This is a genomic window from Alkalispirochaeta americana (genome assembly GCF_900156105.1).
Lineage (GTDB): Bacteria > Spirochaetota > Spirochaetia > DSM-27196 > Alkalispirochaetaceae > Alkalispirochaeta > Alkalispirochaeta americana.
This window is the reverse complement of the sequence record NZ_FTMS01000009.1, coordinates 1-57,166: the sequence shown is the minus strand read 5'-3', so window position 1 is coordinate 57,166 and position 57,166 is coordinate 1. Positions and strand designations below refer to the sequence as shown.

The following is a 57,166-nucleotide window of genomic DNA, read 5'->3' as shown; positions in this document are numbered from 1 at the left end:
AACCGCTCCAGAGTTTGCAGGAGCGGTTGGTATGAACCAGAAGTCCCTCGGCGCCGGTCTTCTTGACAATCCCGATGCGTGTGTCCCGGGCTTTTTCGAGGTTTACCGCGTTTGGTACCGAGCAATACCCCCGGATCAGTCCATCCAGATCCTGATACACCTGGCCAAAGGCGTCTGCGTATATGGTGGCTACCATGTTCATCCCCCTGTTTTTCAGCGCAGAAAAAGTGGTTCGCAGATGGGGCCAGCAGGCGATTCCCTCAAACATGAAACGATGTTTTTCTTCAGCCCGGAAGGTGCTGGTTCCCTTCTCAACGGCCTCTTTATATTCCTCTATCAGCGTTTCAAAGGCCTCGGCAGCCTCCACGGTTCCCCGTGCGCAGACAGCAACGGCCATGTGGTTCAGAAGATCGAAGCCGCTCAGGGGGCTCGGTTTGTAGCGGGTATAGCCTGTTGCTTCCAGCCAGGCCCTGGAGCTCCGGTTGGATATTTCCATGACCTGCCTGAAACGGTCCTCGCTCCAGGTGGTTCCGGTGATCCTCTCGAGCTGGCTGATGGCATCCATGAACTGGGCCCTGACGTAGGCAATCTGGTCCGGACCCGGCTCATAAGCGGTATTGAAGGGGATATCGATGAGGATAAGCGGGATATCCAGGTCTTCCGCGAGATTTTCGTACCATTTAATCATGCAGTTACAGATGTTGTTGCAGCAGAGCAGAAAGTCGGGCAGAGGCATATTCTGCTCGGGTACATCCTTCACCCTGGTATAGGCCAGACTGATTCTGGCGTAGGCACAGATATCGTTTGAATATCCCTCGCTCTCGGCTATCTCGCAGAGTTTCTGTCCTGCGCCACGGGCCGCGATTGCCGCCGCCTGGTTCTCGGGATAACACACCTTGACTCCCAGGGTCTGGAAGATCTCCTGGGGAAAGTTGCTGGCGCACCATCCGATTTTTTCTCCCCGGGCTTTTGCTTCGTGAACTTCCCGATAGTGTTTTTCGATAATTGCCCCGAGCTTGAATCGTGCCGAATCAGGATCGGGGGGGGCGGGTTTTTTTCTGACTTCTTCTGCCATGGTCAATTCTCCTTGTTATATGTTTGGTAACCGTACAGGGCTGCGCCGAGGCCGCCAAAAAACTGAGCCAGGGGAGAGAAGAGAATTTCGACCTCCAGATATCGGGAAAGAGCGCCGCGGACTCCCTCATTCAGGGCAACTCCGCCGCTCATTGCCAGGGGAGGGGTAACCCCGACACGTTTGGCGAGGGAGCCTGTCCGGGTGGCTACGGATTCGCATATTCCCGCAACCAGATCCTTCCGGTTCACCCCTTGCGCCAGGTGCGATATAACCTCCGATTCTGCAAAAACAGTGCAGGTGCTGGAGATGGGGCAGATCGACTCGGCCAAAGCTGCTTCTCCTGCCAGATCACCGGCGTGAAGCTGAAGTATTCCGGCCATAACGTCCAGGAAACGGCCTGTTCCTGCGGCGCATTTGTCGTTCATCTGAAAATTGCTCATTCGACCCGATCCATCCAGGGAGATCGCTTTTGCGTCCTGCCCTCCGATATCGATAAGCGTTCGAATTCCCGGGAAGATGAAATGAGCTCCCAGGGCGTGGCAGGTCAGCTCGCTCACCCGGTAATGAGCTCCGGGGTACAGGGTGCGTCCGTACCCTGTTGCGACGGTGACACCAATCTGTCCCTCGTCCAGATCACTCGCTCTCAGGAGGTCCTGCACCACTTCCCTGGGGCCATCCGTTCCGATGCCCGCTTTCCTGAGAGATGTGGAAACTATTCGCCGACCATCCTCAAGAATGGCTCCTTTAGACGTGGTCGATCCTATGTCGATTCCCAGGCTGTACATTCTTTTGTCCTTCACCAACTGAGGTGTTATCCAGCTTCATTCAGGAAAGATTCCGTTGAACGCACTGGGCAATTTTGTTAACCTAGTGAACTGGTAAGACCGATTATAGTCGTGCTATAGTGGGGTGTCAATAATTAATTATCAATATAGCGGGGTTTCATGAGAGGAAATCCGGAAGGAGGAGGGGGCGAAGGAAGAAAGAAGGGGAGGAATGTTTGTTAAAAAGGTAAAAAAATATATATAAACGAATATCACATGAAGGAGAATAGCAATGAAACGAGTTCTGGAAGGACTGAGAGTTGTCAGTTTCGGTTTGGTTATATCGGCGCCGAGTGCTGCCCGGATGCTCTGCGACTTGGGGGCCGAGGTTATAAAGATAGAGCCCCATCAGGGTGACACCATGCGGATGATCAGACCGGTGAAGAAGGATAACCGGGGGAAGCTCCAAAGTGGTATTTTCACTGCCCTGAACTGCGGTGAGAAGTCCATGGCCCTGGATCTCAGGACGGAAGAGGGACAGGAGATCGCCCGTAAGCTCATTCTGGAGTGGGCCGATGTGGTGATCGCAAATTTCAAGCCCGGCACGCTGGCGAAGTTCGGGATCGACTACGAGACTATCAGAAATCTGAAGCCCGGAATCATTTACGGGGAGATTTCCGGCTATGGCCAGAAAGGCCCCTGGGCACAGAGGGGGGCTTACGACATCTGCGTCCAGTCGGAGTGTGGTATTGCCGCGCAGAACGGGCCCTGGGGAGAGAAGCCTCACCGCGTGGGGTTCTCTGTTCTGGACTACCTTTCGGGACGGGATCTGGTCATAGGGATCCTGGGAGCGCTTCATTATCGGGAAAGAACCGGTCAGGGGCAGCACGTGGACATCAGTCTCTATAACAGCGGAGTCACGGTGCTGGAGGATGCTATCCCGGGGTACGATATGGAGGGGGTAATTGCAGGAACCGTAGGGAGCCGACACCCTTCGGCTAGTCCTCATAACCTGTACAAGACCAGGGACGGCTACATTAACATCATCGCCATAAACAATTTCCTCTGGAAAAAGCTGGTTACAATCATGGGGCGTCCCGATCTGGAGAAGGCCGAGGGGCTCTCGACGGGTCTCGAACGGCTTGAAAACATGGACAGGATCGATGAAATAATTGAGGAGTGGACATCCCGCCATACCACCGATGAGATCGCAGAGATGATGGATGCCGCAGGTTTGCCCCGGGGAAAGCTCTGCACCGTGAAGGATGTCATTGAGTCAGAGCAGACCCGGTTCTGGAACATGGCTCCCCGTATTGAGCAGCCCTTTCTGGGAGAGGTCCGAATCAACAACTGTCCCATCAAATATTCGGAAGCCGAAACCGATATCAAGGGGCCTGCGCCCATACTGGGAGAGCATAACCGGGATGTTGTCTGCGACGTTCTGGGCTACGATCCCGAAACCTTCGATCAGATGAAGTCCAGGGGTGTCTTTGCAGACGATCTCTAAGGTGATGTATTATTATTCCGTAATATCAAGGGCCGCCCGGTGCGGCCCGTTCATCAGAAAGCGGGACACCATAACAGATGAGAGAGAATAAAAAAAAGCCGGGCTGCCCGGGGGTTCGTGGATTAGTGGTGGCGGGTTTTCTTTTGCCGCCACCGATATGGTTACTCCTGCGCTTTGCCTCGGGACTTCTTGATCCCGTTACGGTGTATCGAATGGTCCTGCACCCGGTGACACCCCTGATAAGTATGCTCTGTTTTGTTGTGGCTTTTCTGGGCGTAGAACGTGTCCGGAGGCGGATCGAAGACCACCGGGGCAGTCATGACCCGGAGAGTTGCCTGGTCGTGGTGCGGGCACTCAGAGGGGTTCTTCCTCTCTTTACTGCCTCAAGCGCAGTGAATATTGTTGCAGGGCCTGCTCTTCTCACAGGGATATTTTTTCCTGATGATCCCCATATTCTTGTAGGCGGGGTTCTTGTGGGGGCAGGTCTGATCGCTTTGGTCGTTTTGCCCTTGGGTATTGCCATAAGCAACCGGCTTGAGCGTTCAGCAGACTGGTTTCCTGTTACCGCCCGGGGACGTACTATCAGCATTGGATGGAAAACGGCGATCGTCTCGCTGGCTCCTGCTCTGGTTGGTGCCTTGCTCGTGGTCGGGTTCAATCTGGATTTGGGCGTTGCCCAGGCAAGGGGTCTGGTGGAGGAGGGCCTTCGCCCCATGCTCCTCCGGAATACCGTGCCCGTCCTGTTTCTTGCTTTCGGAACGATCATTACGTCTTTCCAGTTTTATACAACAATCCTGCGACCCCTGAGGTCTCTTCTGGGAGCTATCAATGCAGCGGCAACAGGGGACCTCACGGTGCGGTTGCAACCCGGCCTTCGCGACGAGATTGGTGTTGCCCTGGAGGCATTCAATCACATGGCCACTTCACTGCATTCCAGTCTTGGAGGAATCCGGTCAATTGTGGCACGGGTGGAGGAGTCCAGCGGCATACTGCTCTCCAGCGTTCGCGCCATGGTGCAGGCTATTGACCAGGTTGTGGCCCACACCGCCTCGACCAGGCAGCAGATGGAGACCCAGGTGGAGAGCGTGGATCAGACATCGTCGTCGATCGAGGAAATAGTCTCCAGTGTGAAGAGCCTGGATCAAGCTATTGAGTCCCAGGCATCGGGTGTAACAGAATCCAGCGCGGCCATCGAAGAGATGATCTCCAGTGTTGATTCCCTGCGCAGATCGAATAACAGGGCTGAAACTGCCGTTCATGAACTGGTCCAGGTTGCTCATGCGGGAAAAATATCGCTTGATTCTGCCCTGGAAGAGATTCACCTCCTGAGCGATAACTCGGAAAATCTGCAGCAGGCAAACAAGCTGATCGCAGAGATATCGGCCAGAACAAATTTGTTGGCCATGAACGCAGCAATCGAGGCCGCCCATGCCGGTGAGTCAGGTCTGGGCTTTACCGTTGTGGCTCAGGAAATCAGAAAGCTGGCCGAGGCCGCGGCAGATCAGTCCAAGGCGATTGCCCGTAATTTGAAGCGGGAGATCGACATCGTAGGATCCGTCGTGGAAGCAACCCGGGCGACGGCCGGGAGCTTCGCGGCAATCCAGGAGAATGTAGGATCCGTTAGTGAGCTTGTGGGCGAGATAAAACAAGGAATGGATGAACAGAGTTCAGCGGGAACCCAAATCCGCTCTTCCCTGGTCGATATAAACAACATTACACAGCGAGTTCACCAGGGATCTCGCGAGATGACCGATGGATCGTCTCATATTCTTTCTGCTGCCGCATCCTTGTCCGGTATTAGCGAAGAAGTGCGAGAGGCAATGATACAAATCGATCAGGGTGTTGCTGTTATTCGCGATGCTATCGCAGCGATCGACTCCCAGACCGGCGCTACTCGGGAAAGTCTTCAGGACGCAGTACGTAATATTGAGGCGTACACGTTGTAGTACATCCCTTCCCCCCCGGGGGGCTTCTCACGAGGACTCTGTGTGCAGCTTGTCAGGATAATGAAGGGGAAGATTTTTGTCGAGAAAGATCGAGGCAACCTTCTTCATCTCATCTTTTGACGGAGGTGGTACACCGTTCAGCGGGTAGGTCTCTCCCAGAGCCTCCCACTTATGTTTCCCCAGCTCGTGGTACGGCAGTAGTTCGACCCGTTGAACCCCTGCGAGCCTGGATACGAAGGTCGCCAGGTTCTCCACGTCAGCTGGCCGGGTGGTGTGCCCCGGGACAACAACGTGCCGTATCCATAGGGGTTTTCCCAAATGGGAAACTGTCTCGGCGAAAGCTCTGATCTTCCTGGAGGACACCCCCGTAAGCTCTTGATGAGCTCTGTCGTTCCCCTGTTTCAGGTCAAGGATAACCAGATCGGTAAGTTCCAGAACCTTCCTGACAAGAGGGGTGACCGTTACATATCCCGAGGTATCCAGCGCGGTGGTCAGATTCATGGTGCGTACCAGAGAGAAAAGATCTTTCACTGCGCCGGCCTGAAGCAGGGGCTCTCCACCCGTGGCAGTGACGCCGCCACCGGAGGGGCGCAGGAATCCTGTATAGCGCTCGATGTCGATGGCCAGGTCGGTGACGCCCGTAACCGTTCCGCCCCCTTGATCCCAGGTGTCGCGGTTATGGCAGTAGGCGCACCGCAGGGGGCATCCCTGCAGGAAGACAACGTAGCGGATCCCGGGTCCATCGACGGTGCCGAAGGTCTCCACGGAATGGATTCGAATCGTTTGGCCTGCTTCGGGGGTGGCCCCGGAGAGGCCTCCCCCGATTATTGTTCCCCCCATCAGATCCGCGCGTGGAAGGTCCGGTTGATCACATCGAGCTGCTGCTCCCGGGTCAGTTTGACAAAGTTCACGGCGTAACCCGATACCCTGATCGTCAGCTGTGGATAATGCTCGGGGTGTTCCATGGCATCACGAAGCATCTCCCGGTCCAGGACGTTCACGTTGATGTGATGTCCCCCCTCAGCGGCGTAGCCGTCCAGGAGTGCGCAGAGATTGCTCACCCTGGTGTTGTGGTCCTTGCCGAGAGATTGGGGCTCGATAGAGAAGGTATAAGAGATTCCATCCTGGGAAAACTCGTAGGGAAGCTTTGCCACAGAGCTGAGTGAGGCCAGCGCACCCTGGGTATCCCTGCCGTGCATGGGATTTGCTCCTGGTGCAAAGGGCTCGCCTGCCTTCCTTCCGTCGGGAGTATTGCCGGTTTTCTTTCCGTACACCACGTTCGAGGTGATGGTGAGAACCGAAAGGGTAGGATCGGCACTGCGGTACGTGCGGTTTTTCTTGAGTTTTTTCATGAACCGCTCAACCAGATCAATAGCAATGTCATCCACGGCGGGATCATTGTTTCCGAACTTGGGCCAGTTTTCTGCGTCAGGTCCTTCGATGGCGAAGTCCACCACCATGCCGGTTTCATCGCGGATGGTGCGGACTTTGCTGTATTTGATCGCTGAAAGTGAATCTGCACAGACCGAGAGACCAGCGATGCCACAGGCCATGGTCCGGTATACATCCCGGTCGTGGAGAGCCATCTGAATTCGTTCGTAACTGTACTTGTCGTGCATGCAGTGAATGACATTCAGGGTGTTGATATAAAGGTTCGCTATCCAGTCGAGGAAAAAATCGAATTTTTCCATCACCTCGTTGTAGTCGAGGTATTTCCCAAGGATTGGTTCAAAACGAGGGCCAACCTGAGTGCCGCTGGTCTCATCGCGTCCTCCGTTGATTGCGTACAGAAGAGCTTTGGCAAGATTGCAGCGAGCTCCGAAAAATTGCATTTGTTTTCCCAGGCGCATGGCCGAGACACAGCAGGCTATTCCGTAGTCATCACCCCAGTAGGGGCGCATGAGATCGTCATTCTCGTATTGGATCGAGCTGGTATCCACAGAGACCTTCGCTGTATATCGCTTGAACGGTTCAGGCAGACTCCGGGACCAGAGTACTGTAAGGTTGGGTTCCGGTGCCGCGCCCAAATTATAAAGTGTATGGAGAAATCGGTAGGATGTTCGCGTTACGAGGGTTCTGCCGTCGGTTCCCATCCCTCCCAGGACTTCTGTCACCCAAGTAGGGTCTCCGGAGAAGAGTTCGTTGTACTCGGGGGTGCGGAGAAAGCGCACCAGGCGCAGTTTCATGACAAAATGGTCGATCAGCTCCTGGGCTTCCGGTTCGGACAGTGCTCCCCGGGAAATGTCCCGGTCGATGTAGATATCCAGGAAGGTAGCAACCCTGCCCAGGCTCATGGCTGCGCCGTTCTGCTCCTTCACCGCAGCCAGGTAGGAAAAGTAAAGCCACTGAATTGCCTCCCGGGCGGTTGAGGCGGGACGGGAAATGTCGAAGCCGTAGTTTTCTGCCATGAGAAGGAGTTCTCCCAGGGCGGCAATCTGTTCCGAAAGCTCTTCCCGAAGCCGGATAGCCTCCTCTTCCAGAGAACCGATCTCGACAGAGCTCTTCTGCTCCTCCTTGTCCCGGATAAGTTGATCGACCCCGTAGAGAGCAACCCTGCGGTAGTCTCCGATAATTCGTCCTCGTCCGTAGGCATCGGGAAGGCCCGTGATGATTCCCGCGCTCCGGGCGGCCCGCATTTCCGGAGTATAGGCATCGAAAACACCGTCATTGTGGGTTTTTCGGTAGCGTGTGAAAATATCCCACACCCCGGGATTCAGATCGTGGCCGTAGGCCTTGCAGGCATTCTGCACAACCTTGATCCCGCCATTGGGGATGATAGCCCTGCGGAGGGGGGCGTCGGTCTGAAGTCCCACAACTTTTTCGAGCTCCCGATTGATATATCCGGGGCCGTGGGAGTCGATGGTGGAGATCGTCGAGGCATCCACATCGAGAGTTCCTCCGGCAGCCTGCTCTTTTTTAAGAAGCTCCAGAACCTCTTCCCAGAGTCTGTTTGTTGCCTCCGTAGGACCCGCGAGAAAGTTCTCATCGCCCTCGTAGGGTGTATAGTTCTGCTGTATAAAATCTCTCACATCAATGTGATTAACCCAGCGGCCTGACCTGAAGCCTGTCCATTCTGCCGGAGCAGTTTTTGCACGTATGGGAGCTGTGGGAGTCATGAAATCCTCTCATCCTGCGTTATTTGTGGTCTTACCACTTTTGGGAATAGTACAAATCTTCTGCCCTGAAGTAAACCGGATATATCAGAAATTACCGGGGAAGCTCGATAATTCTCCAGGAACCAGGTGAAGGAGGTCCGGGTTTTAGATATCGATACAAAGACCACGAGTATTTTTAAAAAACGGTTTACTTAGTATACTAGGTGTGGTAGGATTTCCCGGTAAAATCTTCTGGATTGAGGAGCCGATGCAATGATCTTTGCAGAAAAGTATGAGTTGATACGCAAGCTGGCCCGGGAGTTCGCCCAGAAAGAGTTTTCTTCCGAGATTCTCGATGAGGTTGAAGAAAGCTCGGTCTTTCCCCCGGAGCTGCTTAAAAAAATGGGTGATGCCGGCTTTTACGGAATCAAGGTGCCTCTGGAGCTGGGGGGGCAAGGCAGTGATACCCTGGCCTACGCAATTGTCATGGAAGAGATAGCCCGGGTGAGCCCCGTAGCAAGTCTCTATGTTTCCAGCCCGAACAGTCTTTCCGGTGGTCCGTTGCTCCTCTCGGGGAACGACGAGCAGAAAGAAAAGTACCTCAAACCCGTTGCCCGGGGAGAGAAAATGCTCTGTTTTGGCCTTACCGAGCCTGGTGCAGGATCAGATGCCGGGAGCATGACCACCTCAGCCCAGCCCGATGGCGACCATTACATTCTAAACGGCCGGAAAACCTTTATTACCATGGCCCCCCTGTCTGATTACGCGATCATCTACGCAAAAACTGATCCATCCAGGGGTAGCAAGGGAATCTCCGCCTTCATTGTGGACATGAACCTCCCCGGCGTTTCCTGCGGCAAACCCGAGAACAAGATGGGCCTCAAGGGGTGTGCAACGAGCGATATCATTCTGGAGAATGTGAGGGTTCATAAAGAGGATCTTCTGGGTGAGGAAGGGAAGGGATTTATCAACGCCATGAAGACCCTGGACGTGGGTCGAATTGGAGTAGCTGCTCAATCCATAGGTGTAGGCCAGGCTTGTCTGGATGAAGCAATAAAATACGCAAAAGAACGGAAGCAGTTCCGGAAGCGCATAGCCGATTTTCAAGGGATCTCCTTCATGCTGGCCGATATGGCCACAAAACTGGCTGCAGCAAAGGAACTCGTCTATAACGCAGCAGTCCTGAAGGATCAGAACAGGGATGCCAGCATGGCCGCCAGCATGGCCAAGTATTATGCCGCCGAAATATGCAATGAGATTGCCGGGAAAGCTGTTCAGATTCACGGGGGCTACGGGTTTATCAAGGATTATCGTGTGGAGCGCCTCTACCGTGACTGCAGGGTTTTTACAATCTACGAGGGGACGAGTCAGATACAGCAGTTGGTGATCGCTAATCAGCTGTTGAAATGAGGGAGAGGAAAACTATGCATATCATTGTCTGCGTAAAACAGGTGCCGGATACCAACGAAGTTCGTATAGATCCCGTAAAGGGAACACTTATCCGGGACGGGGTGCCCAGCATACTGAACCCCGATGACGCCAATGCTCTGGAAGGAGCTTTAGCACTAAAAGATTCGATAGAAGGCACAAAGGTGAGCGTGGTCTCCATGGGGCCTCCCCAGGCAACAGCGATGTTGCGGGAATGTCTGGCCATGGGGGCGGATGTAGCCTATTTGCTTTCAAGCAGGGTTTTCGGAGGTGCTGACACGTACGCTACATCTACAACTCTTGCTGCGGGAATAAAGAAAATAGAAGAGGTCTCGGGAAAGGCCGATCTTGTCTTTGCGGGTCGGCAGGCCATTGATGGGGATACTGCCCAGGTAGGTCCCCAGGTTGCAATGAGACTGAATTTTCCTGTTGTTAGCTATGTTCAGAGTATCCGGGAACTGAAACCTTCGTCGGTTATCGTGGAACGACAGCTTGAAGATGGTTTCGAAGTCGTCGAAGTTCAGTCGCCCTGCGTTCTGACCATGGTTAAGGAGCTGAACCAGCCCAGGTACATGACGGTAAAGGGGATTGTTAACGCCTACAGCCAGGAAATAGTGATTTGGGATGATGTCGCTGTGGAAGTCAGTCCTGATAAATGTGGCCTCAAGGCGAGCCCAACCCAGGTATTTCGTTCATTTACCCCGCCTCCCAAAGATCCCGGCGAGATTCTCCAGGGAGGTCCTGGCGAGGTGGTATCTCTGTTGATTAACCGGCTCAGAAAGTCCCACGCGCTCTAGGAGGGAGAAAGACAATATGGCTATCAAAATAATTAATGAAAAGTGTCGTGGTTGCAGGCTCTGTGTGAAGGGCTGTCCCTTTGACGCGATTGTCATGGAAGGAAAGATTGCTGTTATCGAGTCGGGTTGTACCAACTGCGGAGCCTGTCTGGATCTTTGTCCCTTTGAGGCAATTCTCCTGGAAGAAGAAAAAAACGGCTGCATCGACATAGCCGATTACAGCGGCGTCTGGGTTTTCGCTGAACAGCGGGGGGGTGTCCTGCAGCCGGTAGTTTTCGAATTGCTCGGAGAAGGACGGAAACTCGCTGATCAGATAGGATGCAGCCTCTCTGCAATCTTGTGCGGGGAAAAGGTATCAGCCCTGACGGGGGATCTCTTCGAGCACGGTGCTGATTCTGTCTATGTGGCAGATGCTCCGGAACTGGCAAATTACACCAGCGATGGTTACAGCAAGGTTATTGTGCAGGCCATTGAGGACTATAAACCGGAGATAGTTCTCCTTGGGGCCAGCCACATCGGACGGGATCTTGGCCCCTGTCTGGCGGTGAAGTGCAATACCGGGCTTACTGCGGATTGTACAAAGCTTGAGATCGATCCCGTGGACAAGAAAATTAAACAGACCCGCCCCGCCTTCGGGGGAAATCTCATGGCAACGATCGTCTGTCCCAACCACCGTCCCCAGATGTCAACTGTACGTCCCGGGGTTATGGATAAACCGGAGGTTCAGAAGGGGCGTCGCGGAGAAATTATTCAGCTTCAGGTGGAATTTTCGCCCGCTGACATCCGGATGCAGGTGCTGGAGGTGATAAAAAGTCTGGAAGAAAAAGTTTCTCTCACCGATGCCGAAATAATTGTGGCTGGTGGTATGGGGCTTGGCAAAGCTGAAGGATTTGATCTTCTCAAGGACCTGGCAGAAAAGATGGGAGGGATTGTTGCCTCCAGCAGGGCTCCTGTTGATGCCGGGTGGATCGATCACAGTCGGCAGGTTGGCCAGACCGGTACAACCGTGAAACCGCGGATCTATTTTGCCTGCGGTATTTCCGGAGCAATTCAGCATATCGCCGGAATGCAGGGCTCGGAGTATATCGTAGCGATTAACAAGAACGAGAGCTCTCCTATTTTTGAGGTTGCCGATTACGGAATTGTGGGGGATCTCTACCAGATTATCCCCGAGCTGATCAATGCCCTGAACTGACAGGGGCTGCCATTGTAGCGCAGATCCATCCGGAGCTGAGACGCCAGGCGAGGACTCGCTGGTTTTGCTTCGGATGGCGTGCCCCGGTTCTGAAAAGGCTTCCTTGCCGGGATCAGCCGGGGGTTTATCAAGAGAGAAGGGAATATGATTCCTCTGGAAAACATACATCTCGGTGAGTACATCTCCCGAGCAACCCAAAGGTTCTCGTCCCTTTGTGCTGTTCACTGCGGTGGGCGCTCCTGGAGCTATGCCGATCTGGGCGCGCGCAGTGACCTCATTGCATCGGGCCTGCTTTCCCGGGGAGTCCGGCCGGGAGATCATGTTGGCATCCTCGCTGAAGATCAGCCAGAGACGCTCTTTTTCTTTTGCGCTGTCATGAAGATTGGGGCCGTGGCGGTCATGCTATGCACCAGTCTTCAGTCGAAGGAGCTGAAGGACTTGCTGGTTTTTTCTGATGTGAAATACCTTGCTCTTGGAGAGGGGTATAAGGATATTGACTTCATCTCTCTTTTCGAGGAGATCGGGCCACTTCCTGCTCTGGATGAAGTATTCTACTTGGGACGGGACCCTGGCAAGCTCCCGTCTATGGTCAGTCTGAACAGACTTATTGAGGCCGGCCAGGCAGGATTGTCGGGGAATCCTGCATTACGGGATCATGTGGAGATCGATCCAGAGAGTACAGCCACAATTCTCTTTACATCGGGAACATCCTCCAGGCCGAAGGCTGTAAAATCAAGTCATTTCTCCCGGGTTAACAACGCCATCCAACAGGCCCATGACATGAGGTTGTCCTCAAGTGACAGAATTTGTGTGGCCCTTCCCATGTTTCACTGTTTCAGCCTCTCCGTAAACATTCTGGCGGCCTTCTCCGTGGGAGCATCCCTTCATTTTCCTCCGAACAGGAGGACGTTGACTATTCTTGAAACTCTTCAAAGAGGTCAGTGCACTGTGCTTCATGCGGTGCCAACACTTTTTAATGCTCTGATTTCGCGTCGGGATTTCAATGATTTCGATCTTTCATCGCTGCGACTTGGCCTGATAGGGGGGGCTCTCTATAGTCCTGAACTGTTTGTGATGATTGAAGAAAAGATGGGTATGACTCTCTTGTCCAGTCTCGGCCAGACTGAGTGCACCGCCGGTCTGACGATCTGTGACCCTGATGATCCTCTGGAGCTGCGAGCTGCCACAGTGGGGAGATTCATGGACCACGTGGAAGGGAAAATAATCGATCCTGTCACTGGTCTGGAGGTTGCTCCGGGAGAATCCGGAGAGATTGTGGTCCGGGGGTATCTTGCTATGCAAGGTTATTACAAGCAGCCCGAGGCCACGAAGCACGTTCTCGATTCGGACGGATGGGTTCATACCGGTGATTGCGGTTATATGAATGAAGAAGGATACCTCTGCCTTACGGGGCGTTTGAAGGATCTGATAATACGGGGAGGGGAAAACATCAGTCCCGCAGAGCTGGAGGGAGTGATCCGGCAGGACCCTCGGGTAGCTGATGTCAAAGTCATCGGGGTTCCCGATGATCATTACGGAGAAGAGATCGCGGCATGTCTTGTAGTTCGGGAGGGCCAGGTTCCGGAGGCTGATGAGGTGCGTAGGCTGGTTCGCTCACGGCTGGCATCCTTCAAGGTGCCTCGCTTCGTCTTCTATTTTGATGATTTCCCCAAAACTCCGGTGGGAAAGGTTCGCACCGGTGAGCTGAGACGTTACATCCTGGCTCAATTTCTCTCAGTAGCAGGTACAAAATGAACAAATGGTATCGATTCGGCCTCAGGGTTGCGATCTACGCGCTGGGGCTTCTCTCGCTAGCCTTTTCCGTGGTTTTCAGTATCAACTCCCGCTTGGGCGTCTCGCCGGTGAACTCCTTTCCCTACGTTATTCACCGTATCATTCTCTCGCGGTTCCCCGAATCTACCCTGACGCTCGGGGCGGGGGTGACTGCCTTCTTCTGTTTCTACATTCTCCTGCAGGTTCTGATACTCCGCAGGGATTTCAACCCCCTGCATCTTTTCCAGATATTATTTAGTACGATTTTTGGGTATTTTGTAAATTTTGCGCGTCTGGTGGTGGGGGACTTTTCCCTTCCCGGCTATGCAGGCCAGTTGTGCATGCTGGGAATCAGTATTTTTTTGATCGGCTTGGGTTTAGCCCTCTACCTGAATGCTCGCCTGGTCCCCATGCCTGCCGAGGGGTTTCTGGGCGCGCTCGTTGCCAGGTCCCGGGGCCGCCTTGAGCTCCATCGTCTGAAGGTTCTCGTTGATTGCCTTGTTGTCGGAACGGGTGCTATACTGTCCCTCGTCTTTATTGGCGATGTTCACGGTATACGCGAGGGAACCGTAATAACCGCAATCATGGCCGGCAAGGCCCTTGGATGGATTCAGAAGCCCCTTCTGCCCTGGTTCCAGAGACTTTGCTCATCGCCGATATCACGGAAAACTTCGAAGGATCCGGGAGCGAATATTGGAACCAAAGAACAATTTGTTGGGTAGTCTTCTCGATCTCAAACCTGTTGAAACCAAGCGGGCCAGCGAGGTGATCTACGACCAGATAAAAGAGATGATCACCTCGGGACGGCTCAAGCCGGGCGACCGGTTGCCCTCGGAACGAGCAATGATGGAAATGCTGAGTCGTAGCCGCCCTACCATCAGGGAGGCTTTACGGATGCTTGAGCGAACTGGCCTGATTCGTACCGTGGCGGGATCGAACGGAGCAATCGTGCAAAAGCCAAATACGCGGTCAGTTGAACAGGCGCTGGAGACAGCGATCCAGACTCAGGCCCTCTCCCTTTCCGAAGTCTGGGAATATCGACACCTCAACGAGACAGCGATCGTGGAATGGGCATCGCAACGCCGGACCGCCAAGGATCTTGAGGCCCTGGATAAAATATTGGAGCAGTCTCGAGAATCGGTAGATGATCCCGGGGAATTTATAAAATATGATCCTCTGTTCCACGCGGCCCTGGCCAAGGCCTCCAAGAACACTGTGGCCTATCTTTTGTCGCAGATCCTGGCTATCTCCATGGTAGCACTTTTGGAGCAGCGGATGGCTGAGCTGGATATGAAGACCCAGCAAGCCATGTGCAGGAAGGTGCTGGTCATGCATGCGGACATTGTTGCCGCCCTGAAATCCCGAGACAAGGATGCTGCCCGGAGGGCCATGGAAGCTCACATTGAAGCATTTCATGAAGATCTCAGACCGGGTACCGCCTTCGCCTACGAATAGGGCCTTTCCTCCTCCATGCCTTTCCCGGAGGGCCTCTCTCGGGATGGCATCCCGGCCTTCCACCTGCACGGAATCCTTACGCAACGCTTCCCCGGAACGACCCTTCATAGGGCCTGGTTCCCTCTGGTGTGAAAAGGCAAAAAAAACTTGACAGCAGCAAAAAACCGTCATAGCCTCAAGAAAAGCTTTGCGAAAAGGTTTTCTTGAAGAAGAGAGCTCTTCGCATCTGTAAAGGAGTAGGAAATGAAGAGATTCGGGATTGGTTCTTTTCGGATGATGGTGCCGGTTGCTCTCCTGGCAATGGTCTTTATGCTGGCCGGGTGCGGCGGGTCTGGCACAGACGAGAGCGACGCGGCCCTGCGGGTTGGAATGGTGACCGATGCAGGCACGATCGATGACAGATCGTTTAACCAGGGAACCTGGGAAGGAATTGTGCGGGCCACCGATGAGTTTGACCTTACCCGGCGCTACCTCATGCCCTCGGGAACCACCGAGGCCGATTACATTCGGGAAATAACAAACCTCCGGGATGCCGGGTTCCCTCTGATCATCACCCCAGGGTTCAAGTTCGAAACCGCAGTCTACCAGATGCAGGAACGCTATCCCGAGGTGAATTTTGTCCTTATCGATGGAGTTCCCAACAACGGTGTCTTTGGCGATGATCGTTCCGAGAGGGTAGGGTCCAACACGGTCTCAATCTTCTTTGCAGAACACGAAGCAGGATTTCTGGCGGCCGTCGCCTCTGCCCTGGAGATCGGTGAGGGTGCGTTCGGATTTATCGGAGGTATGGAAATTCCTCCCGTCCAGCGGTTCAACTGGGGATTCCAGCAGGGGATTACCTACGCCAACGAGCATCTTGGCACCTCAATTTCCCTGAATCCCCGGGATGTCCTGTATCAGGGATCTTTTGACAACGTCGCTGCAGGTCAGCAAATCGCGGCTCAGATGTTCGACAGGGGAATCGACGCGATCTTCTGTGCCGCCGGCGGTGTCGGGGTGGGAGCTATCAACGAAGCGAAAAACCGCGCTGCCGACGGAGCCTGGATTATCGGAGTTGATTCTGATCAGTACGAGCAAGGCGTCTATGCTGCCGGAAAGTCGGTTATCCTCACCTCGGCCATGAAGGGCGTCGATGTGGCTGCCTACGACATGATCGCAGCGCATCTGGAAGGAAACTTTCCCGGAGGAGAGACCCTCATGTTCAACGCTGCTTCCAACGGTGTGGGCATCCCCGATGAAAATCCCAACCTGAGTGTTGAGACCGAAAAAGGTGTAGCCCAGGTTCTGGCAAGGATTCAGAGCGGCGAGATTGTTGTGTCGGCTCAGCAGGGCGATCTCATTCGATAAGCTGTCTCTGAAAGACCTGTTGTTACTGGCCGCCGTATGTGGCTGTCGATAGTGGTCGTGTCAATAACAACAGGTCCCGTGGTGATTGCTTCATCTGAGCCATTCCTGAGGATGCGGGTCGACCCGGGGGGGTCGGTCCTGCCGGATGAGTTCGGGGCGAAGAAGCTGTGGTGCAGAAAAATACTTTTCTGCGGGAACCCTCTTCCCGGGTATAATCACGGGTATAATAAGCAAACCATTGTGGCATCGGTAAAGTGAGGGAACCATGAACATCAAGGAGCTTGCCAGGCGTGCAGGAGTGTCCATCTCGACGATTTCGCGGGTTATCAATAACTCTGCCTATGTAAGTCCCGAGATCCGCGAGCGGGTGGAGGCGATCATCACCGAGACGGGGTATCGGCCAAACTCTTTGGCCAAGGACCTTCTGAGAAACAAAACCGATACAATTGGTGTGCTCCTTCCCAGGATCGATCTGCCCACCTTTGCAGCGATGTTCGAAGGGATCACCGACGTCCTTAATCAGAACGGGTATAATATTCTCCTGGCCAACACCCGGGACAAGCATGAGGACGAGCTGAAGTATTTCCAGCTTTTTTACGAGAAACGCGTCGATGGAGTCATCTATTTCGCAACGGGAATTACCGAGGATCATGTCCGGCTGGTAAAGCAGATTCGCATGCCCCTGGTTGTCCTGGGTCATTCCGGCGAGGCTTTTTCCTGTTCGGCGGTGCGGCTGGAGAACTTTGGTGCTGCCAAGGCCATGGTGCAGCACCTCATCACGCTGGGACATCGTCGTATCGGTTGTATCGCCGTTCCCGACCACGATGTCGATATCAGTACTCATCGCAAACAGGGCTATCGTTCGGCTTTGGAAGAGGCTGGCATCGCCTTTGATGAGCGTCTTATGTCAATCGGTGATTTTGAGTATCCCTGGGGAGAACGGGGGGCTGCGGCCTTGATGTCGATCCCTGACAAGGCCGATCGCCCCACGGCCATTTTCTGCATCACCGATCGTCTGGCCGTTGCTGCTTCAGGATGGCTTCAGCGCAACGGATACCGGGTGCCGGAGGATATTTCCGTTGCCTGCATAGATGACCCCGTATTGCTTTCGTATACCCAGCCCCGGGTGACCACCATGGGTTTCGATTACAATCGGGCAGGGGTAACGGCGGGGCAGATGATAATTAATAGAATAAACGGAACACAGGCGGAGCCACAGGAGACATTCATGCCCTTTTCGTTCCGTCTCCGCGACAGCACGGCTCCCTGTCCTCAGATGTAAGGAATCCCCTGAGGAAAGGGACGTCCAAGAAAGGAATTACATGGTTTATTTTGGTCTGCCTTTAATAGAATGGTTTGGCTATCTGGCCTCGGTTTTGGTGGCCCTTTCCCTCACCATGAGCTCGATTGTGCGGCTCCGGTGGGTGAATCTGGCGGGTGCTACCCTCTTTGCCACGTATGGGTTCATCATCGGGTCCTTTCCTGTGGCGTTGCTCAATCTCTTTATCGCGCTCACGAACATTTTCTACCTGGTCAAAATGTATCAGGAGCGGGATGATTTCAAGATTATTCAACTCTCCGGGTCTGATCAGTACGTGGCGTGCTTTCTTGAGGCGCACGAGGAAGAGATTAACGAGCTCTTCCCTCTCTTTCAGAAGGCGTCGCTGCCTCAGCTGGAAGTGTTTTATCTGGTGAAGAACGCCGTTCCGATCGGTATCCTGGCAGGCCACGCCGTCGATGAGGAAACCTTTTGTATCGATCTTGATTTTGTCCGGCCTGCCTATCGCGATTTCAGAATGGGTAACTTTACCTACGACCCGGAAGGGTTTTTTCACACCAGAGGTATTCGGCGACTTCAGGCACCGGTATGCGGAAGCAAACATGATCAGTATCTGGAACGAATGGGATTTCTGAAAAAAGAAAATATCTACGAAAAACATGTGGGGGGACGCTAGTATGCAGGGTTTATACGATCAATTAGAGGAAACACGTGGTTGGGTTCAGGGAAAAACAGACATGACTCCTTCTGTCGGGGTAGTCCTCGGCTCCGGTCTGGGAGGATTAGTGGAGTATCTTCAGGTAGAGACGGTGATCGACTACCAGGATATTCCTCACTTTCCTGTCTCCACCGTGGCTGATCATGCGGGAAAACTCGTCTTCGGGTCTCTCGGTTCTACCAGAATTGTGGCCATGCAGGGGCGGCTCCACTATTACGAAGGTCATGCCATGCGCTCCCTGGCCTATCCAATCGCCCTTATGAAGATGATGGGCGTAACCACCCTGATGGTCAGTAATGCCGCTGGTGGCATGAATCCTTCCTTTGTGCCGGGGGATCTGATGGCGATCACCGATCATATCAACCTTTTCCCTGATAATCCCCTGATAGGGCTGAACGACGAGCGTCTGGGGCCCCGTTTCCCCGACATGACGAAACTTTATTCTCCCTCGCTGATCGCCTTGGCCGAGAAGAGCGCCGAAGCCCAGGGATTTTCCCTGAAACGAGGGGTCTATGTGGGGCTTTCCGGGCCAGCCTACGAAACGGCAGCCGAGATACGCTTCATGCAGTCCATCGGTGGTGATGCGGTGGGGATGTCCACTGTTCCCGAGGCGATGACCGCCCGTTATCTGGGGCTGGACGTATTGGGAATCTCCTGTATCACCAATATGGCGACGGGTCTTGCCAAAGAAAAGCACTCCCACCAGGAGGTGCTCAAAACGGCCCAGGGAGCAACCGATCGCTTTTGTCGTCTGGTAGCAGATGTTCTGCGAGAGCTGGGAGACTGAGATGAGTGGGATGGCTTCGACCCCTGAGATGAACCATGTGGTGGAAATGCTCAACATCACCAAGGAGTTCCCCGGGATTCGCGCCAACGACGACGTAACTCTCGAGCTCCGGCAGGGAGAGGTTCTTGCCCTGCTCGGAGAGAACGGCGCCGGCAAGTCCACGCTCATGAGTATTCTTTTTGGTCTCTACCAGCCCGACGCGGGAATAATCCGGGTTCAGGGCAAGGAAGTGACGATCGATAATCCCACCGTGGCCAATGATCTGGGTATTGGTATGGTCCACCAGCATTTCAAGCTGGTCCATAACTTCACCGTCACGGAAAACATCATCCTCGGGATGGAATCACTCCGCGGGCCCGTGCTGGACAGAAAAGGAGCGGCCCTGCGGGTGAAGGAGCTCTCGGAACGGTACGGGCTGAAAGTTGACCCCCATGCGAGGATAGACGATATCTCCGTGGGTATGCAGCAACGGGTGGAAATCCTCAAAATGCTCTACCGCAAGGCCGATGTGTTGATCTTCGATGAACCTACAGCAGTCCTTACTCCCCAGGAAATCAAGGATCTCCTGAGCATCATGGGAAACTTGATCAACGAAGGAAAGTCGATTGTGCTGATCACCCACAAGCTGAAAGAGATCAAGGCGATTGCTCATCGATGTACGGTGATCCGCCGGGGAAAGCTGGTCGGCACGGTCGATGTAAAGGAGACCAGCGAGGCTCGAATGGCCGAGATGATGGTGGGTCGGGAGGTCAGTTTCTCTGTGGAGAAGGGACCTGCGAAACGAGGAGAGGTTGCTCTTGATATCCAGAATCTTCAGGTCTTGAACTCACGAAAGACCCCGGCAGTGAAAGACTTTTCTCTGCAGCTGCGTCACGGGGAGATTCTGGGTCTTGCCGGCGTGGACGGAAACGGCCAAACCGAGCTGGTGGAAGCTCTGGTGGGGTTGCGAAAGGCCGAGGCAGGAAAGATTTTTCTGGCAGGCCAGGATGTTACCGATCGTTCGATCGGGGAGCGCATAGAGGCGGGGCTGGCTCATATTCCCGAGGACCGGCAAAAGCGCGGCCTGGTACTGGATTATTCGGTGCAGGACAATCTTGTGCTGGCGACGCACAGAAAAGAGCCCTATTCCCGGAGAGGGTTTTTGCAACCCGCCGCGATCCGGGCCCACGCCGAGAAGGTGATCCGGGCCTTTGATGTGCGATCGGGTGAGGGCGCCTCGACGATAGCCCGGTCCATGTCCGGCGGAAACCAGCAGAAAGCAATTGTTGGCCGCGAGATCGATCTGGATCCAGAGGTTCTCGTGGCGGTTCAGCCGACCCGGGGGCTTGATGTGGGGAGCATTGCCTATATTCACAAGCGCCTGGTAGCCCAGAGGGATGCTGGAAAGGCCATTCTTCTGGTATCGCTGGAGCTGGACGAGATTCTTGATCTTTCAGACCGGATCGCTGTTATAAATCACGGCGAACTCATCGGAATTGTCGATGCCTCCTCTACAAACGAGCGGGAAGTGGGACTCATGATGACCGGTGTCCATAAGGAGGACCTGTGATGCGGTTCAGACTCAATCGGGAACTTGTGGTGGGTCTTGTGACGGTTCTTTTGGGGCTTGTGGCGGGGGCGATCTTGATGACCCTTACCGGCAACAATCCGTTTCAGGGGTTCCGGTATCTCTTCAGGGGAAGCCTCATGAATGTGGAACGCTTCGGGAACACCCTGGCCATTGCCACCCCTCTGATATTGACGGGACTCTCTGTAGCCTTTGCCTTTCGTACCGGCCTTTTTAATATTGGTTCACCCGGTCAGGTGTTGATGGGAGGGCTCTTGGCTACCATTTTGGGTCTTACCCTGGGGTTGCCCAAGGTAATTCTTCTGCCGGTCATGACCGTTGCAGCGATCACCGGAGGTGCTCTCTGGGGGTTCGTTCCGGGATACCTGAAGGCCCGGTTCAACGTGCACGAGGTGGTGGCCTGTATCATGATGAACTGGATCGCCTACTGGATCACCTATTATACAATCAGGATTCATTTCAGCAGCGCTGGTCTTGCTACGGAGTCGCGGCGCCTTGGTGCGATGGCGTCCCTGCGGGTAACGTGGCTCACGGAGCTCTTTCAGGGATCCTACGTTAACCTGGGTATCTTCCTTGCTCTGGCGGCGGTGGCTCTGGTCGCGGTGATTCTGAACAATACTGTCTGGGGATACCAGTTCAAGGCGGTGGGGTTCAACCGCTATGCAGCAGAAAACGCAGGGATCGCCGTGCAGCGCAATATTGCGACCTCCATGATGATTTCCGGGGCTCTTTCCGGTCTGGCGGGGCTTTCTTTCTACGCAGGCTACGCTGTGAATATGGAGATCGGAATTATGCCCAACATAGGCTGGGATGGCATTGCTGTTGCCCTTCTGGGAGCAGCCTCTCCTGTGGGAGTGGTGGGGGCGGCCCTCTTCTTTGGAATACTCCAGTCAGGGAAGGGGTTCATGGGTGCTATGACAGATATTCCTCCCGAAGTGGGGGATACCATTATAGCTTCGATCATCTATTTTGCTGCCACCAGCGTGCTGATTCGGCGCTTCCTGGCTCATCGCCGATTCCAGGTCCTGTTCAGCCGGGGGGAGGATAACTCCGATGTTTGATATTTTGGTAAACCTGTTTCCCTACGCTATGGCTTTCACCATGCCGATCCTGATCACCTCCCTGGGGGGGCTCTGCAGCGAGCGCAGCGGTGTCGTCAATATCGGCCTTGAAGGGCTGATGGTGGTGGGGTCCTTCTCGGCGGCGGTGTTCATATCGCGGCTGTACCCGATTCTCGGGGGAAGCGCCCTGTGGTTTGGGCTTCTCGCGGCCATGGCGGCGGGGGCGATTTTCTCGCTTCTCCACGCCTTTGCCTGCATTAACCTTCGAGCAAACCATGTTATCAGCGGGATTGCAATCAACATGATCGCTGCCTCCATGACGGTGTTCTTTGCCCGCACCATGACGGGGTCGGGAAATATTCAGCTGCGCAACGGGTTGCCGAGGTTCAGTATTCCCCTGTTGGCCGAAGTGCCCCTGGTGGGGCCCCTGCTCTTTCGGCAAAGCTACGGCACAACCTGGCTGATCCTGGTCATTCTTGCTCTGGCCTGGTTCATTCTGTATTACACCCGCTTCGGGTTGCGCCTCTGGGCTGCAGGGGAGCATCCTCATGCTCTCGATGCCGCCGGAGTGAGCGTCTACCGAATACAATACGCGGGGGTTCTGCTCTCGGGGATGTTTGCCGGGTTAGGGGGGGCCACCATTCTTGTGACCTACTCGGGAGAGTTCAATGGTTCTGTTTCGGGTATGGGGTTTCTGGCTCTGGCTGCCCTGATTTTCGGGAAATGGAAGCCCTTGGGAATCCTGGGGTCCACGCTCTTTTTTGGCTTTGCCATGACAATAGCAAATGCCTCCCAGGCAGAGCCTGCTCTGCAGGCGATCCCCGAGATTATTCTGAAGGTTTTTCCCTACGTAGTGACGTTGCTGGCGCTCATTTTGTTCTCCAAGACCACCCAGGCCCCCCGCGCCCTGGGAGAACCCTTCGACAAAGGAAAGCGCTAATGAGGCGCTGGAAAGGTGAGCTATCGCTACGGGCCACATACGGTAGCAGTGAGATAATACCACGAGATATAAATCAAAGGAGATCCTGTGAAATCATCTGAATCTGATTCGGCGCAGCACGAGCTGGCGCACTATATTGATCACACCTTACTGAAGGCTACCGCCCAAAGCGAAGACATTCGCAGACTCTGCCGGGAGGCGCGGGAGCACCGCTTCTTCTCGGTTTGCGTGAACTCCTGCTGGGTTCGTTTGGCGAAAGAAGAGCTCGAGGGGAGCTCTGTCAAAGTCTGCACAGTGGTGGGCTTTCCCTTGGGGGCCATGTCCCGGGAGGGAAAAGTCTTCGAGGCTGCTACCGCTCTTTCTCAGGGAGCAGCCGAGATAGACATGGTCCTGAATGTGGGATTCCTGAAGGAAGGCCGATACCAGGAGGTCCAGGAAGAGATTCAGGAGATCAAGAATGCTATCGGCGATGCTCTTCTGAAGGTGATCATCGAGACTTGTTATCTCACGGATGAGGAAAAAGCCCAGGCCTGTCGCCTGGCTGTGGCGGCCGGAGCAGACTACGTGAAAACCTCTACCGGCTTTGGCACTGGTGGTGCCGTGGCAGAAGATCTTCGGCTCATGCTCGATACGGTAGAAGGAAAAGCCCTGGTAAAAGCCTCGGGTGGTGTCCGTGATGCCGCAACGGCCCGATCCTATATTTCCCTGGGGGTTCGCCGTCTGGGAACCAGCAACGGGATCGAAATCGTCTCAGGAGAAGCGCCCGATGAGAGGCCTTCCCCGGCCGGTTCCTACTAAGAGGTAAGGAATGATGAAAAAGCTGGATCGGCTCTTCATTATCGTTCTCGACAGCCTTGGCGTGGGCGCTCTTCCCGATGCTGAGGAGTACGGTGATTTGGGAGCGAACACCCTGGGCCATATCGCCGAGGCGTTGCCCCTGAAACTTCCCGTGATGGAATCGCTGGGATTGGGAAACATTCTGGATGTTCGCGGGATATCTCCCGCGTCTGCTCCCCGGGGTGCCTGGGGAAAGGCTGCTTCCCGAACCAAAGGAAAAGACTCTACCGTAGGGCACTGGGAGCTCGCCGGTGTTCCTGTAGACCAACCTCTTCCCACGTGGCCCCAGGGAATCGATTCTGCCGTAATCCGGGACTTCGAAGAGGCTATCGGACGAAAATGCCTGGGAGGCGGGGTCGCCTCGGGTACGCAGATCATTGCCGAGCTGGGAGCTCGGCACGTCGAGACGGGGTTCCCCATCGTCTATACCTCGGCTGACTCGGTTTTTCAGATTGCAGCCCACGAGGAAGTAGTGGGTCTTGAAAAACTGTATCACTGGTGTGAAATTGCCCGGAAAACGCTCTCCGTGGGGCGTGTTATCGCACGCCCTTTTATTGGTCAGGAAGGATCCTGGCAGCGCACGGCCAATCGCCACGATTACGCCCTGCCAGCTCCCGGCAAAACCATGCTGGACGCTCTTCAGGAGAAGGGCTGTCCCGTGGTGGCTGTGGGAAAGATCGCCGATCTCTTTGCGGGTCGGGGAATCGACGAATCCTGGCCAACCAAATCGAATGATCACGGTATGGATAAAACCCTGGAAATAGCCCGCCAGGAGGGGAAGGGGCTGGTTTTTGTCAACCTGGTGGATTTCGATTCGGTCTATGGGCACCGTCGGGATGTGCGGGGTTACCGCGACGCTCTTGAAAGCTTTGACTTCCGCCTGGGCGCTCTTCTGCCTTTGTTGCGGAATGACGAAGCGGTGCTGATTACGGCCGACCACGGATGTGACCCTGTCTTCAAGGGAACGGACCACACCCGGGAGTACGTGCCGATTTTGGCCGCAGGACCACCGATGAGCCCGGTTCCCCTGGGATGTCGCAACAGCTTTGCAGATATCGCAGCGTCTGCGGTTGATCTTTTGGTGGGCCCTGCCGTCTGGTCTGGCCCCGCCGGCGAAAGTTTCGCCGATACACTCGTACAGGAGGGATGAATCATGTTTTTGCCACAGGAAATTATCAGAAAGAAACGAGATAACCTGGAGCTTGAGGCAGCGGACATTTCCCGCTTTGTCCAGGGAATAACCGACAACTCCATCAGCGAGGCCCAGATTGCGGCACTCACCATGGCAATTTTTTTGAATGGCATGAGCCGCGATGAGTGCGTCGCTCTCACCCTCTCCATGCGTGATTCCGGAAAAGTAATGGACTGGACAAGTCTGGATCTGCCTGGACCCATTATTGACAAGCACTCGACAGGGGGAGTTGGCGATACAGTCTCGCTCATGTTGGGGCCTATGTTTGCTGCCTGCGGCGGATATAACCCCATGATCTCCGGCCGGGGACTTGGTCACACCGGCGGAACCCTGGACAAGCTCGGAAGCATCCCTGGATATAACCCCTTCCCGACACCGGAGCAGTTGTCAAAGGCTGTTCGCGAGGCCGGGACAGCCATTATTGGTCAAACGGGTGATCTTGCTCCGGCCGACAGGCGTATATATGCAGCGAGGGACGTGACGGCCACGGTGGAATCGATCCCGCTGATCACGGCGTCGATCCTGTCCAAGAAGCTGGCGGCTGGACTGGACGCGTTGGTGATGGACGTGAAGGTCGGATCCGGGGCTTTTATGCCCACACCGGAACTCTCCCGGGATTTGGCAGAATCAATCGTTGCCGTGGGTACCGGGGCTGGCCTGAATATCAGCGCACTCCTGACCGACATGAGTCAATCGCTTGCACCCTGCGCCGGGAACGCCCTGGAGGTTCGCTGTGCCCTGGACTATCTCACCGGAGTTGCCAGGCCAGAGAGGCTTCACGGTGTTGTTATGGCTCTCTGTACAGAAGGACTTCTGGCGGGAAAGCTTGCCGAAACCCGGGAGGAAGCAGAGGAAATGCTCCGGAAGGGCCTTGATTCCGGTGCTGCAGCTGAGCGATTTTCCCGAATGGTCTCCATTCTGGGTGGCCCGGGAGATCTCCTGGAACATCCTGATAAGCATCTTGCTTCAGCTCCGGTAGTTCATGATGTGCCGGTTCCCGACGATGGTTATATTGCAGCTTTCGATACGCGGGCCCTGGGCTTTGCTGTGGTTGCTCTTGGGGGAGGACGCTTGCGAAGCGATCAGGAGATTGATCCTGCCGTGGGACTGACTGACATCTGCGAACTGGGAGCTCCTGTGAAAAAGGGAGATCTGCTCCTGCGTGTTCATGCCAGGAGCGAAGAGGCCTGTCACAGCGTTCTTCCCATGATATACGAAGCTGTACAAATTTCCCCGGACCCTTCTGCAACGAAGGATCTTATCCAGGGGCGGGTCGTGGGGAAATAAGGTAAAGCTGCATCTCGCAACGCTCGCAGTCAAAGCGGGCTTCCAGTGTCCCCGGTTCTCCCTCCAGAATTAGTGGATGGGCCGGGGAGCCGCCCTGCCGGGGACAGAGGTCGAGTTCATGCCGAAGGCAGTAGCGACACAGCATGACCGGCATTTCCTCTTTCTTGTTCGGGAGAGCTGCCTCATGAGGAGCTCTCCGGGGCAGCGCATCCGGTGCCGGTGGAGTTTCTCCCACGCCGTGGCGTTTGTAGAAGGCCCGGGCTTTGGTGTTGGTAATGTTCAGCGATGGTTCCTCGGAGGCTGTCGGGAAAGGGGTGGTCCCCGTGGGGGGGCGAATCACGTCGGGGGGGCGTCGGGAACGCCGCTTTTTTTCGTGAACCTCAGCCAGGTCTCTCCGAAGGGAGTTCATCCAGGAGAGCGGCACAGAGGGGATCGGTTCCAGCTTCTGATCAAGGTCCTGATGAAGTGCCTCCAGGTGAAAAGGGGAGTTTCCCCACCGTGAAAACTGCCGTTCCAGATTTTCCCGGGCACGAGCGGTCCCGTGGGTGTCCCGAGCTCCTTCGGTTTGGGGAATCGTCCGTTCCAGTTGCGACGACAGGCCCTCCTCATCGGTGGCCGTTACTATCAGGACAGGTCTATCCGAGCTGTCTCTGGTACCGACGATGGTAATCTTCAGACCCACTTTGCGCTCGCCCCGGCTCTTTTCAACCTGACGGGCAAAGGCCTGGTGGTGATTACGGTAGAGGAGCGTTCCCTCCTTCAGGCTTGAACCAAAGCGGGCGCAGATCCGGTAACATTTTTCCTTTCCGCTGTTCCCCGTTGCATCGATTTCTACCCGATCCACCCGGAACCCTTCCAGCTCCCCCCGGGAGTTGAAGTAGCAGAGGCCGTCGCCGTTCCCCGGATCTGTGTGGGCAGGCAGGGTGAAGTGGTTTTTCCGGACTGTCAGAACCTTCGCCAGGGGAGCCCCTATCGCCTTGGGTGTTCCCATGGTGGCGGAATCTTTCTGACGTTGGTAAAGGAAATGGTCGGTAAACCCTCGGGAAAAGGTTTTTTCCGGGGCAGGGACAAAGGAGAAAATCTCGGTTCCGCAGGAGCTTCGGTGCCAGGAAGGGTTTTTCTCCAGGAGTTTGTCCAGAGCCTGGCGATACCAGGCGGTGACGTTTTTCACGTAGGAGATGTCCTTTAGCCGGCCTTCGATCTTGAAACTGGTTGCGCCTGCCTGGAGCAGGTCCTCCAGATTGGGGCCATTCCAGAGATCCTTGAGGGAGAGAAGATGTTTCCCTTTCAGGATCTCTGTGCCCTCGTGGGTGGTAACGCGGTAGGGTAATCGGCAGGGTTGGGCGCAGACTCCCCGGTTGGCGCTCCGGCCGCCCCAGCGGTGACTGGCAAAACACCGTCCGCTGTAGGAAACGCAAAGAGACCCGTGGACAAAGACTTCAAGTTGTATTCTTTTTGTCTCCTGCCGGATTTTCCGGATTTCCTCAAGCGAGAGCTCCCGGGCCAGCACAACCTGTTCTACTCCTGCCTCTTCCAGAAATCGGACCTTTTCGGGCGTCCTGTTATCGGCTTGGGTGCTGGCGTGGAGCGCGATAGGGGGCAGGTCCATCTCCAGAAGTGCCATATCCTGAAAGATGATCGCGTCTGCTCCCCGTTGGTAGAGCTGGTGGACAAGATCCTCAATCTGGGGGAGTTCCCGGTCGAAGAGGAGGGTGTTAAGGGTTACGTAGACTCGGGCGCTGTAAAAGCGGGCTGCCTCGATGAGGCGGGAGATATCGTCCAGGCTGTTTCCTGCTGCCTGGCGTGCTCCGAACCTGGAGGCTCCCACATAGAGGGCATCGGCTCCGTGGCGCAACGCTGCCAGACCACACTCCACATCGCGGGCCGGGGCAAGGAGTTCGATTGCTGATCCTTTTGGGGTCATCTCATTTTTTCCTGAACCTGTTGTGCTGATCCAGCTTCCGAGTATAGTCAGATCAGGGGGCTGGGGAAAACCCTTCTGGTCCACCGGCATCGGTATTACTGCAGATCTTGGAGGAGTCTGCGAGCGCGAGTCGTCGTTGAAGATATTTGAAGTAGGCCTGATTCTCTTGGCCTGTCCCATGCCGGGGAGGGTTTTTCCCGTGGTTCTGAAAGAGATCCTGGCACCACTCCCGCAGGAGATCCTCCGCAGAGATGGACCGGTCAGGAGCAATTCCCCTTTGCCCCAAATACTCCCGGGTGAGCGCTTCCGCCTGTTCCCGGAACAGGCTTTCCTCCGAAAAGATCGAAGTTCCTGAGATACCGGAACTTCCCGGAAGGTAACTCTCCCAGGGTGCGGGAGAGCTGCCGGTCAGTAAAAGCTGGTAGGTTCTCAGTCGCAGGGAATCCCAGGGGGTTGGCAGAAATAGCAGGGCCTCCGGTGTGAGACTGCGTGGCGGAGCGCCACAGCATCGCCGTACGGCCCGGCTGAAGGCGTCTGGCTGGAGCGATGCCGTCGCCGCTGCTCTGGTTACGCTGTGGTTGCGAAAGAACATTCCCTGGAGGCCCAGGAAGAGACGGCGCCGTATCAGGTATTCATACGGTGTGTAGAGGGTATACCGGGGGAAAAGACGGATAAAGTGAAAGAGGGAGTAACAGGCCTCCTGGGCCATGGTTTCCACGGTGCACCGTTCCAGCTCCTGGAACGGTCTGTCTCCATCAGGGGCCTTCCGGGAAAGATTCTCTGCTTCACCTCCCGACGCCGTTGTCTCCACCAGGCGGAATACCCGCCCCAGGCGTTCCTCAATGTCGGAGAAGGGGAGCATGGATCTGCACCAGAGATTCATCCAGGCGGTCCATGCCCTGAAACCGGTGGTCGTAGCGAAGGACCGAGAAGGAGGAATCAAGGCTGTACCCTGCCGGGAGTTCCAGATTTTCGGTCCAGTCCTCGGCGGCAGCGGCGCCACTCAGCCAGAAGATCCCATACTCCCCGGGGGGGATAATCTTCAGGGAAAAGGGCAAGGGCCAGAGGGATATCTCCGACAATTGTACCGGATGCCCCACAAAGACCTCATATTCTCCCCGGAGGCGGCTCCCGGGATGCAGAATGTGGAGCTCAAAGAACTCTCCTCTGGGAGCTTCCTCTCCCGAAGGCACCGGAGTCTGCTCCCGGAGAAGCGAGAGATAGCGTTGCCAGAGGAGCCCGATCTCGTTTTCCTCGGTCCAGGCAGCGTGGGATGTGAAGGGGTTTCCAAAAAAGCTGGCCCCGGCCAAGTAGACCGGGGGAAGGGTTTGTACATTTACCTGCATAGGAACATTGCCCGCATGGAGCGATCTTACCAGATTTCTTCGGGAAGGGGGTAATACCACTCGCCCCATTCCGAGGGAACCCATTGGGGCTGACGGTATTCCTGGACCCGGTCAAGACAGCCGTAATACGGTTTGATGTCGATCACAGCTGTCCCGGCGAAGGCATCCAGTTCGTCCAGTTTTATGCGGCCCTTGGGGCAGTCAATTGCAAGAACACCTGCCACGGTCATGTTCACCGAGTTGGGTCTGAGCGGGCTTCGAGTTGCAAAGAGTCCCGCCTGCACACCAGGAGCGTAGGGAAGATCCATCGTCATGGGGACCTTCTGATTATCTCCCTGTCCCCACCAGAAGATAATCACGTGGCTGAACTCGTCGAGCCCCTGCAACCCTTCCCGGAACTCCTCCTGGAGCTGAACAAAGGCTCCTTCCCCGGTTTTCTCCACCCACCCCAAAGGTCGGATCGTCACGGGTTCTTTCATCGTTTTGGTTTTCATGGTTAATTCTCCTGCGTATAGCCTTGCTGTCGCCTCTGCGACACGGAGGAATTTACCTGGAAAGCAGGGGAAGAACCCGGCAGAAATTGCGCTTCTGTAATGCCTGTGAATCGTAGTGGTGCCAGCCTGGATTGTCAGGAGTTTTTTGTAACGCGATGAAAACTTTTCCTGTTTCTGGCAAGAATACGGGCAACCAGGGAAGGGGTGCATCGCTTTGCCCAAGAGAGGGCTCGTCCTGCAGGAATGGTAATAACCCGCTGCCGCGAACCTGTGAGAGCAGAGACGATTGCCCGAGCCGCCTCCTGCTGGGTTTGCTGGGCCTTGCGGTTGTGTCTGAAGGAGGTCCCGTCGGCGGCCAGGGTTTCCTTGTGCGGATCGTTTTCCACAAAGCCAAGAAAGACCAGCCGGCTCTTGACCCCTGCCGAACGGTATTCTGCGTCCAGGGACTGGCAGAATCGCTCCACCGCAGCTTTTGTAGCGGAATAGATGGAGATGCCTGGAAATCCCCAGAGGGCACCCACGGTGGAGACAAAGAGAACCGTTCCGCCTGTTTTCTTCAACTCGGGCAAGGCCGCCACGGTGGGAAGGACCGCGCTCAGGAGATTCCCCCGATAGAGCCGATCCAGGGCGGGCTCGCGTAAATCTTCAATGGCACCGCGCATGGATACACCGGCATTGTTTATAAGGTAATCAAGGCGGCCGAAGACCTTAAGGGTCTCTTCGACAAGAAATCGGGCGCCCTCCTCGGTGCTCACATCGGCTGCTACTGCCAGAAGCCGGCGTTCCGGCGAAGATCCTCCGGTCCGGGGGATATCAGCTTGCAGGAGAGCCTCGGTCTCGGCCAGAGCCTCTCGCGTCCGGCCGTTCAGGACGACCTTCGCCCCCTGGGCCAGGAGGAATCGTGCTGTTTCTCTTCCGATTCCCCGGCTGCTTCCCGTTACTACGCATACCCGGTCGCGCAGACCTGAGAGGGCCCGGTTTTTCTGCATCACGGCCTTATCCTTCCGGATCGGGATCAATGTCGTAGGCCTCGGGAGGGAGAGTCGAGGTATTCATCATGGCAGCAATGCGCTGGATCGAAGAGAGGATCAGCGTTTGTTCCCAATCCTCGAGGGCATTGAAGCGCTTTACAAAACCTTCTTGCAGAAAGTTCGGGTGAGTTTCAAGTATTTCCTGGGCTTTCTCGGTGATACTCACGTAGACACGGCGTTTGTCCTCGCTTCCGCGCATCCGTGTGGCCAGCCCTTTTATCTCGAGGCGATCCAGGATCGTTGTTACCGTGGCCTGGCTCAAACTGATGCGGCGGGCCAGCTCCCCGATGGTCATGGACCCGTACTGCCCAATCTCGCTGATCACCACCAGTTGAGGGCCCGTCAGACCGTATTGTTTTGAGAGCTGGCGTGAATGTATATCAATGGCCCGGATAATTTTCCGTAGCGTGGATAGCACAAAGGTGCTGGTGTCTAGGTTATTCGTCATTTTCTTCCTGCGTATGTTCTTTTGGTACGTTCTTTTCTGGTTTCTCGAACTTGATGACCTTCCCGGAAGGGCCGGCGCCTGTTTCCTGGAGAACTTCAATGAGTTGGACACTCTGAAAGGGAAGCATGATGCTGCGGGCCTCTCCGAAGGTTCTTCGCAACTCGTCGTCGTCAGGGCCAATGATGACAGAGCTGGGAGGTGGAAATACAAGATCTTCCAGGGAAACAAAATAGGGGTGTGTCATGTCCAGGTCTTTTGCTTTCAGGGTCCGAAGCTTCTCCTGCCACATAAAATGAATTCTGTATTCAGGCACTGTTGAATGTCCTTCACTATAAATATGCAATTATTGCTTACAGCTCGTTGCAACGTACTATATCCAACATACTGTTTTAGATAAAGGGAGATCACTTTTTATTCCCAAGATTTGGAACATTCTTGTAAATTTCCTGCTATGATCCTTCGAATAAATGATGTAGATACAAAAGAATCCATTCGGTATGATAAGCAGGAATAGTGAAATAGAATCAGGGGAGCGGTCATGAATCGGGAAGCAGACTCACATCGCTGGCTTGTCGTTGTCGGAGCACTGATTATCCAGGTGAGCCTGGGGGCAGTGTATATTTGGAGCGTCTTTCAGACTCCCCTTATGGCGGCTTTCCCCGACTGGTCGGAGACAGCTGTGACACTTCCGGCCCAGCTGGTGTTGGCCTTTTTTGCCTTGGCCGTTGTCCTGGGGGGGAGGTTGCAGGACCGTTTTGGTCCGAGGAGGGTGGCCTTGGCTGGAGGGGCGCTTCTTGGTTTGGGGCTGGTTCTCTCCTGGTTCAGTCAGTTCTTTCCTTCTCCGGCGGCGCTGGTCTGGCTTATCGGGAGTTTTTCTCTCCTGGGTGGGTTCGGAATCGGCATGGCCTATGTCTGCCCCATCGCGACATGTGTAAAATGGTTTCCCGACAAACGGGGGGTTGTAACAGGACTGGCCGTGGCGGGCTTTGGGGCCGGAGCGTTTTTCTTTGCTCCCCTGGCGCGGGGATTGATTTCCGGAGGGGCCTATCAAATTTTTGGTGTCGGTCTTTTCCCGCTTCCCCACCTGGGTCTCTTCGGGACCTTCCTTGCCTTGGGGGGGATCTTTTTTTGCTCCACCCTGACAGGGGCGCAGTTTCTGAGGAATCCGCCGCCCGGTTTCGTTCCTCCCGGTTGGGCTCCCGGGGATATCGAGCAAGGAGAGACAGGAACTCCCGATTTTTCTCCCTCGGAGATGCTTCGAACGCCGCTGTTCTGGCTTCTTTGGGCCAGCTATCTTGTAGGATGCGCCGCCGGTTTGCAGGTGATCATGAAGGTTGCCCCCATATGGGAGTCTTTCAGCATGGCCGGGATGGCCTCGCCAATTCCAGAGATCACCTTTATGGGCGTCAGCGCCCTGGGCACGACCGCCGTCTCTGTCCTGGCAGTTTTCAATTCCTCGGGGAGAATCCTGTGGGGAAAAGTCTCTGATTCTATCGGCAGAAAAAACACCCTGGTCGCGATGTTTCTGCTTTGCGGGGTGGTTCTTCTTCTCCTTGACGGAATGAGGAGCTATCCCCTCTTTTTACTTGGAATCAGTCTGGTTGGGTTGTGCTTTGGGGGATACCTGGCGATCTATCCGGCGGTTACGGCTGATCTGTTCGGGACAAGGAATATTGGGGCCAACTACGGGTGGATGTATTCTGCCTACGGGGTGGGCGGGTTGGCAGGACCTTTTCTTGCGGCACGTCTGATGCGGGTCGAAGCGGAGGCAGTCTACCTGGCTCGAACATCTGCCGGAGCAGTTGCAGAACACGCTGTGCTTTTGGGTAGTTACCGGCCGGCCTTTCTCGTGGCAGGAGCGGGTTGTCTGGTGGCTGGCGCCGTCCTGCTTTGCTATCTTCCCCGGGTTCCTTCTGCCAGCCAGCCCGCAAGCCAGCAAGCCAGCTCAGGGCGATAAAGGGGGTGGCGGAAAACCTCGGCGACCAAGCTCAAAGCGTCGCAGGTGTACCACCAGAAAGGCTGCCACGAGTCGTGGAATGATCAGAACCACAGCGCTGGCACCGAGCGCGACAAAGAGCAGCGTATCTTCCAGAAGGCTATGGGATACTGCCAGGTGATGATTAACCAGATCGGCCTCCTCCTGGCCGAGATCGCCCCGGTGTCGCTCTTCAAGAATAATCGCAGCGCCGTAGGTAAGGCCCAGGGTATTACCTGCAAGCCAGAGAAAGGCTGTGCTGCGGGGCAGCCCGAAGGCTGCAACCAGAGGTTCGCAGAGCCGTGCCAGCCCCGGGAGTATGCCGCTGGACCGAAGAAAACGCTGGATGACCATAAGCACCACCACGAGCCAGAGAATATGGGCCAGGGTTCCGGCGGTATCGACGACCCATCTCTGAAGGGCAATCCCCGCAGCGGTCCAGCCGGGAAATTCCAGAGAAAAACCTGCTCCCGTTGCTCGGACTGGTTCAGTCTGGAGGCCCAGGAACCTCCCCGCCAGAATGCCCACCACCAGGGCTGTTACAAGGCGAACCATCACAATGCGTACCGGGTGGGATCCCACGCGAGCCTGGACCGCAGTTTCAACAAAAAGATTGTGGCAGATCAGGATCATCAGGGCCATGACGGTGATTTGGGCCGTGGAGAACTGCAAGGACGTTATCATGCCAATGGCCGGGTAAATTGTAACCAGGGCACCGGTTGTAACAACCAGGGTAGCCTCTCCGGGTAGCCCGGCCAGGGCCATCAGGGGATCCAGCAGTGAAGCAAGTCCCTCAAGAAGCCCGGAAAGCTGAAGGAGGAAGACTGCAAAACCTGCGGGAACCAGCACCGTTGCAAGGTTCGTGAAGGTGCGGAAGCCCAGCACAATGCCTTCGCGGAGCGTGGAGAACCAGGAATCGCTCTCTTTTGCGGAAGAGGGACCTGCCTGGTTCCGGAACGATTTCTCGTTGACTGTGGTTTTGATTCGTCCAGGGCTGTGCATCTCCAGCAGTCTAGCCCGAAAGGGGTGGTCCTGTCAGTCTTGCCGGAACTTGTCCCTCGGGTTCCATGGCAATACTCTCTTGGCCCCGGGCCGGTCATGAAAGAGAAAAGAGAAGTGTGATCTGTCGGGTGATGGATCAGCTGCGCCGGGCGCCCCAGGGCGCCCGGGTTTCGGTCAGGGGGTTTCGGCGAACCTCAGGTCATTCACGGGAGTGAGGTTTCCTGTATCTCCGTCTACGGTAAAAACATCCCAGACGGTCCCCTCCCGTTGCGGAACGGGAAACTCCGCTACCTGTTGGCTTCCATGGTACACCGTTACCCGCGCACCGCTCCCGGCCAGTCCCCAGGAGTTGCGGTTGCGCCTGTTTGTGAAGTCGTGGACCGTGTATTGGTACGTTCCTGAATCAAGACCATTAATGGTGATTGTCTCCGGCCCATAACCTTCGCGGGCATCCACATCCAGATAGTGACGCTCGTTGTAGATTCTCATGTTGTGGTAGCTAATGTGGAAGGGTGTATCGTCATCGCCGGGACCCCTCAGATGTGCGTCAAGATCAGGAGGATTTGCGCCCCAGGAGAGTGCTATCCGGATGGAGCTGGGGGGCAAGTTATCCTGCGAGAGGAGGGCGTTCCGAAGCGTTGGAAGATCATGGCGCATAAAGTCAACCGAGGATGTCGCTGCAATAAAATCCTCTTGTTCAAAGGTCACGTTGTAACGGCCCATGGGGAAACTGTGAATCACATAGAATCCGGTGTTGCTCGTTACGGTCTCGTGGCTCTCCAGGGAAGTTCCCGAGAGCGCGTCGGTCAGACGAACGGTTACACCGGCCAAAGGCTCACCATCCTGGGCGTTGCGAACATTTCCATAGATCATTCGGCGCACCGGGAAAAATCGCTGGGGCTGGTGGATTTCTCCCGTTGCACCGTTGAGCGTCAGGGCATGCCAGGCGTTGCCGTTGCTGCTGGAAGGCGGATCCAGGCGGTGCACTTCTCCATCGATCTCTACCTCGACAACCACCTGGCTGTCCCAGGCCCTCATATTGATTCCCGATTCAGCCTGAGGGAATAAATAGAGCTGGTACAAACCGTGTCGGGCTGGTTGTATTGTCCAGCTGAGGGAGTTCATGGACATGCCTCGCAGATCACCTCCTCCAGACGAAACATGACCATCTTGAGAGGTGTCGTTCCGTCCCTGGACGAACTCCTGGGAGCCATCGAGCTGCTCCGGAAGCACCAGTGCCCCTGTTAGTTGAGTGGGACTGAAGGTGCCCCATCTGACGTTAATTGATATCTCCGAAGCCAGCAGGTGAGCTGAAGAAAGGCCAAAGAGCAGTAACCCTGTAATCACCTTCCGTGATATCTCCATCCCTGCTCTGCGGTTCTGTGCGCCATGAAACATCGTGGTTTCCTCCTCTGTCTTTCATGATACTCTGTCTCGGGCAGATAACTCCACCCGAAAATGGAGAAGGTGCAGGATGCGCTCGGGAAATACTCCCTGGAAACAGGCCCGCATCATGGCGTATTTTGTAAGAGTCTCAGGAGAAATTTGACAGACCTTGATGGCTCTACTATACAATAGTTGTGCAAGCCTTTCCAAAGGAGCCCCCTCATGACAGTCCCTTCGAAATATCCCCTGCGTGGCGTCGCTGTCTCGTTGCTTGTTGTCTTTCTCTTGTTCACGGTCCTCACCGGAGTATCAGCCCGGAGAAACCGCAGACCACAGAGGCTCGATTCCCTTGACCGCCACTTCTCTCAATCGGGGAACAACAATATTACCGCTCTGAACCTTCCGGAGTTTCTTGCGGGAAATAAACTTTCGATTGAGCCCTTTGACCCTGCGGAATACACCGGTCAGGCCGTGGATCAACGCTTTTTGCAGGCCCATATTGCGAACAATTCTGCAATGACTCCTCTTGTGGAAGATCCCATATTTACCTTGCATCACGTGTATTGGGGATATATTCAGGATGAGAGCTTTGGAAAAAACGTCCTGATCGCCGAGATAGCCGGTATAGACGTCATGGAATATTCCCTTTACCTGCTGCAATTCACCGACCAGGGAGAATTGGCGAGTACCTTGCGGGTTGCCTACCATGCCCTGTTTTCAGATTCCGAAACCCGGCTTTTTTCCAGGATCAGGGAAGATCGTATCGACACCACGCACCAATCCCGATTGCTCCATCATGATGTTCCACCCCATTTGAATCCTGTTGTTGAGCGATCCTATGCAGTCGGGAGAAGCCAGGGAGGAACGTACCAGGAGATTGTCACCGGAAATTACTATATGCCAAATCCTCACGGTATGGGCCTTGCCCGAGCCATGGAGAGCGAGTTTTTCTATGCTTGGGAGACGCATCGGGAACGGCCCCGGATGTTTCTGATCGGCTGGTCCCAGGGCGGTTACATGGCCTACATAACAGAGTCCTTTCAGGATGGGATCGGTGCGGTCTTTTACGCCTGGCACATATTTGATAGTACCTCAAACAAGATGGTTTGGACCCGTTGGGACAATGAAGATGATGCCCTGAAGAGAATGTCGTCTTCGCGTCACAGGCCACAGAGTCCCGAGGCCTTCATGGAATATTACCAGAGATCCATGAAGACCATGGCGCCGGTATTAGAGGAGTTCGGCATAATCACCTATACCGAGTCGATGTTTTCTCCATTTTTCCCCCAAAACTGGTACAAGGAAGGAGATCCTGTCACGGTGCGGGTAGCAAACGAAACCCGATCCCTCCATCCCTTCGGCATTGAGAAAATAAGCGGTTATGATATGGTGATCCAACGAGGCAATCGGGAGCGTATATTTTCTGCTGAGCGGAACATGGAGGGGTTGGTGCTCGGGATTCGCCCCATTGGACGAATCCCTCATCCCCATGACCCTGATAAGGCAGTGATCGTTTCTGCGCGGATTTTGCGGGGATGGGAAGGGCCTCCCAACATGATCGGCCTTCAGGTTAACGGGGTTCGAACTGATTTTTGAGGGCCCACGCTCCGGTATAGTGGTGCCCCCGGTGAGGGAAACAAATGAGAGGAATCGGTGAAGCGATTTCAAATTATCCTGGGTGACATCACTATTCAAAAGGTAGACGCCCTGGTAAACGCAGCGAATGAAACACTCCTCGGCGGGGGTGGGGTGGATGGTGCCATTCATCGGGCAGCAGGACCGGAATTGCTCGAGGCCTGCCGGGCCCTTCAGGGCTGTGCCACGGGTGATGCCAAAGTCACCCCGGGATATCAATTGTCCGCATCCTGGGTGATTCATACGGTAGGTCCCATATGGCGCGGAGGCCATCTGAACGAGGCTGATCTTCTGGCCTCCTGCTACCAGCGGTCGCTGGAGCTGGCCTGCTCCATGAAGATCGAGACCATGGCGTTCCCCTCTATCAGCACCGGTGCCTACGGGTATCCTCTGGATCAGGCAGCGGCTGTGGCGGTAGATGGTATCGAGACCTTCCTTGCAACGCACCAGCAACCCAGGCTGGTGCGAATGGTTTGCTTCAGCCAGACCGTTCTGGATACGTACCGGATGGCACAGGAAACTTGGGAAAATCGGCCCGATAAGACAGTCCGATCTTAGGATTTTTCTCCATTCTCCGGCGAGGTCTCCGATGAGACGTCCCGTGGGGAAAGAAACCCCCGGATGATTTCAAGGAACTGCTCTCCGTAGGCTTCAAGCTTGCGATCACCAACTCCGTGGCAGCGCAGCAGAGCCTGTGCGTCGGTGGGTCTGTTCATTGCCATGACCCGGAGCGTTTTATCGCTAAACACGATGTAGGGAGGAACTCCTCGCTCGGCGGCAAGTTTTTTGCGGAATTTCTTGAGACAGACAAAGAGCTCTTCCTGGTGAGGGCGCAGGGGTTGCGGGGTATTACTGGCGGACTTCTTCCGGGAGACGCCGGAGAGTGTCCTCGTCGAACCGATGGTCATTCCTGGGTGTGGCGAACTGGTTGGTGCAAAGTCTCTTGCGGAGGAAAAGTGTTCCCTGCCCTGAAGAAGGCGACGCCCCCGGCCCGTCAAGAAAAAGCCCCCAGGACGCCCGCCTTCACCCTCATGGCGAGCGACAAAATAAGCAGCCTCCAGATCCCGGATGAGGCCAAGCCACCAGGGCCGGTCATGATCGCTTCCAACTCCAAAGGTGGGTAGTTCCTGGTGTCTCCGCTCCAGAACCCTCTCTGTGGTGGTGCCTGTGACAATATCGATCAGGTGATGGGCTCCAAAGACTTCGCCGGTTCGCACCGCTGCAGAAAGAATTTTCTGTGCTGGCACGGTATAGTCGGAAAACTCAACCTCACCAAGGCAGATATCGCAGGCCCCACAGTTGCCGGGAAAACTCTCGTCAAAGTGGGACAGCAGACTGGTTCGGCGACAGAGGGAGGTCTCGACGTACCGGAGAACCTCGTAAAGACGCTGTTCTGCCGCTCGACGTTCCTCATCAACCTGCATATGTGCAATATGTCGCCGGATGATTGCCATGTCCTGGGAGCCCCAGAGCAGCAAGGTATCAGCCTTTTCGCCATCCCGTCCCGCCCGGCCGGTCTCCTGGTAGTATCCTTCCAGGCTGCGCGGAAGATCGCCGTGGAGAACCCATCGGACGTTGGATTTGTCGATGCCCATGCCAAAGGCAATGGTAGCTACCACAACCTGCAGGGAATCCCGAACAAAGTCTTCTTGCACTCGGCCCCGTTCCGTGTCAGGAAGCCCGGCGTGATACGGCCTGGCATCAATGCCGGCAGCCCGGAGCTTTTCGGCGGTCAGCTCGGTGGATTTTCGGGTGGAACGGTAGATGATCCCCGGCTCGCCCGGGTGGTCTTGCAGGAAATCAAGAATCTGCTGCTCCACTGAGTGTTTGCGCGCCACGCGGTAGCTGAGTTCCGGGCGGTTGAAACCAGCGCGAACGATCAGGGGGTCCCGTAGCTCCAGCTGCGTGACAATATCGTCCTGTACTGTCTGGGTAGCGGTAGCGGTGAAGGCCGAAATTGGCACGGTGTTAAACTCCGTGCGGAGGCATCGCAGGGTTCGGTAGTCCGGACGGAACTCATGACCCCACTCCGAGACACAATGAGCTTCATCAACAGCAAAAGCACTGACTCCGAATTGCTTCAGGGCATCGCGGAACTCCGCTCCGGCCAGGCGTTCCGGTGAGACATAGAGGAGCTTTACCCGTCCAGCGGCAAGATCACGCCAAACGGTTCTGGCCGCATCCGAACTTTGGCTACTATTGAGATAGGCCGCAGCCAGGCCATTCTCGCGGGCTCCGTCAACCTGATCCTTCATAAGAGCGATAAGGGGGCTCACTACCACGGTGATGCCTTCCCGGAACAGGGCGGGCAGTTGATAGCACAGAGATTTGCCGCCCCCCGTAGGCAGGGCGGCAAATACATCGCGTCCGTTCAAAGTGGCCTGAACGATCTCTTCCTGATTTGCCTTGAAGGTTGAGAAGCCAAAGGCGTGTTTCAATTTTCGTCGAAGTTCTTTCTGCAGATCCCGTGTCACCCCCCCAGTATGTCCGGCAGCCCCTGGTGCGTGCAAGGGCAGAGGGGGACTGATTTATCACCGGCGGGGCTGCCTCTGGCGGGCCTTTTGGTGGTTCACGTCATTTCAGGCCATGCAACAGGCGCATGACCTTAAACATGAAGCGCACGCACTTTTTCTGCCATGATGTATGATTAAAGCTGCCAATCAGATAGGTCTCCAGCGCTGGATGGTAGAACATGTACGCCCCTGTTGCTCCCAGCACACCCCACGAATCATACTGTGGGGGAATAAGAAGCGGAACAGGCCGCACCTGCCAGATGCCGTATCCATAATCAAAGCCGGGGTACAGGTTTGCCTTGTCGTCCTTCATGATCGCCAGCGTATCCCTCGACACCAGATGAAGTCCCACCAGAGCTTTCATGAACAAAAGCAAATCTTCCATTGGTGCCACCACGCCACCGCCGGCGTAGTCAATACCGGCGAGCGCCTTTAGATTGTTCAGCCTGGTTTCCCCGATGTAGAAGCCCGCCTCGGGGCAGGAGGAAGGTGCTGCCGGTTCGGATCGATGGAGCATATAAGCCCCTTTCATCCCCACCGGATCAAAGATTACCTTTTTCAGGACAATATGAAAGGGTTCCCCGCAGACCTCCTCGACGATCAGTCCCAGAAGGTGGTAGTTCGTATCGGTGTAATGTGCCCGCTTGCCAGGCGCTGCCCGGGGTGTCAAATTCCCTTTTGTCCATTCAACGGCGTCTTGCGGCGTCATGGAGATAGTGTGGTCGGCCATCACTTTTTTGAGGAGAGGAAAGAAATTATCGGGTAAACCCGAGGTCTGGTTTAAAAGATGCCGGATCTGGATGTTGGAAGAATAATCCTTTCCCTTCCATACATGCAGGTTTTTCATCATTTCCGGGGGAAGGTAGCGCTCGATGGGATCGTGAAAGGACAGAACTCCCTGTTCATGCAAGGTCGCCAGAATGACCGACGTAAAGAGCTTCCCCACGCTGGCCATAAAGACAGGTTGCTGCGGGGACACTCCCTGTCCCTCTCCTGGTCCTGCTGCGAGGTTCATATGGATACCCAAGGTATCGGAATGTACCAGCAGATAGGCGTTTCGTATGGTTGGGTCTCTTTCTACGTGCCGGTGAAAGAGTGCTTCAATTTCCAATCCCCTGGTCCGGCCTGGTGATTGGACAGAGTTATCGTTCATGACTGCTACTTTATCATGTCAGTTTTATCACGTCAGTCACGGCAGGAGAAGCTTCAGGTTTCTCCGAATTTCATAAAAAAACTGGATAATGATCCTGAAAACTTCGAGACTGTCGGTAGATGGGAAAAATCTTCCGAGAACACCTGCACGCAAGAAACGCGCAGTTTCCTGTGAGACCACCTGTGGGGGTGAGACTGTGGGGACGGACCTGTGATGATGAGAGATTCAACGGTGCGAGAATTGAGCGCCTTATGTTAAGGCCCTTTCCAGGAGATCCGGCATGAGTGAGCGTCCTTCAGTTATCCTGGACGATGTTGTCCAGCGGGAAAATGTTCCCTTGAACCGGAAGGAACAGGAAGTCATGGCCCTCATTCTGAGAAAGTTCGTGTGCAAACAACTGGGAGACCTTTTCCAGCAGGTCAAGCCCGATATCGCTGCCAAAGTGCGGAGTGTACGCTCTCTGCAGGAGTTAAAACCACTTTTCCCTCTGTTGCATCGGGCGATTCGGGAGAACTGGATCACTGACAACAGCTTTTTTGATGTGGGATGGCAGGATTTTATCGAGCTTTCCAAGAGGAGCTACCTTCAGCTGAATCCCAAGACCAGAATCAGCCAGATCCGTCCCGGATTTCTGGTCAAGAACATGACCCGCTCCAATTTCTACGGAATCATGCTCACCATGGACTACTGCACCATGGGAATCCACGCCGACAATTTTAGTCAGCATTATCCCTTCGCCCTGAAATATTTCACGTTGAGTTTCGAACGGAACCCCGACGACGTTCTCCAGGAGTTCCGCTTTTTCAATCAGGCCATGGTGACCGAGGTTCTGCTGGGACTCATGAGCAGGATCGGTGCGGCCACGGCAGATCCCGGCGTGAGCATCCGGGAAGAATTTGATCGGTTAGGGTTGAAACTCAAGACCACCGACAATATTCGGAGCAGTTTTGAATATCTGAAAAAACTGTTTTATATAAGCATGATCCATAACCATGCAATCGTGATGGTCGGTCGCAAGACGAATGTGGGTTACGTAAACGAAAAGCACGAACTTTTGACAGCTTGCGACTCTGCGGTGCAGGGGTGTTTCAGAAGAATCACCACAGACCCGGGGTGGACCCTGGACGATCAGACTACAGATCTGGCTCTGCAGATACAAATGAGGCCCTCCCGGGGGGAGGCCGCCCGGACCGCGTTGCTTCCAAACCTGATACGGGCAATCCTTGAATCGGTTCGTTCCGAGTTCCCCCTGATACACAATGAATCGCCCCTGAGAAGCCGTAAAATAAAGCAGGGGATGGAACGGGAACTCCAGCCTGACCGATACTACCGGAAGGTTATCGATTTCCTGATGGAACATCAGGCGCTTGTGCAACAGATAATCCGCAAACACCGAGAGGAAACGGCATGAATCTTGAGGCTCGTTACGAGGAGATCAGGAAAAACTTCGAAGATCTGGAAATCCATCAGCAAGCACAACACAACATCTCCCTGCTGGAGTTTGCCTTCATTCTCTGCTCCATTCTGGTGATGATCCCCTACGAGCTGGCTCTCACTGCACAACCAATGCTTGTTTTTGGGACCTTGAACCTTTTTTTTGATCTTGTTTTTCTGGTTCTGCTCGTTCGCTTTATTTCATGGAAGAAGGAGGGGCGGCTCACACTCTTTACCGCTGTCACCGACAGTCTGGCGGCTCTGCCAGGTATGCTGGCTCTCATTTTTCTCGTTGTATCGCTACTGGCGTCCCTGACAGGTTCGGCTGACTTTGTTGTTGCCGATTTTTTGGCTGCCGGGGGGCTCTCGGTGGGGATCATCCGTTCCACCAAGCTGCTGAGAGCATTGCGTCTCACCCGTCTCTTCAGGCTCTTGCGTAACATCAAAATGCTCCGCTTTATTGCGCTCAAATCGGATTCTTCTTCTTGCGAGGCTACCGTGGGATGGCTTGGGTTTTTCGTTCTGGCCATTCTGATTCTGCTCAGCGCCACCACGACAGTCTGGGGACCCCTGGGGTACATCCAAGACAGTAGCGAAAGAGCCCGCGAGAGATTGCAGGCGGATCTCGAAGCCCGTGATCCCGCTGATAGTAGCGACGTCCTCAGGATTCTCGGGGAACACAGCAGGGAAGAAGACTGGATCTATCTGCAACGGGGTGATCGCCGGAACTATGGCCAGAATTACCGGGACCTGTCAGAGAGCGAAGCCGAAACCTCGCTTTCGCGGCGGTACAACGGGCTCAACAGCTACGTGGTGAGTGCCGGAGACTGGGAGATCCTCATGAAGAAAGGCCTCCAGTTTCATGCGCAACGTCGGCATAACGTTCTCTGGGTCACGGGGATCATCGTGAGTGTCACCCTGTTTTCCATGATATCAACCAGTCTGATCGGGCGAACCTACACAGACTATCTGAACGATTATCGCAAGGCAATCCTTGACTCCTATAAGGGGATCGAGAGTCTCTTTGAGGTTGACCCCGGTCAACTCTGTCGGAATGACCGTGATTCTTTCGCCTATGCCATCGGTCTGTATACCCGAGACTTTCTGACACTGGTTCGGGATTATCGCAAACTGAGCGAGAGTCTGGACGAGAAGGATCAGGAGATCCGTGACCTGAACGAGGTAATCGGTGGTCTTGAGGCTGATCTTGAGCCAGTCGATGCCGATTTACAGGCCTGCGTGGAGGTGCTCCAGAAGCTGTGTCGCAAGAACCCCGGACTCGCCGGGAAAATTAACTCCCGAAGGACGTTTCGAACCTTCAGTCTTGGCTAAAGCGTTCCATGAACCAGGGCCAGCCATTTCGGGAGCAGTTGTACATTTGCAATCCGTCTTTGCCGGTTCTATACTTTGTAGACGTAGATACAGAGTGGCTGTTCAGGAGTCATCCATGGAAGCAAAACGGAAGAGTTTGAAGAGAACTCTGATGGTTGGGATTCTCGGGGTGGGATTTGTCACTATTCTGGCGATTACTCTTGCTTCGCTTGTTATAATTTCCGACAGCAACCGCGCTGCTCTGGACGATCTCGATCAGGAACTTCGAACCTCCTTTGATAGACTTATCCGGTTTCAGGTAGAAACAGCCTACACCATGCTGGAGGAACTTGATCGCCTTGCCCGGGAGGGGATTCTTTCCAGAGAGGCTGCTTATGAAACGGGCGTCTCCTTGCTCAGGGAGATCCGCTACGCTCTCCACCCTGAGGATACGGCCGACGGTTATTTCTGGGCTGATACCGGCGAAGGCGTTAATGTGGTGCTTTACGGACGGGAGGATGTGGAGGGCAAGAGCAGAATCAATCTCCAGGATGCTCTGGGGAATTACCTGATTCAGGACATTCTTGCAGCGGCCATGGCCGGTGGCGATTTTGTAAACTACTACTTCCCCAAGATGGGAGAGACCGAGCCCGAACCAAAACGATCCTACAGCATATATTTTGAACCCTTCGATCTGGCGATCGGTACTGGAGCCTATACAGATGATATCGATGCCTTGGTGGAGGAACGGGCTCGTGAGATGCAGCAGAGGTTCGCCACGCTTCTTCTGATTCAGTCGATTATTGCCATTGCCGGACTGGCTCTTATGGGGGGGCTTCTGCTCTTTATATCCTCCAGAGTCGTCAAGCCAATTTGCCGCACCGTTGCGTCTCTGGAAGAAGCCGCTCGCGGGAAGGGTGATCTTACCAAGCGAATTCCCGTGGACACCACCGACGAGATTGGCCTGCTGGCCGAAAGTTTCAATCTCTTCACCTCTTCCCTGGAAAAGATGATCCTTCAGATACGGAAGTCAGCCTACCGACTGAATGAGCAGGGGGCGAGCCTTTCGTCGAATATGGAAGAGACGGCGGCCGCTGTTAACGAAATATCGGCGAACATTGAAAGTATCGCGGGGTTGATTGACCGCCAGGGCACAAGCGTTTCCGAGTCAAGCTCGGCCGTGGAGCAGATTGACAGGAACATTAACGAGCTTGAAAGGATTATTACCCAACAGGCTGGAGCTGTTTCGGAATCATCGGCCTCGATTGAAGAGATGATATCCAATATTGTTTCCATCGGTAATACCGTTGGGCAGTCGGACGAAAGAATAAAAGAGTTGGTTAAGGCAGCTGAGGGCGGCAAAGAGCAGGTCGGTGCCGTCAATCGCCATCTTCAGAAAGTCGCCCTGGAGTCGGAAAGTCTATTGGAAGCAAACAAGGTAATTTCGTCTGTTGCAGCGCAAACCAACCTGCTGGCCATGAATGCAGCTATCGAGGCGGCCCACGCGGGACAGTACGGGCAGGGTTTTGCCGTCGTGGCAAATGAAATTCGCTCTCTGGCAGAAAAAACAACCCAGCAGTCCAAGGCAACCGGGGCCTCTCTGAAAAGCATAAAGGGCCTTATTGATGGTGTAGCAGGGACGTCCGGAGAGGCGGAAACTACCTTTGCCCAGGTCCTCGAAATGATCATGACCGTGAGCTACCTGGGGGAGGAAATTCGACATGCTCTGGAGGAACAGAATACCGGAGGCCGCGAGATTCTCACGGCCCTTGAAAAAATGAAGGGGCTCATGACCGAGGTAACCTCTGGTGCTGGAGAGATCGGAACAGGTCGTGCAACGGTCCTTGAAGAAATTACCCGCCTGAGAGAAATCAGCGGTCAGGTGAAGGAGAGCATGACGGAAATGAGGGCCGGCTTGGGAGAAATCAACACTGCCATCACCGATGTGACCTCGGAAATGGCTGAGAACAAGGATCTTATCGATGGCCTGGCTTCCCTTGTAACCCAGTTTGAGGTAAACGAGACCGGAGATCCAGGCCCCCGGTAGCCCGGCTCCTGCAGGATCGCCCCGAGACGCTGAGGCAATATGAGGAGGAGATGGTTGCACAAGAGTAATACCTTGTGATACCAATCCATCATGAAGGCAAAACTCCCTGTAACAGTCCTCTCGGGCTATCTTGGTGCAGGCAAGACAACGCTTCTGAATCACATCTTGGCAAATCGGCAGGATCTGCGCGTTGCAGTCATCGTCAACGACATGTCCGAGATCAACATAGATGCATCACTGGTGAGAGGTGGTGAGGCTGCGCTGAGCCGGAGCGAGGAAGCTCTGGTTGAGATGTCGAACGGTTGCATCTGCTGCACCTTGCGGGAAGATTTGTTGAAAGAGGTTGCCCGTCTGGCGCGGGAAGACCGCTTTGAGTATCTTCTCATCGAGTCTTCGGGAATTTCGGAACCCCTGCCGATCGCTCAGACCTTTACCTTTGAGGACGAGAACCAGATTAGTCTTCGCGAGCTGACCCGGCTTGACACCATGGTGACCGTTGTGGACGCATCGCGGTTTCTTGACGACCTTTCTTCGCAGGATATGCTCGAAGATCGCAAGGAGCAGGTTGCAGACGACGATGAGCGAACAGTGGCCCATCTGCTCACCGATCAGGTCGAGTTTGCCGATGTGATCGTCCTGAATAAAGTTGATCTGGTCGATGAAGATACCCTGAGAAAGATATCCTGCCTGCTTGCGGCGCTCAATCCTTCGGCTCGCCAGATCGAAACTACCTACGGAATGATTGATCTCAGCGAAATCCTTGATACCGGCCTGTTTGATCTTGAAGAATCCGAAGAAACAGCCGCCTGGAAAGATGAGCTGCGTGCTGACCATACTCCTGAGACTGAAGAGTACGGGATATCCAGCTTTGTCTTTCGCGCAAGAAGGCCCTTCCACCCCGGGCGGCTAACAAAGTATTGGGAGGCCGACCAGGACAACCTGATACGGGCAAAGGGATTCTTCTGGATTGCCACGCAACCAGATTACATCTTTCTCTTCTCGCAGGCAGGAACACAGAAGCAGATTGATCTTGCAGGGTACTGGTGGGCGGCGGTCCCAAAAAAGGATTGGCCGGAAGATGCCGAGTCTCGAGACAGGATCCGTGAGGCCTTTGCGGGCGAGTGGGGTGACCGGAAACAGGAAATTGTACATATTGGCATCGGGATGAACCGTGCCGAGATCGAGGCTCGCCTGGAGGCGTGCCTGGTTACCGAGGAAGAGTTTCAGCAGGGGCCGGCTTTCCTGGCATCATGTGAAGACCCCATTGGAGCGCATCTGGAAGAACAAGAGGTTGAGGGGCGCTTGATCTGAGAGGTCAAAACCGTATTTTTTCTCATCTATGGAAACCTGCTTCGCCCTTTGTCCGTCTGGATACGACAGGCTGACTGGGTCTGACAACAGATTAGCAAGGACGGTCAAGATTTTGCCTCCTAATGTCTTGCATGATGGCCTCGGGAGGTGCGGAAGCGAAATGGCTGGGGACAAAGAAGAGCAAGTAGTCAAGGCGGTGCAGCGGATGCAGGACTACATCGTGCGGCATTTGCAGGAACCGATTACAATGCGGCAGCTCGCGACTGTCGCCTGTTACAGCCCGTACCATTGTGCGCGGATGTTCAGGGAACTGACCGGGGTCCCTCCATTTGAGTACATCAGGAGGGCGCGCCTGACGAAGTCAGCGCTTGTCCTGCGGGATGGAGATAGACGGATCCTTGATGTCGCTCTTGATTTCGTCTTTGACTCGCATGAAGGGTTCACCAGGGCTTTTAGCAGGGAATTTGGCGTTACGCCGAAGCGATATGCAAAAAAGCCCGGACCCGTGCAGCTGTTCTTGCCCTACGGCGTGGAATTCCAGCACCTCTACAAAAAAAGACACAAGGAGTCTCTCATGGAAAAAGCACAGGAAAAGGTCTGTGTGGTTTTTACACAGGTTGTCGAACGCCCTGCGCGCAAGCTGATTCTGCGGCGAGGAACGAAAGCTTCCGATTACTTCGAATACTGCGAAGAGGTCGGCGGCGATGTCTGGGGCCTTCTGGTAAGCATTAAAGAGGCCCTCCACGAGCCAGCCGGCATCTGGTTGCCACCCCGCATGAGATCTGGCGGAAGCGAGTACGTCCAGGGGGTAGAGGTTTCTTCTTCCTACGATGGGGACATTCCTGAAGGATTCGAGATCATCGACCTCCCGGCGTGTCGAATGATGGTGTTTCAGGGCGAGCCCTACGATGATGTCCATTTCGAGGATGCAATCTGCTCCATGCAGGAGCAGCTGAAGAAATTCAGGCCCGAGCTGTATGGCTACGCGTGGGACAAGGATAATCCGAGGTTACAGTTGGAGCCGCAGGGCTGGAGGGGCTACATTGAATTGTGGTCTGTGAAGGAAGTACAAAAAAGCTGACCCGCGACAAGGGAGTCATGGATTTTCATGACTCCCTTCCCTGATCGCACGAAGAGTATTATTGAGATAGTTCATACTTAAGGCCGGCCCGAAAGGACAGGGCGGAGGGATGTTCCGGAGCTCCGGAGTCGACTCAGACATGGCCTCATCCCGATTTCTCGACAAACTGATGATTATTATCATTTTTGGGGAGTCCAGAGTGCTGGAGGAGCGACTGCCTGTGGAGCACCTGTTGACCGCGACATCCTGAGGAGGGGCGCGGTGCCCTGGATTGATCTGAAAACGGGCAGCTGTTTATAGTGACGGCAAGGGTGTTGCGTCAATGGAGCAGGATCGGGATTCCTGCAGAAATCGATCATGAAAATCTGTGCACCAAGAGCGTTTGAATTTTATTTTTTATAATAACGACCGCAGGCTTCGCTATACAGGTAATTTTTTGTGTTATATGAGTTAGAAAATGTTGTTTTAATGCCCCACGAAGAAGAAGAGAACCTCTCTTCGATTGTTAGACATGTTGATCCTTCACTACAGTTCATACGGATTCTCAAAAAATCGCTTGATGCTCGAAAGAAAAACAAGGTCCACTGGAAATATCGGGTGTTAGTTGAAGGGCCCCTCGGGATTGATAAGAAAAATCTTCATCCCTGGAGTGAGCCTTCTCCGCAAGTCCTTACAAGATCAGAAAATACGTCGATGCTCATTGTCGGTGCAGGCCCTGCCGGTCTTTTTGCTGCTCTTCGCCTTGCCGAGCGGGGAGCCTCGGTTGTTGTGATTGAAAGGGGCAAAAGGGTCGATGAGAGGATGAGGGATATCTCTCTTCTGAGAAACAAGGGCCTTCTCAACATCGAAAGCAATGCTCTTTTTGGGGAGGGCGGGGCAGGGACCTGGTCCGACGGAAAGCTCACCACAAGGGTGAACAAACCAGGTATCTCATGGATTTTCGACCGTCTTGTTATGTGCGGCGCACCAGCGAATATTCTCTATGATTCCAAGCCTCACCTGGGGACAGATCTTCTCGTGGGTGTTCTGAAAAACCTGAGAGGAACGATTGAATCTTTGGGAGGCGTTTTCCACTTTGAAGAGAAGGTTCTCGATCTTGTGATAAAAGATGGAGCAATCCGTGGAATAAGGACATCAAAAAAGAGGGAGCTTTTCTTCGAGAAAATAATTTTTGCGATTGGTCATTCAGCAAGGGATAGTTATGAGATGCTCAGAAAGAATAACGTTTCCCTTGAAAAGAAAGGATTTGCAATTGGTGCGCGGATTGAACATCCATCAGAGTTTATTAATGAGTCTCAGTACGGGATATTCCATAAAGATCTTCCCGCTGCCGATTACAGGCTTGTCTATAACGATCCATCGGGAAAAAGATCTGCCTACTCCTTTTGCATGTGCCCTGGGGGGGAGGTGATTAACTCTTCATCGGAGTTTGAGCGGTTCTGCGTAAATGGAATGAGCAACAATGCCAGAGATGGTAAATTCTCTAATTCTGCTATTGTTGTCTCTGTTCACCCGGAGGATTTCTCCTCTGATCCGCTTTCCGGGATCGAATTGCAACGGGAAATCGAAAAAAAGGCCTATGAGATATCAGGGAAGGGCTTTGCTCCCCAGCAGAGAGCTCTCTCCTTCATGAATGACCGACTTGATGCTCAAAAGGCCGATTGCTCCTTTCGTCCTGGTGTCTGTTCCGCCAAACTTGATGATATTTTGCCAGGGTTCACAGTAAAAATTATCAAGGACGCTATGCAGCATTTTGACAAGAAGATTCGGGGGTTTCTATCGGAAGGTGTTTTTCTTGGGCCAGAGACAAGAACATCCTCTCCGGTAAGGATAGTCAGGGACGAGGAGGGAGAGTCTTCTGTTAAAGGCCTCTATCCAGTGGGCGAAGGGGCCGGTTACTCCGGTGGTATCGTAAGTTCCGCCCTTGACGGAATGAAAACTGCAGACAAAATCATGGATCGGCTTCGACATTCCTGATCGTCGTTTTTAAGTGCCCTGGTGATGGAACTGTGGCACGGTCCATTTCTTGACAATCGGCGCTCCCAGCGGCACTTGTCCTGCAAGGAGATCGGGGCGAGCCAACTTCCCGTATTATCCTTGCCTTCGGCTGACTGTTTTCATAGATTCAAACCTGCGATGAACAAGACAATTATTGTATATGGTGCAACTGGAGGAACAGGAAGTGCGACAGCTCGAAAGCTTCATGCGGAGGGATACAGGCTTCATCTCGTAGCCCGCAGCGAAGATCAGCTCAGTGCGCTCGCCGATGAACTGGATGCTGGTTACACCCATGGAGATGTCACAGAAAGCGATCTCTTTGCCCGTGTCGCCGAGGATGCTGGCGCGGTGGACGGACTGGTGTATGCTATCGGCACAATCAAGCTTCGTTCCCTTAATCGACTTTCAGCGGAAGATTTTGTTGAGGACTTTACCGTTAATGCTGGAGCTGCAGCTCTCGCCGTGAAGGCCGTGCTGCCGGCTCTGAAGAAAAGCAAAGCAGATCCTTCCATTGTTTTCTACTCGAGTGTGGCAGCCCGGCAAGGTTTTTCGATGCATGCTTCCATCGGTATGGCAAAAGGGGCTGTGAGTGGCCTCACGGTTTCGCTGGCAGCGGAGTTGGCCCCGGGTATTCGGGTCAATGCGATTGCTCCTTCCCTTACGCAGACATCACTGGCCAGCGGGATACTCTCCAATCAAAAGCTCGCCGAGTCTATTGCATCAGCACACCCCCTCAGGCGTCTGGGTGAGGCCGAGGATATTGCTGCGGCAACGGTTTTCTTGCTCTCGGAGAAGGCTAGCTGGATTACCGGTCAGATAATCGGCGTAGACGGAGGCCGTTCCACACTGCAGATAGGTACATGAGTCGATCGGTCTAAGTAACCCGGCCCCGAGGGACATCCCAGTTGAGAAAGTTCCTCGATTGTGGCCTGGGGAATTCTTGTGGCATTTGGGCAAATCGGAGTCCTCAAAACATGGGGGGCCACAGATTCCGAGAGAAAACATGGGGAATGTGGAAACCTTGGGCAAATTTGAATAGAGTGTATTTGACTGTGGTGGCCCACGATTACCGGGTGCCTGTTAACTCTTGCATTTTAGGGAGATTGGAATGAGAAAGACATTAGTGGCAGGGCTGGTCTTTGGAGCTCTCTTTATCTGGGGCGCATCTGCAGAGGGTACGTTAACCCTCAATGATCTTGACAGGTTGATTGACAGAAATTATTGCGTCGGTTGTATCTCGCAAGGAATTATGTCTTACACGGTAGACTCAGGGGCTTTACGGGAAGCTGGTCTGCCGTTATCTGGCTCGTTGCTGACTTCCGAGAGAGGCGATTTACTAAGAAATAATGCCGGGAATTTCTTGGTCAGACAATCTTTTGAATATAAGGATTACTTCTTCATGTTTGTTGGCAGTACTGCCAACAACAGGACGGTTTTGTCCGATGTTCTTGTGATTCAAAAAGAAACTCAGGATGAGTGGCTAGCTATCGGTCCGTCTAGGGTTGATGGTAAGGATTCCAATCACTATTGGTTAATTGTAACAGAAACGGACTGGACGGCAGAGACTGATGAGGTGCGGGCAGTTTTTTTCGCAAACCCTGCAACGATGCGGATCGAAGAACTGGAGTTCACCTCTGCGACGTTCTTTTCTGAGATTTAGGTGCTTGTGTACACACGTGTCGAGACGAAGGGCAGGATCTTGTTTTACTGGCAGATCTCGGAAGCAGGCATTCTGTTTTCTCCTTCTTCAGGATTGCCATAATCTGTGGGTCTGAAAACCCTGACGTTCTCATCGTCACTCATCTTCCAAGGATCGTTGGTTTTCTATTTTGACAAACACCGCCGTGACCCCCGATAGCATCCAACGAACACCAGAGGAAATCAGGCACCGCCTTGGTCCTTACTGGTTCTGCATTTCTGAAAAGAAATCCTCTTTTCCAGATCCAGTAAAAATGATCCGGGTCCATTATCCGCCGAATATATTGATTTTTCCAGCAGAAAAGACTTTCTCGCTGACCAGATTGCCTTCACCGATCGCCCTTGAACAGGCGGTTTCAATCCCTGGATCGTGCAGCTTTCCGAATAACGAGTGCCGTCCTCGGGAGCCCGGGATGCCCCAGGCGTCCTAACGACTTCGATCACCGGCGGCGTTCAGCCGGCCAGTGCATCGGGTTGTTATCCGATATTACCGGTTTCGATGTCGGCCCGGTCCCAATCCGGTACATCCCGGTCCGAAACCGTATCGAGTATCGTGTCGAGTCTCGAGAACATCATTTTCTTGTCAATTCCGCGACGCATATTCCGGAACAGCTGTCCGGTCTCGAGTTCTCCGATCTCCTTCGTAAACGCGTACATCGCAAACTGATTGATCGATACACCTTGCTGTGCCGCAAGCGTCTCTATTCGGTCCTTCAGTTCCTCGGGAACACGTATCGTTAATGTGCTCTTACTCATTACGTTTCCTCCACTCATACATGAACGCTCCTGGCGTCACGATATGGATATCATTGTTATTCAGGTCGGAATCCAGGATAAAGTCTCGAACATTACTGGTAATCAGGTATTCGCTCCCGCTCGCGCGAGCAAGCTCAATGAACATGTTGTCGCCCTCATCCCGCAGATTAGGCCGCCATGTGTATGTGATGTTCGTCGGTTTTCCCACTGTTGCCAGGAACTGCATGATCGTGTCCACCTGTTCGCCATCCAGACGGAGTTGCGACATGTTCTCCTCGCGAGTCAAAATGTCCCGGTACTCCTGAAACACCGGAACCGAAATCGCAGCCACGATTGTTCCGTCACGTACAGATCGAATAATCTGGTGTGATGCACCTCTCCTGCTGTAGAAAGCCTGGAACAAAACGTTTGTATCTATCGTAACAACCACCCTCAGATGATAGCATATATACTATCATTTTTCCAGCATTTCTTTTTCTACTCACGTTCGGATAACATTTGCTTAACTTGTATTACTGTGCCCGAAGGGCTTGGCGGGATTTTTGCTAATGCAAAAAATATGACAAAGGGAATGACAAGTTAAAGCAGTTGTTAGGCAAATTATGTGATTATTTATACGAGTCTTTTCTTGCCTCAATATCAATGATGAATACAATTACCATTTCATCAGAAACTTTATAAAATAGCCGGAAATTCCCAATTCTGTATCGATAAATATCTTTATATTCACCTTTTAGCTTTTTTATATTAGGACCGAAATAAGGGTTGTTTCTTAATATTGGATAGACGTAGTCAGTAATTTTTTTATAAAGATATTCATATTTCCTATTCTTGATTTTTTTATTGAATGTTTCGGTCTCGGCAATTTTATATTTATTCAATAATAGTGTACCTTCCAGCGTTGATGTCAGATAGTCCTTTTTGTAGCTCATCTGAATAAGCCATGATCTCAGTCATTTCAGCATCATCCACAATCGTTTCATTCACTGTGTAGTTGAGGGTTGCATACTCAACATAGTTTGATATTGTTCTTTTTTGACCTTCTGCAGCTTTCTTGAACATTTCATAAATATTATCATCAAGCCTTACTGTAATTGTCTTTGACATTGATTGCCTCCCTGCTTCAAATGTATTCGAATATATTCTATCTGTCAATTCGATTATGATTTTTGGCGCCCGCAGGGCCTGCCTAACGCTGGCTTAACCGGCAATGCCTGACCAGCGGAGCGGGGTGGCGCGGTTTGTGCGCAAGCGAGCGAAGCGAGGTGCACAAATGGAAACGGCAAACTAAACTAACCAGCGCGGGGAAATCAGGCACCGCCTTGGTCCTTCATGACAATAGGCGAGTCAGGTTGAAGCGATTGTTCGAAGTCACTATTTATTCTATCCAATTTTCTAATCTAAGATCTTCAATTCTTTCAAATTCTTTTGTATTGTTAGTAACAAATACTAAGTCCTTGCTTAATGCCTGTGCTGCTAATAGCATATCTATAGGACCGATAATTCGTCCTTCTTTTCTAAGTTTAGATTTTAGTTTTCCGTATGGAATTGCATCTTTATCATCAAACGGCAATATATTAAATAAAGATAAATATTTTAATAATGCTATTCTGTTCTCTTCAATCTTGGAACTATTCTCAATTCCATATTCTAATTCTGCAATAGTTAAAGTAGATATATAGATTCCCAGTTTGGATTTTTCCTTTATTTGCTCTAGAACAAAAATAGGTTTTTTCTTGATGGCGTAAATGCATATATTTGTATCAAGTAAATACATCAAAGTTCTTCTCTTTTTTGATCTAGATCTTGATTTCTTCCTTCAATCATAAAATCATCAGAAAACCCATTTAAACCTTCTAAAAATACTTCCCAGGCTTTTTCATGGGGAATCAATAATACTGCATCACCATGTCTCTGTATATAAACATCATCCCCTGAAAATTGATATTCTTTAGGCAGTCGAACAGCTTGAGACCGTCCATTCTGGAATAACTTCGCTGTTTGCATTATAGTTTCCCCCTGACCATGATATATATTATGTCAATGCTCTGCCCATATCTCTGCGCGCGCAGCGTCCTTCGAACATTTGCATAACCTGCAAGCCGTTAAGCTGGCGTGGTTTTTGCCCGGCGCAGCCGGAATAGCAAAAACCATGACAGTAGGCGAGACTGATTAATGCACTTGTTAAATTACCTCTTTAGATTTCATTATTCTTATTGTTTTAATTACTTCATTCTTATCAATTAATTGGTTTGTAACGTATTTATGAATTATAGTATTTAATAAAGTCTGATAGGGCATTCCTTCTTGCTGGGCCTTTTCTTTGAGCAGATCCAAATCAAAAGATGACATTCTCATACTTATTGCTTTATTCCTACGAGTTGTATCAATAATATTTTCTATACGCTTGCGCTTTTCTTCCGATACACTCTTAAAATTTTCAATATTATCTTCGATTATTTGTTCTTCTTTAGTTAATTTATGATTCATTATCATTTCCTACATATAGCTTATGATACTTACGACTCTTGAAAGCAGTCTTCAATACTATCTGGTTTTTCTCGTTCAGGAGAAAGGGTACAACCCAGGTATAATCATCTATCATTATTACAAAATACAACTGATCTGAACGGGTAGGGTTTTCGATAATATCAATGTAATTTTTATGAAAAATTTGCTCGCTGATTTCCTCAAATGAAATCCCTCTTTCTTCCTTGAGCTAATTGTTCTTGTCCTCGTCCCAGACAATATCCATAATTATAGGGTAATGTCATGTATATACATTGTCAACTGAAAATGCACCACGACAACGGATTGAAATCAGTCGACGCGATTATCTTATCTGTTTTTGTCAATTTAACATTTGCTTAACTTGCATTACCGTGCCCGAAGGGCTTGGCGTGATTTTTGTGACTGCAAAAATCATGACAAAGGAAATGTCAAGTTGAAGCAGTTGTTAGGCAAATTTTCTTTTTAACTTACGTATTAATATATCATCCAAATTACGTCTTCCATCGATAACAGCAAGTATTATTACACTATCATTTTCTATGCGATAAATAATACGCCAATAGGACTCAACTACTTCTCTTATTCCAATAATATTATTTTTTTGCAATTCAGGTACAATTCTTCCTTTTTCAGGAAATGTTTCCAAAGTCTGAATTCTGAATACGAGCCTATCATATACCTGTCGAGCATAATCGTTGCGATCTTTTTGGTAATATAAAATTATTTCTTCAATATCCTGCTTTACTACAGAAGGAATTGTTATCTTATATTTATCGATCATTTTTAGAAGTATTTCCTTTCCAATTCAGCAAACACCTCATCAGCACTTTGTACTTGACCTTTTTTTATATCATCTTCTGCAAGCTGTATAATTCCCACCAGTGCAAATGCGTCTTTTATTTCTTGATATGAATCAATATCCATTAGAACACCTTTTGCTTCACCATTCTGTGTAATTATAATTGGATTATGATTTTCATTTATGTATTTCATCATATCAGCAGCATTTGTTTTGATATAGGAGATTGGTTTTATATCTTCCTTAAGATTTATTGACATTTTGAACCTCCGCAGTCCTTATATAGTACGGCAATTGACCCCTGTTGTCAATTGAATTCTTTTGTGCGCAGCGTCCTTCGAACATACGCTTAACCTGCGAGCCGTACATTGGCGTGAAAATTGCTGAGCGAAGCGACTGCAATTTTCATGACAATAGGCGCGTCAGGCTGAAGCGATTGTTCGAAGTCTCTATTTATTCTATCCAATTTTCTAATCTAAGATCTTCAATTCTTTCAAATTCTTTTGTATTGTTAGTAACAAATACTAAGTCCTTGCTTAATGCCTGTGCTGCTAATAGCATATCTATAGGACCGATAATTCGCCCTTCTTTTCTAAGTTTAGATTTTAGTTTTCCGTATGGAATTGCATCTTTATCATCAAACGGCAATATATTAAATAAAGATAAATATTTTAATAATGCTATTCTGTTCTCTTCAATCTTGGAACTATTCTCAATTCCATATTCTAATTCTGCAATGGTTAAAGTAGATATATAGATTCCTAGTTTGGATTTTTCCTTTATTTGCTCTAGAACAAAAATAGGTTTTTTCTTGATGGCGTAGATGCATATATTTGTATCAAGTAAATACATCAAAGTTCTTCTCTTTTTTGATCTAGATCTTGATTTCTTCCTTCAATCATAAAATCATCAGAAAACCCATTTAAACCTTCTAAAAATACTTCCCAGGCTTTTTCATGGGGAATCAATAATACTGCATCACCATGTCTCTGTATATAAACATCATCCCCTGAAAATTGATATTCTTTAGGCAGTCGAACAGCTTGAGACCGTCCATTCTGGAATAACTTCGCTGTTTGCATTATAGTTTCCCCCTGACCATAATATATACCATGATATATATTATGTCAATGCTCTGCCCATATCTCTGCGCGCGCAGCGTCCTTCGAACATTTGCTTAACTTGCATTTCCGTGCCCGAAGGGCTTGGCGTGATTTTTGCGACTGCAAAAAACATGACAAAGGGAATGACAAGTTGAAGCAG

55 protein-coding genes (1 of these 55 cut by a window edge) are annotated in these 57,166 nt (G+C 53.0%); 29 read left to right on the top strand and 26 right to left on the bottom strand.

What is annotated here, in order from left to right; translation table 11 throughout:
• Positions 1-1,075 carry the 5' portion of a 2-hydroxyacyl-CoA dehydratase subunit D gene (locus BW950_RS07985; RefSeq protein WP_076488770.1) on the bottom strand. The gene continues 161 nt to the left of window position 1, outside the view, so the window shows 1,075 of its 1,236 coding nt (coding positions 1-1,075); its start codon is at positions 1,073-1,075; the stop codon falls past the left edge of the window.
• 2 nt (positions 1,076-1,077) lie between these two features.
• On the bottom strand, positions 1,078-1,860 hold the full coding sequence (locus tag BW950_RS07980; protein WP_076488769.1) for an acyl-CoA dehydratase activase: 783 nt from the start codon (positions 1,858-1,860) through the stop codon (positions 1,078-1,080).
• 271 nt (positions 1,861-2,131) lie between these two features.
• Here BW950_RS07980 and BW950_RS07975 point away from each other — a divergent pair, with 271 nt between their 5' ends.
• Complete coding sequence (locus tag BW950_RS07975; RefSeq protein WP_076488768.1) at positions 2,132-3,346, top strand: CaiB/BaiF CoA transferase family protein; 1,215 nt, start codon at positions 2,132-2,134, stop codon at positions 3,344-3,346.
• Between the two features lie 77 nt (positions 3,347-3,423).
• Complete coding sequence (locus tag BW950_RS07970) at positions 3,424-5,292, top strand: methyl-accepting chemotaxis protein (protein ID WP_083943850.1); 1,869 nt, start codon at positions 3,424-3,426, stop codon at positions 5,290-5,292.
• Between the two features lie 27 nt (positions 5,293-5,319).
• On the opposite strand, the gene pflA is transcribed toward BW950_RS07970, so the two are convergent.
• Together pflA and pflB are read right to left on the bottom strand one after the other, a co-directional pair.
• Positions 5,320-6,132 (bottom strand): pyruvate formate-lyase-activating protein, encoded by an 813-nt coding sequence (gene pflA, locus BW950_RS07965; RefSeq protein ID WP_076488766.1) that lies wholly within the window; start codon positions 6,130-6,132, stop codon positions 5,320-5,322.
• Positions 6,132-8,408, bottom strand: a complete 2,277-nt coding sequence (pflB, locus tag BW950_RS07960) for a formate C-acetyltransferase (RefSeq protein WP_076488765.1) — start codon at positions 8,406-8,408, stop codon at positions 6,132-6,134. Before pflB ends, pflA begins: the two co-directional genes overlap by 1 nt.
• Positions 8,409-8,660: 252 nt before the next feature.
• Between pflB and BW950_RS07955 the strand changes: the two genes are divergently transcribed.
• From BW950_RS07955 to deoA, 16 genes are all read left to right on the top strand, one after another.
• The gene (locus BW950_RS07955; RefSeq protein ID WP_076488764.1) at positions 8,661-9,797 is read left to right on the top strand and encodes an acyl-CoA dehydrogenase family protein; all 1,137 of its coding nucleotides are present in this window, start codon (positions 8,661-8,663) and stop codon (positions 9,795-9,797) included.
• 14 nt (positions 9,798-9,811) lie between these two features.
• A complete protein-coding gene (gene etfB / locus BW950_RS07950; RefSeq protein ID WP_076488763.1) occupies positions 9,812-10,612 on the top strand; it encodes an electron transfer flavoprotein subunit beta in 801 nt (266 codons plus the stop codon).
• Positions 10,613-10,628: 16 nt separating this feature from the next.
• Positions 10,629-11,807, top strand: a complete 1,179-nt coding sequence (locus BW950_RS07945) for an electron transfer flavoprotein subunit alpha (protein WP_076488762.1) — start codon at positions 10,629-10,631, stop codon at positions 11,805-11,807.
• 144 nt (positions 11,808-11,951) lie between these two features.
• A complete protein-coding gene (locus BW950_RS07940; protein ID WP_076488761.1) occupies positions 11,952-13,562 on the top strand; it encodes an AMP-binding protein in 1,611 nt (536 codons plus the stop codon).
• Positions 13,559-14,302: a YczE/YyaS/YitT family protein gene (locus tag BW950_RS07935; RefSeq protein WP_076488760.1), complete on the top strand. Its 744-nt coding sequence runs from the start codon at positions 13,559-13,561 to the stop codon at positions 14,300-14,302. The genes BW950_RS07940 and BW950_RS07935 overlap by 4 nt, the downstream gene beginning before the upstream one ends.
• On the top strand, positions 14,274-15,035 hold the full coding sequence (locus BW950_RS07930; RefSeq protein WP_143559175.1) for a FadR/GntR family transcriptional regulator: 762 nt from the start codon (positions 14,274-14,276) through the stop codon (positions 15,033-15,035). The genes BW950_RS07935 and BW950_RS07930 overlap by 29 nt, the downstream gene beginning before the upstream one ends.
• A gap of 243 nt (positions 15,036-15,278) precedes the next feature.
• Entirely contained in the window at positions 15,279-16,382 is a 1,104-nt protein-coding gene (locus tag BW950_RS07925) for a BMP family lipoprotein (protein WP_076488758.1), read from the top strand.
• A gap of 265 nt (positions 16,383-16,647) precedes the next feature.
• On the top strand, positions 16,648-17,664 hold the full coding sequence (locus tag BW950_RS07920) for a LacI family DNA-binding transcriptional regulator (RefSeq protein WP_076488757.1): 1,017 nt from the start codon (positions 16,648-16,650) through the stop codon (positions 17,662-17,664).
• Positions 17,665-17,704: 40 nt separating this feature from the next.
• Positions 17,705-18,337 (top strand): YgjV family protein, encoded by a 633-nt coding sequence (locus BW950_RS07915; protein ID WP_076488756.1) that lies wholly within the window; start codon positions 17,705-17,707, stop codon positions 18,335-18,337.
• The gene (locus BW950_RS07910) at positions 18,321-19,166 is read left to right on the top strand and encodes a purine-nucleoside phosphorylase (protein ID WP_327077623.1); all 846 of its coding nucleotides are present in this window, start codon (positions 18,321-18,323) and stop codon (positions 19,164-19,166) included. Before BW950_RS07915 ends, BW950_RS07910 begins: the two co-directional genes overlap by 17 nt.
• Positions 19,167-19,194: 28 nt before the next feature.
• Positions 19,195-20,715, top strand: coding sequence for an ABC transporter ATP-binding protein (locus BW950_RS07905; protein ID WP_076488849.1), 1,521 nt, complete (start codon positions 19,195-19,197; stop codon positions 20,713-20,715).
• Positions 20,715-21,794 carry an ABC transporter permease gene (locus tag BW950_RS07900; RefSeq protein ID WP_076488754.1) on the top strand — a complete coding sequence of 360 codons (1,080 nt, stop codon included), beginning with the start codon at positions 20,715-20,717 and terminating at the stop codon, positions 21,792-21,794. Before BW950_RS07905 ends, BW950_RS07900 begins: the two co-directional genes overlap by 1 nt.
• Positions 21,787-22,734: an ABC transporter permease gene (locus tag BW950_RS07895; RefSeq protein ID WP_076488753.1), complete on the top strand. Its 948-nt coding sequence runs from the start codon at positions 21,787-21,789 to the stop codon at positions 22,732-22,734. Before BW950_RS07900 ends, BW950_RS07895 begins: the two co-directional genes overlap by 8 nt.
• An 87-nt stretch (positions 22,735-22,821) precedes the next feature.
• Positions 22,822-23,532, top strand: a complete 711-nt coding sequence (deoC, locus tag BW950_RS07890; RefSeq protein ID WP_076488752.1) for a deoxyribose-phosphate aldolase — start codon at positions 22,822-22,824, stop codon at positions 23,530-23,532.
• A gap of 10 nt (positions 23,533-23,542) precedes the next feature.
• Positions 23,543-24,721, top strand: coding sequence for a phosphopentomutase (locus BW950_RS07885; protein ID WP_234969060.1), 1,179 nt, complete (start codon positions 23,543-23,545; stop codon positions 24,719-24,721).
• A 3-nt stretch (positions 24,722-24,724) separates the two neighbouring features.
• Positions 24,725-26,050, top strand: coding sequence for a thymidine phosphorylase (gene deoA / locus BW950_RS07880; protein ID WP_076488751.1), 1,326 nt, complete (start codon positions 24,725-24,727; stop codon positions 26,048-26,050).
• On the opposite strand, the gene BW950_RS07875 is transcribed toward deoA, so the two are convergent.
• From BW950_RS07875 to BW950_RS07845, 7 genes are all read right to left on the bottom strand, one after another.
• Positions 26,022-27,974 (bottom strand): peptidase U32 family protein, encoded by a 1,953-nt coding sequence (locus BW950_RS07875; RefSeq protein ID WP_076488847.1) that lies wholly within the window; start codon positions 27,972-27,974, stop codon positions 26,022-26,024. The two genes, deoA and BW950_RS07875, sit on opposite strands and share 29 nt — an antisense overlap.
• A gap of 52 nt (positions 27,975-28,026) precedes the next feature.
• On the bottom strand, positions 28,027-28,857 hold the full coding sequence (locus BW950_RS15125) for a helix-turn-helix transcriptional regulator (protein WP_159438759.1): 831 nt from the start codon (positions 28,855-28,857) through the stop codon (positions 28,027-28,029).
• A complete protein-coding gene (locus BW950_RS07865; protein WP_076488749.1) occupies positions 28,814-29,320 on the bottom strand; it encodes a GyrI-like domain-containing protein in 507 nt (168 codons plus the stop codon). The genes BW950_RS15125 and BW950_RS07865 overlap by 44 nt, the downstream gene beginning before the upstream one ends.
• Before the next feature lie 26 nt (positions 29,321-29,346).
• Positions 29,347-29,814, bottom strand: coding sequence for a TrmO family methyltransferase domain-containing protein (locus BW950_RS07860; RefSeq protein ID WP_159438758.1), 468 nt, complete (start codon positions 29,812-29,814; stop codon positions 29,347-29,349).
• A 134-nt stretch (positions 29,815-29,948) separates the two neighbouring features.
• Complete coding sequence (locus tag BW950_RS07855) at positions 29,949-30,803, bottom strand: SDR family NAD(P)-dependent oxidoreductase (RefSeq protein WP_076488748.1); 855 nt, start codon at positions 30,801-30,803, stop codon at positions 29,949-29,951.
• 7 nt (positions 30,804-30,810) lie between these two features.
• Complete coding sequence (locus BW950_RS07850; protein WP_018525153.1) at positions 30,811-31,293, bottom strand: MarR family winged helix-turn-helix transcriptional regulator; 483 nt, start codon at positions 31,291-31,293, stop codon at positions 30,811-30,813.
• On the bottom strand, positions 31,283-31,606 hold the full coding sequence (locus BW950_RS07845; RefSeq protein ID WP_143559173.1) for a DUF1820 family protein: 324 nt from the start codon (positions 31,604-31,606) through the stop codon (positions 31,283-31,285). The genes BW950_RS07850 and BW950_RS07845 overlap by 11 nt, the downstream gene beginning before the upstream one ends.
• Before the next feature lie 225 nt (positions 31,607-31,831).
• On the opposite strand from BW950_RS07845, the gene BW950_RS07840 reads away from it, so the two are divergent.
• Positions 31,832-33,250 carry an L-lactate MFS transporter gene (locus tag BW950_RS07840; protein WP_076488746.1) on the top strand — a complete coding sequence of 473 codons (1,419 nt, stop codon included), beginning with the start codon at positions 31,832-31,834 and terminating at the stop codon, positions 33,248-33,250.
• Here BW950_RS07840 and BW950_RS07835 read toward each other — a convergent pair.
• Positions 33,239-34,270: a hypothetical protein gene (locus tag BW950_RS07835; protein ID WP_076488745.1), complete on the bottom strand. Its 1,032-nt coding sequence runs from the start codon at positions 34,268-34,270 to the stop codon at positions 33,239-33,241. The two genes, BW950_RS07840 and BW950_RS07835, sit on opposite strands and share 12 nt — an antisense overlap.
• 174 nt (positions 34,271-34,444) lie before the next feature.
• A complete protein-coding gene (locus BW950_RS07830; protein WP_076488744.1) occupies positions 34,445-35,668 on the bottom strand; it encodes a carboxypeptidase regulatory-like domain-containing protein in 1,224 nt (407 codons plus the stop codon).
• Positions 35,669-35,878: 210 nt separating this feature from the next.
• Here BW950_RS07830 and BW950_RS07825 point away from each other — a divergent pair, with 210 nt between their 5' ends.
• Together BW950_RS07825 and BW950_RS07820 are read left to right on the top strand one after the other, a co-directional pair.
• Positions 35,879-37,252, top strand: coding sequence for a hypothetical protein (locus BW950_RS07825; protein ID WP_076488743.1), 1,374 nt, complete (start codon positions 35,879-35,881; stop codon positions 37,250-37,252).
• A 57-nt stretch (positions 37,253-37,309) separates the two neighbouring features.
• The gene (locus BW950_RS07820; RefSeq protein ID WP_076488742.1) at positions 37,310-37,849 is read left to right on the top strand and encodes an O-acetyl-ADP-ribose deacetylase; all 540 of its coding nucleotides are present in this window, start codon (positions 37,310-37,312) and stop codon (positions 37,847-37,849) included.
• Here BW950_RS07820 and recQ read toward each other — a convergent pair.
• Together recQ and BW950_RS07810 are read right to left on the bottom strand one after the other, a co-directional pair.
• Positions 37,846-39,765, bottom strand: a complete 1,920-nt coding sequence (gene recQ / locus BW950_RS07815; RefSeq protein ID WP_234969059.1) for a DNA helicase RecQ — start codon at positions 39,763-39,765, stop codon at positions 37,846-37,848. The genes BW950_RS07820 and recQ overlap by 4 nt on opposite strands.
• Before the next feature lie 100 nt (positions 39,766-39,865).
• Positions 39,866-40,957: a serine hydrolase domain-containing protein gene (locus BW950_RS07810; protein ID WP_076488741.1), complete on the bottom strand. Its 1,092-nt coding sequence runs from the start codon at positions 40,955-40,957 to the stop codon at positions 39,866-39,868.
• 280 nt (positions 40,958-41,237) lie between these two features.
• On the opposite strand from BW950_RS07810, the gene BW950_RS07805 reads away from it, so the two are divergent.
• The 8 genes from BW950_RS07805 (at position 41,238) to BW950_RS07770 (ending at position 51,799) form a co-directional block, all read left to right on the top strand.
• Positions 41,238-42,368: a hypothetical protein gene (locus BW950_RS07805; RefSeq protein ID WP_076488740.1), complete on the top strand. Its 1,131-nt coding sequence runs from the start codon at positions 41,238-41,240 to the stop codon at positions 42,366-42,368.
• Entirely contained in the window at positions 42,365-43,723 is a 1,359-nt protein-coding gene (locus BW950_RS07800) for a hypothetical protein (protein WP_076488739.1), read from the top strand. The genes BW950_RS07805 and BW950_RS07800 overlap by 4 nt, the downstream gene beginning before the upstream one ends.
• Positions 43,724-43,874: 151 nt before the next feature.
• Positions 43,875-45,749 carry a methyl-accepting chemotaxis protein gene (locus BW950_RS07795; RefSeq protein WP_159438757.1) on the top strand — a complete coding sequence of 625 codons (1,875 nt, stop codon included), beginning with the start codon at positions 43,875-43,877 and terminating at the stop codon, positions 45,747-45,749.
• A 90-nt stretch (positions 45,750-45,839) separates the two neighbouring features.
• Positions 45,840-47,060, top strand: coding sequence for a GTP-binding protein (locus BW950_RS07790; protein ID WP_076488737.1), 1,221 nt, complete (start codon positions 45,840-45,842; stop codon positions 47,058-47,060).
• A 160-nt stretch (positions 47,061-47,220) separates the two neighbouring features.
• The gene (locus BW950_RS07785; RefSeq protein WP_076488736.1) at positions 47,221-48,141 is read left to right on the top strand and encodes an AraC family transcriptional regulator; all 921 of its coding nucleotides are present in this window, start codon (positions 47,221-47,223) and stop codon (positions 48,139-48,141) included.
• Between the two features lie 468 nt (positions 48,142-48,609).
• On the top strand, positions 48,610-50,118 hold the full coding sequence (locus tag BW950_RS07780; protein ID WP_076488735.1) for an NAD(P)/FAD-dependent oxidoreductase: 1,509 nt from the start codon (positions 48,610-48,612) through the stop codon (positions 50,116-50,118).
• 159 nt (positions 50,119-50,277) lie between these two features.
• On the top strand, positions 50,278-51,003 hold the full coding sequence (locus tag BW950_RS07775) for an SDR family NAD(P)-dependent oxidoreductase (RefSeq protein ID WP_076488734.1): 726 nt from the start codon (positions 50,278-50,280) through the stop codon (positions 51,001-51,003).
• Between the two features lie 244 nt (positions 51,004-51,247).
• Positions 51,248-51,799 carry a hypothetical protein gene (locus BW950_RS07770; RefSeq protein WP_076488733.1) on the top strand — a complete coding sequence of 184 codons (552 nt, stop codon included), beginning with the start codon at positions 51,248-51,250 and terminating at the stop codon, positions 51,797-51,799.
• A gap of 515 nt (positions 51,800-52,314) precedes the next feature.
• Here BW950_RS07770 and BW950_RS07765 read toward each other — a convergent pair.
• The 11 genes from BW950_RS07765 to vapB (BW950_RS07710) form a co-directional block, all read right to left on the bottom strand.
• Positions 52,315-52,593: a toxin-antitoxin system HicB family antitoxin gene (locus BW950_RS07765; protein ID WP_076488732.1), complete on the bottom strand. Its 279-nt coding sequence runs from the start codon at positions 52,591-52,593 to the stop codon at positions 52,315-52,317.
• On the bottom strand, positions 52,586-53,023 hold the full coding sequence (locus tag BW950_RS07760; protein WP_076488731.1) for a putative toxin-antitoxin system toxin component, PIN family: 438 nt from the start codon (positions 53,021-53,023) through the stop codon (positions 52,586-52,588). Before BW950_RS07760 ends, BW950_RS07765 begins: the two co-directional genes overlap by 8 nt.
• Before the next feature lie 178 nt (positions 53,024-53,201).
• A complete protein-coding gene (locus BW950_RS07755) occupies positions 53,202-53,525 on the bottom strand; it encodes a type II toxin-antitoxin system RelE family toxin (RefSeq protein WP_076488730.1) in 324 nt (107 codons plus the stop codon).
• On the bottom strand, positions 53,467-53,700 hold the full coding sequence (locus tag BW950_RS07750; RefSeq protein WP_076488729.1) for a CopG family transcriptional regulator: 234 nt from the start codon (positions 53,698-53,700) through the stop codon (positions 53,467-53,469). Before BW950_RS07750 ends, BW950_RS07755 begins: the two co-directional genes overlap by 59 nt.
• A gap of 271 nt (positions 53,701-53,971) precedes the next feature.
• Positions 53,972-54,370, bottom strand: a complete 399-nt coding sequence (vapC, locus tag BW950_RS07745; protein WP_076488727.1) for a type II toxin-antitoxin system tRNA(fMet)-specific endonuclease VapC — start codon at positions 54,368-54,370, stop codon at positions 53,972-53,974.
• Positions 54,370-54,600 carry a type II toxin-antitoxin system antitoxin VapB gene (gene vapB, locus BW950_RS07740; protein ID WP_076488726.1) on the bottom strand — a complete coding sequence of 77 codons (231 nt, stop codon included), beginning with the start codon at positions 54,598-54,600 and terminating at the stop codon, positions 54,370-54,372. Before vapB (BW950_RS07740) ends, vapC (BW950_RS07745) begins: the two co-directional genes overlap by 1 nt.
• 177 nt (positions 54,601-54,777) lie before the next feature.
• Positions 54,778-55,083 carry a hypothetical protein gene (locus BW950_RS07735; protein ID WP_076488844.1) on the bottom strand — a complete coding sequence of 102 codons (306 nt, stop codon included), beginning with the start codon at positions 55,081-55,083 and terminating at the stop codon, positions 54,778-54,780.
• Between the two features lie 466 nt (positions 55,084-55,549).
• Positions 55,550-55,885 (bottom strand): type II toxin-antitoxin system RelE/ParE family toxin, encoded by a 336-nt coding sequence (locus BW950_RS07725; protein ID WP_076488728.1) that lies wholly within the window; start codon positions 55,883-55,885, stop codon positions 55,550-55,552.
• A 2-nt stretch (positions 55,886-55,887) separates the two neighbouring features.
• Entirely contained in the window at positions 55,888-56,163 is a 276-nt protein-coding gene (locus BW950_RS07720) for a type II toxin-antitoxin system Phd/YefM family antitoxin (RefSeq protein WP_083943843.1), read from the bottom strand.
• Between the two features lie 193 nt (positions 56,164-56,356).
• Positions 56,357-56,755, bottom strand: a complete 399-nt coding sequence (gene vapC, locus BW950_RS07715; protein WP_076488727.1) for a type II toxin-antitoxin system tRNA(fMet)-specific endonuclease VapC — start codon at positions 56,753-56,755, stop codon at positions 56,357-56,359.
• Positions 56,755-56,985: a type II toxin-antitoxin system antitoxin VapB gene (gene vapB / locus BW950_RS07710; protein WP_076488726.1), complete on the bottom strand. Its 231-nt coding sequence runs from the start codon at positions 56,983-56,985 to the stop codon at positions 56,755-56,757. The genes vapC (BW950_RS07715) and vapB (BW950_RS07710) overlap by 1 nt, the downstream gene beginning before the upstream one ends.
• Positions 56,986-57,166 lie beyond the last annotated feature (181 nt).

Coding starts and splice junctions, on each gene's coding strand:
- BW950_RS07980 (WP_076488769.1), bottom strand. CDS start 1,860: ATGTACAGCCTGGGAATCGACATAGGATCGACCACGTCTAAAGGAGCC.
- BW950_RS07975 (WP_076488768.1), top strand. CDS start 2,132: ATGAAACGAGTTCTGGAAGGACTGAGAGTTGTCAGTTTCGGTTTGGTT.
- BW950_RS07970 (WP_083943850.1), top strand. CDS start 3,424: ATGAGAGAGAATAAAAAAAAGCCGGGCTGCCCGGGGGTTCGTGGATTA.
- pflA (WP_076488766.1), bottom strand. CDS start 6,132: ATGGGGGGAACAATAATCGGGGGAGGCCTCTCCGGGGCCACCCCCGAA.
- pflB (WP_076488765.1), bottom strand. CDS start 8,408: ATGACTCCCACAGCTCCCATACGTGCAAAAACTGCTCCGGCAGAATGG.
- BW950_RS07955 (WP_076488764.1), top strand. CDS start 8,661: ATGATCTTTGCAGAAAAGTATGAGTTGATACGCAAGCTGGCCCGGGAG.
- etfB (WP_076488763.1), top strand. CDS start 9,812: ATGCATATCATTGTCTGCGTAAAACAGGTGCCGGATACCAACGAAGTT.
- BW950_RS07945 (WP_076488762.1), top strand. CDS start 10,629: ATGGCTATCAAAATAATTAATGAAAAGTGTCGTGGTTGCAGGCTCTGT.
- BW950_RS07940 (WP_076488761.1), top strand. CDS start 11,952: ATGATTCCTCTGGAAAACATACATCTCGGTGAGTACATCTCCCGAGCA.
- BW950_RS07935 (WP_076488760.1), top strand. CDS start 13,559: ATGAACAAATGGTATCGATTCGGCCTCAGGGTTGCGATCTACGCGCTG.
- BW950_RS07925 (WP_076488758.1), top strand. CDS start 15,279: ATGAAGAGATTCGGGATTGGTTCTTTTCGGATGATGGTGCCGGTTGCT.
- BW950_RS07920 (WP_076488757.1), top strand. CDS start 16,648: ATGAACATCAAGGAGCTTGCCAGGCGTGCAGGAGTGTCCATCTCGACG.
- BW950_RS07915 (WP_076488756.1), top strand. CDS start 17,705: ATGGTTTATTTTGGTCTGCCTTTAATAGAATGGTTTGGCTATCTGGCC.
- BW950_RS07910 (WP_327077623.1), top strand. CDS start 18,321: ATGTGGGGGGACGCTAGTATGCAGGGTTTATACGATCAATTAGAGGAA.
- BW950_RS07905 (WP_076488849.1), top strand. CDS start 19,195: ATGAACCATGTGGTGGAAATGCTCAACATCACCAAGGAGTTCCCCGGG.
- BW950_RS07900 (WP_076488754.1), top strand. CDS start 20,715: ATGCGGTTCAGACTCAATCGGGAACTTGTGGTGGGTCTTGTGACGGTT.
- BW950_RS07895 (WP_076488753.1), top strand. CDS start 21,787: ATGTTTGATATTTTGGTAAACCTGTTTCCCTACGCTATGGCTTTCACC.
- BW950_RS07885 (WP_234969060.1), top strand. CDS start 23,543: ATGATGAAAAAGCTGGATCGGCTCTTCATTATCGTTCTCGACAGCCTT.
- deoA (WP_076488751.1), top strand. CDS start 24,725: ATGTTTTTGCCACAGGAAATTATCAGAAAGAAACGAGATAACCTGGAG.
- BW950_RS07875 (WP_076488847.1), bottom strand. CDS start 27,974: ATGACCCCAAAAGGATCAGCAATCGAACTCCTTGCCCCGGCCCGCGAT.
- BW950_RS15125 (WP_159438759.1), bottom strand. CDS start 28,857: ATGAATCTCTGGTGCAGATCCATGCTCCCCTTCTCCGACATTGAGGAA.
- BW950_RS07865 (WP_076488749.1), bottom strand. CDS start 29,320: ATGCAGGTAAATGTACAAACCCTTCCCCCGGTCTACTTGGCCGGGGCC.
- BW950_RS07860 (WP_159438758.1), bottom strand. CDS start 29,814: ATGAAAACCAAAACGATGAAAGAACCCGTGACGATCCGACCTTTGGGG.
- BW950_RS07855 (WP_076488748.1), bottom strand. CDS start 30,803: ATGCAGAAAAACCGGGCCCTCTCAGGTCTGCGCGACCGGGTATGCGTA.
- BW950_RS07850 (WP_018525153.1), bottom strand. CDS start 31,293: ATGACGAATAACCTAGACACCAGCACCTTTGTGCTATCCACGCTACGG.
- BW950_RS07840 (WP_076488746.1), top strand. CDS start 31,832: ATGAATCGGGAAGCAGACTCACATCGCTGGCTTGTCGTTGTCGGAGCA.
- BW950_RS07835 (WP_076488745.1), bottom strand. CDS start 34,270: ATGCACAGCCCTGGACGAATCAAAACCACAGTCAACGAGAAATCGTTC.
- BW950_RS07830 (WP_076488744.1), bottom strand. CDS start 35,668: ATGTTTCATGGCGCACAGAACCGCAGAGCAGGGATGGAGATATCACGG.
- BW950_RS07825 (WP_076488743.1), top strand. CDS start 35,879: ATGACAGTCCCTTCGAAATATCCCCTGCGTGGCGTCGCTGTCTCGTTG.
- BW950_RS07810 (WP_076488741.1), bottom strand. CDS start 40,957: ATGAACGATAACTCTGTCCAATCACCAGGCCGGACCAGGGGATTGGAA.
- BW950_RS07805 (WP_076488740.1), top strand. CDS start 41,238: ATGAGTGAGCGTCCTTCAGTTATCCTGGACGATGTTGTCCAGCGGGAA.
- BW950_RS07800 (WP_076488739.1), top strand. CDS start 42,365: ATGAATCTTGAGGCTCGTTACGAGGAGATCAGGAAAAACTTCGAAGAT.
- BW950_RS07795 (WP_159438757.1), top strand. CDS start 43,875: ATGGTTGGGATTCTCGGGGTGGGATTTGTCACTATTCTGGCGATTACT.
- BW950_RS07790 (WP_076488737.1), top strand. CDS start 45,840: ATGAAGGCAAAACTCCCTGTAACAGTCCTCTCGGGCTATCTTGGTGCA.
- BW950_RS07785 (WP_076488736.1), top strand. CDS start 47,221: ATGGCTGGGGACAAAGAAGAGCAAGTAGTCAAGGCGGTGCAGCGGATG.
- BW950_RS07780 (WP_076488735.1), top strand. CDS start 48,610: ATGCCCCACGAAGAAGAAGAGAACCTCTCTTCGATTGTTAGACATGTT.
- BW950_RS07775 (WP_076488734.1), top strand. CDS start 50,278: ATGAACAAGACAATTATTGTATATGGTGCAACTGGAGGAACAGGAAGT.
- BW950_RS07770 (WP_076488733.1), top strand. CDS start 51,248: ATGAGAAAGACATTAGTGGCAGGGCTGGTCTTTGGAGCTCTCTTTATC.
- BW950_RS07765 (WP_076488732.1), bottom strand. CDS start 52,593: ATGAGTAAGAGCACATTAACGATACGTGTTCCCGAGGAACTGAAGGAC.
- BW950_RS07755 (WP_076488730.1), bottom strand. CDS start 53,525: ATGAGCTACAAAAAGGACTATCTGACATCAACGCTGGAAGGTACACTA.
- BW950_RS07750 (WP_076488729.1), bottom strand. CDS start 53,700: ATGTCAAAGACAATTACAGTAAGGCTTGATGATAATATTTATGAAATG.
- vapC (WP_076488727.1), bottom strand. CDS start 54,370: ATGTATTTACTTGATACAAATATATGCATTTACGCCATCAAGAAAAAA.
- vapB (WP_076488726.1), bottom strand. CDS start 54,600: ATGCAAACAGCGAAGTTATTCCAGAATGGACGGTCTCAAGCTGTTCGA.
- BW950_RS07735 (WP_076488844.1), bottom strand. CDS start 55,083: ATGAATCATAAATTAACTAAAGAAGAACAAATAATCGAAGATAATATT.
- BW950_RS07725 (WP_076488728.1), bottom strand. CDS start 55,885: ATGATCGATAAATATAAGATAACAATTCCTTCTGTAGTAAAGCAGGAT.
- BW950_RS07720 (WP_083943843.1), bottom strand. CDS start 56,163: ATGTCAATAAATCTTAAGGAAGATATAAAACCAATCTCCTATATCAAA.
- vapC (WP_076488727.1), bottom strand. CDS start 56,755: ATGTATTTACTTGATACAAATATATGCATCTACGCCATCAAGAAAAAA.
- vapB (WP_076488726.1), bottom strand. CDS start 56,985: ATGCAAACAGCGAAGTTATTCCAGAATGGACGGTCTCAAGCTGTTCGA.